The organism is Methylobacterium sp. 22177 (assembly GCF_052045615.1).
GTDB lineage: Bacteria > Pseudomonadota > Alphaproteobacteria > Rhizobiales > Beijerinckiaceae > Methylobacterium > Methylobacterium radiotolerans.
In genome coordinates, this window is record NZ_JBQEPK010000031.1 from 1 (window position 1) to 54,941 (window position 54,941).

Genomic DNA, 54,941 nt, shown 5'->3' on the forward strand with positions numbered 1-54,941 from the left:
TAGCCAAGCGCACCGTGCGGGCGGATCGTGTTGTAGTGCCGACGCCAGCTTTCGATGATGATCTGTGCCTCCTTCAGGGTGTAGAAAATCTCGCCGTTCAGGAGTTCATCCCGCAATCGCGCGTTGAAGCTTTCGACAAAGCCGTTCTCACCACGGTGAGCCTGGCGCGATGTAGGCGGCCTTCGCGTCAATAGCCGCAATCCAGGACTGCACCGACTTGGCGATGAACTCGGGCCCGTTGTCTGAACGAACGTGCTCGGGCACGCCGCGCAGGATGAACAGGTCCGAGAGCACGTCGATCACGTCAGCTCCCTTCAGCTTGCGCGCAACGCGGATCGCCAGACATTCGCGGGTGAACTCGTCGACGACGTTGAGCATCCGGAACTTGCGCCCGTCATGGGTGCGCGCCTCGACGAAGTCGTAGGCCCAGACGTGGTCGCGCCGCTCCGGTTTGAGCCGGATGCAGGAACCATCCCCGTCCCACAGCCGGCCCTTCTTCGGCTGGCGGCCGGGCACCTTCAGCCCATCGCGCCGCCAGATCCGCTCGACCCGCTTGTCGTGGACCAACCAGCCGGCCGCCTTCAGCAGCGCGCCGATCTTCCGGTGGCCGTAGCGCCCGTACCGGCGCGCCAGTTCTACGAGATCGGCGGTCAACGCCGCCTCATCGTCTCTGCCCCGCGGCACCTTGCGCTGCGTCGAACGATGCTGACCGAGCGTACGGCACGCGCGGCGCTCGGAGACGTCCAGGACGTCCATCACATGCTCGATGCAGGCGCGTCGGCGCGCGGGGCTGGTCAGTTTCCCCGGGCAGCCTCCTGCAGGATCAGCTTGTCGAGCGTGAGATCTGCGATCGCCTTCCGGAGCCGGTGGTTCTCGGTCTCCAGGTCCTTCATGCGCCGGACCTAGTCGCTCTTCAGGCCGCCGTACTCCTTGCGCCAGCGATAGTACGTAGCCTCCGTCACGCCGATCGTGCGGATCGCGTCCCCGACGCTCTGGCCCACGGGGAGACCAGCACATCCACCTGCCGCAGCTTGGCGACGACATCCTCCGGCTTGTGCCGCTTCGTTCCCGTCTGTCCGTCCTCGTCCTGGCCCCAAGGCCATACCTCAGGGCGGACCACTTCACTGGGGGCGGATCACTCAGGATCTCCCGCTCCTGGCGTAGCACCTCTCTCTCGCGCCGCAGGCGCGCGAGCTCGGCGGCTATGTCCTCCGCCGATCGGCCGGCGGATGGTCCATCTCCCGCTCACGTCGACCGTCAATCCAGTTGCGCAGCGTCGAGAGCCCGGCGCCGAGATCGGCGGCGACCTCGCGGCGCGACCGCCCACTCGTCTGCACCAATCGCACCGCCTCAGCACGAAACTCGGGGGTAAAGGTCTGCTTCAGGTCTGCCTGCGGAACCCTCCTCCTTCAAGAAGAGAGGTCTCCACTTTCTCGGGGCAAGTCCAGACCGGGCGTTGCTCCGACCGATAGAGGGCCACCGGGTCGCGCCGATGCTGTGTCGGCGTCCGCTGGCGGCCGCCGTTCATTGCTTCGCCACAAGCGCCAGAGGAGCGATAGCCGCCAGCTCAGCAAGCTACCGGCAAGGACTGGCGAAGGAACGGATTTCTGCAGCTCGGTCGCTGTCAGAAGGAGCTGCGACCTTCAGGGTCGGAGTTCCAACTGCGACCCAAATGCGACCCAGAGGCCGAAGCGCTATAAAGTCGCTTGGATCTCTGGACCTAACATACTGATTTTTTTGGTAGCGAGGGAGGGATTTGAACCCCCGACACAAGGATTATGATTCCTCTGCTCTAACCAGCTGAGCTACCCCGCCACGAGCAGCGATCGTCCGCGAGGACGATGCGTGCAGTGGCGGCGGTATAGGGAGAGCGGGCGCTCGGTGTCAACGGTTCTCCGTGCGCAAATCGCGGACGCGGAACTGTCGCGTTCCGCGCCGCACGGATCGCGGAAGGAAATGCTCGGCTGTCACCCGGAGCCGACGGTCGCCGACGCGGCGGCCATGTCCGACTCGCCCGAGGCCGCTAGGTTGCCGCACGGGCCGCGCGACGGCCCGTGAGATCACGGAGCGTTCGATGACAGCGCGCATGAGCCATCGCAGGACGACCAGCATCGCCGTCCTTCTCGTCCTTGGGCTGCCGCTCGCCGCCGGTCCGGCCGTCGCGGCGGGCAAGGAGGTCACCTACCGCGCCGCCCTCAATGGCGGCAGCGAGGTCCCGGCGACCGCGTCCCACGGCGAGGGCGAGGTCACCGCGACCTTCGATCCCGCCACCAAGCGCCTGAGCTGGTCAGGCCGGTACAGCGGCCTCACCGGTCCGGTCACGGCCGCCCATTTCCACGGGCCGGCCAAGGTGGGCGAGAACGCCGGCGTGCTTGTTCCGGTGACGGCGGCGAGCAGTCCCTTCACCGGCGAGGCGACCCTCGACGACGCCAAGGCCGCCGATCTCGCGGCCGGCAAGCTGTACTTCAACCTCCACACCGCCGCGAACCCGAAGGGCGAAATCCGCGGCCAGCTGGAGCGCGCACCCTGATCCGGAACATCGGAAGCCTCGACGATCCGGGCCGCGCCCGGTAGGCGGATCCCGTCCACCTGCCGGAGCCTTCGATGAAGCACACCGACGCCATCATCGCCTGGACACCCGTCCGCTGGGCGGAGCTGAAGCCGGAAACCGCCGGGCAGGTCGTCATCCTGCCCGCGCCCGACACCGCCGGAGAGGCCAAGCGCTACATGATGCGCGCCGGCGCCAGCTCGTCCGCCCTGGCCACCCTGTCAGAGGAAGCGCGCATCGCGCGCCTCTTCATCGACTTCCAGACCGTGGTCGTCCGCGACGGGATCGATCCCCAGGTCGCCCACCGGGCCTTCCTGGCGATCGACGAGTACCGGTTCCGCATCGCCCCCGACACCGAGGGCGCGGAATTCGAGGACCCTCCCGAGGAAGATTAACCTCACCTCATCGGCACGGTTCACCGCGCTCATGGAAGCGTGAGAATTTAGAATACACACATTACGGGCGCGCCCTATCTCCCGGCGGGTCCTCAATTCGTCGGAGGCCGGCCATGCCCGTATCCCGTCGCGCCGTCATCGCCGCAGCCGCCCTCGCTCCGCTCGCCGGCCGCCTCGCCGCGGCGGCGGAGCCTCTGATCCGTCGGCCGATTCCATCGACCGGCGAGATGCTCCCGGCCATCGGGATCGGTACGTCCCGGCGTTACGAGGTCGAACCGGCGCCCGAGACAGTGGCGCCTTTGAGGGAGGCCGTGAGAACCTTCGTCGATCTCGGCGGATCGGTGATCGACACGGCCCCGAGCTACGGCACCGCCGAGGACGTCCTCGGCCTTATCCTGGCGGAGCCCGGCCTGCGCCGGAAGATCTTCCTCGCCAGCAAGGTGGACACGACCGGCCGCGACGCGACGCTCGCGGAATTCGACCGGTCGCTCAAGCGAATGAAGGTCGACACTCTCGATCTGGTAGCGGTCCACAACCTGATCGACGTGACCGAGAATCTGGCGGCCCTGCGCGACCTGAAGGCGCAGAAGCGCATCCGATACGTCGGCGTCACGGTCTGGCGCGACAACCAGCTCGACGCGCTGGAAGCCGTCATGAGGCGCGAGAGTCTCGACTTCATCCAGGTCAACTACGCCATCGACAACCGCGCCGCCGCCGAGCGCGTGCTCCCGCTGGCCGCGGATCGTGGCACGGCGGTGATGACCAACGTGCCCTTCGGCCGCGACCGCCTGTTCAAGGCGGTCCAGGGCAAGGAGCTGCCGGCGGTCGCCAAGGATCTCGGCTGCGCGAGCTGGCCGCAATTCTTCCTGAAATACGTCCTCGGCAACCCCGCCGTGACCTGCCCGATCCCCGGCATGGCGAAGGCTGCCTACGTCGAGGACAACCTCGGCGCCGCGCGGGGCAAGCTCCCGGATGCGGCGCAGCGCAAGCAGATGGAGACGTTCATCGATGCGGTCTGATCTCACCTCGCGCCGCGCGGCGCTCGCCCTCGCGGGCGGACTGGCCGTGGCCGCGGCTCTCCCGGCGGCCGTGCCCGCCCTGGCCCAGGACGGCCCGAAAAAGATCCGGATCGGCGTCATCGGGGCCGGGAATATCGGTGGCACGATCGGGACGCTCTGGGTCAGGGACGGCCACGAGGTGATGTTCGCCTCCCGCCACCCGGAGCAGCTCGCCGCCATGGTCTCGGAGCTCGGGCCGAAGGCGAAGGCCGGCACGCCCGAGGAGGCGATCACGTTCGGGGACGCGGTCTTCATCGCCGTCCCCTACAAGGCCTATCCGGACCTCGCGAAGGAGATCGGCCCGTCCCTCAAGGGCAAGGTCGTCCTCGACGCCGGCAATGCCACGCAGAAGCGCGACGGCGCGCTCTACGACGAGGTCCAGGCCAGCGGGATCGGCGCCACCTCGGCCAAGTACTTCGCCGGCGCCAAGCTCGTGCGCGCCTTCAACGCGGCCAACTACAAGGTCTTCGCCAAGGAGGGCGCGGACGGCGGCAAGGGGCGCGCGGGCGGTCGGATGGCGATCCCGATCGCCGGGGACGACCCGGAGGCGCTGAAGGTCGCCGAGGGTCTTGTCCGCGACGCCGGATTCGATCCGGTGGTGGTCGGCCCGCTCAAGGACGCCGACAAGTTCGCCATGGGCAGCCCGGGCTTCGGCCACGACGTCACCGCGCCTGAGATGCGCGGGAAACTCGGACTGGCGAAATAGACGCTTCGCCCGACCCCTCGCCGCGCCCTGCGGCGGCGAGGGGTGCGACCGCGTCTCCCCGAGGGAGACTTGTCCGGGGAAGAAGCTCGTCTCGGTGAGATCGGCCCATGCCTGAATCCGCCCCCGCCCGCGGCACCCTCGCGCGCCTGATCGACGTTCAGCCCGGGGAGGGTCGGGCGCTGGCATGGTCCTGGGCCTACATCTTCTCGATCCTCGCCGCCTACTACGTCCTGCGCCCCATCCGGGATCAGATGGGCGTCGCTGGCGGCATCGAGAACCTGCCCTGGCTGTTCACCGCTACCCTGGTCGGGATGCTCGCCCTGAACCTGCCCTTCGCCTACCTGGTGAAGCGGATGCCGCGGGCGCGGTTCGTGCCGATCACCTACCGGTTCTTCGCGGCCAACATCCTCGCCTTCGCGCTGACGCTCTATCTCGCGCCCCCCGAGTGGGGCGTGTGGATCGGCCGGGTGTTCTTCGTCTGGCTGTCGATCTTCAACCTGTTCGTGGTGTCGATCTTTTGGGCGACGATCGTCGACGTGTTCTCGAACGCCCAGGGCAAGCGGCTGTTCGGCTTCATCGCGGCCGGCGCGACGCTCGGCGCCATCGCGGGCTCGGCCACCACCGCGATCCTGGCCAAGAATGTCCCGACCTGGGGCCTGATGCTCTGCGCGGTGGTACTTCTCGAGGTCGCGGTGTTCTGCATGCGCGGGCTCTCCGCGCTGTCGACGCAGCTGCACGAGGTGCCCGGCAGCCACGGGGGCGTCGCGGACGGGCAGGATCGGACGATCGGCGGGAGCGTGCTTGCCGGCGTCACCCGGACCCTCGCGTCGCCCTATCTGATCAACATCTCGCTGTTCCTGCTGCTGTTCTCGGTGACATCGACCTTCCTCTATTTCGAGCAGGCGGGCATCGCGAAGCGGAGCTTCCCGGATCGCGGCGCGCAGACGGCGTTCTTCGCCAGCGTCGACCTCGCGGTGAACGTCCTCACCCTAGGGATCCAGCTGTTCCTCACCGGCCGGATCGTGAACCGAATCGGCGTCGCCCTGACTCTGGCGATCCTCCCGGCCTTCAGCATCCTCGGCTTCGCGGCACTCGCCCTCTGGCCGACGATCGGCGTGATCGTGGCGTTCCAGGTGCTGCGTCGGGCCGGCAACTTCGCCATAGCCCGGCCGGTCAGGGAGGTCCTGTTCACCGTCGTCCCGCGGGAGGATCGCTACAAGGCCAAGAGCTTCATCGACACGGTGGTCTACCGGCTGGGTGATCAGGTCGGCGCCTGGTCGTTCACCGGCATCCAGGGAATAGGGCTCGGAAGCGCCAGCGTGGCCGGCGCCGCGATTCCGCTGTCGATGGCATGGCTCGTGAACAGCGTCTGGCTCGGGCGCGCGCAGGAGCGTCGCCGGGCCGAGCAGGCGGCGCTGTCGGGCAGTGAGCCCGAGCGGACCCCGCCTATCGTCCGCGCCGCGGCCTCGTCCAGCGGGTGAGGACCGCTGTCCCCCGCCTACCGGTGCCGCATGAAGTCCCAGACCAGATAGGCCGGGAACGGCAGCATGATCGCGAAGAAGATCCAGTCGAACATCTGAGGCATCAAGCCGTCTCCCGCTCGCTCTCCTGGTTCTACCGGTGTGGCCGGGTGAAGTTCCGTTCGGCCGCGGCGCCCCGTTAAGACGCGGTTTACCCTGACGGGCGACGTATCGCGCTCGGTCCGGGCGCGAGAGAGAGACATGGCGGGACCCGCATGGTCGGCGCCGCGGCGCGGGTGGCGCGCCGCCGCTCCCGCGATGGCCGTCCTCGGGCTCCTCGCCTTGTCGCCGGCGCCGGCCGCCGCGCAGGAGGAGCCGCTCTACATCCGCATCCGCCCGCTGTCGGACGCCGAGGCGGCGCGCGTCGCCCGGGAGATGCTCTGGGCCCGCAGGCAGGCCCATGCCCGCGCGGTGATCGAGTCCGTGTGCACCGGTTGCCTCGGCGCCTGGAAGCCCGAGCCGGCCCCGACTCCCGCGCCGGCCGACGACAGGATTGCGAACCTCACCGTTTCGTTAGGGGTTGAACTCGACCCCGGCTCCGGGGCATCCGGGCCCCATCCCGATTCATCGACCTCCGAGAGGCATCCATGACGCAAGCGCATCCGACCAGCGGCGCCGAGCCCGAAGTCGATTGCCCGGTGACCCTCGAGGTTCTGGGCTCCGTGTACCGGGCCGACGACTTCGACCTACCGCTGATTCTGGAGCAGATTCCGCCGCTCAAGCGCGCGCAGCTCGCCGCCTACCTCTACGGCAAGAGCCACATGCACAAGCTCGGGCTGAAGGTTGCCCGCTCCTGCGAGCGCGACGACCTGATCCGCGTGGCCGGCGAGATCGGCTCGGTGATCCACGGGCAGGCACACCTCAAGCCGTCGCGGCCGGCGCCCGAGGCGGCCCCGCAGCTGCGCGCCAAGACTCCGCCCGGCCAGAAGAAGGTGAGCCTCGCCGGTGCCGCCGCGAAGCCCGCGATCAGCCTCGGCGGCTCGGCCAAGGTCCGCAACTTCGACTGAGAGCCGACGCGTTTGGCCAGCCGAGACCGCCGCGCGCGGCTGGCCGCGCCGCGCCGCGCGGCGCCGGACCGGCAGAAATGCGCACGATTGAGTACCGGCGTCCGGCATTCCTTCGGTGACGGCACGTCGGAAGGTCGGACAACCCGGACTTGTGCGTTGCACGCGCCGCGGCCTTCGGATAATCGCCCGCGATGAACACCGACCACGACAAGATCCTGATCGTCGATTTCGGCTCTCAGGTGACGCAGCTCATCGCCCGCCGGGTGCGCGAGGAGGGCGTCTACTGTGAGATCGTGCCCTTCACGAAGGCCGAGGCGGCGTTCCGCGAGCAGAAGCCCAAGGGCGTGATCCTCTCCGGCGGCCCCGAATCGGTGACCGTGGAGGCATCGCCCCGCGCGCCGCAGCTCGTGTTCGATTCCGGCGTCCCGGTCTTCGGCATCTGCTACGGCCAGCAGACTATGGCGGCCCAGCTCGGCGGTGCCGTCGAGGGCGGTCACCACGCGGAGTTCGGCCGCGCCGAGGTCGAGATCCTGGCCGATTGCCCGCTGTTCAAGGGCGTGTGGCACAAGGGCGAGAAGTACCCGGTCTGGATGAGCCACGGTGACCGCGTCACCAAGCTGCCGGACGGCTTCACCACCGTGGCGATCTCTCGGAACGCCCCCTTCGCGGCGGTGGCCGACGAGGCCCGCAACTACTACGCGGTCCAGTTCCACCCGGAGGTGGCGCACACGCCCCACGGCGCCCTGCTGATCCGCAACTTCGTGCGCGATGTCGCGGGCTGCTCGGGCGACTGGACCATGGGCGCCTACCGCGAGGAGGCCATCGCCAAGATCCGCGAGCAGGTCGGCTCCGAGAAGGTGATCTGCGGTCTGTCTGGCGGCGTCGATTCGGCCGTAGCGGCGGTGCTGATCCACGAGGCGATCGGCGATCAGCTGACCTGCGTGTTCGTCGACCACGGGCTCCTGCGCCTCGGCGAGGCCGAGCAGGTCGTGGCTTTGTTCCGCGACCACTACAACATCCCGCTGGTCCACGTGGAGGCGTCGGGGATGTTCCTCGCGGCTCTGGAGGGCGTCAGCGACCCGGAAATCAAGCGCAAGACGATCGGCCGCCTGTTCATCGACGTGTTCGAGGCCGAATCGAAGAAGATCGGCGGGGCGAAGTTCCTCGCGCAGGGCACGCTCTACCCCGACGTGATCGAGAGCGTGTCGTTCACGGGCGGCCCGTCGGTGACGATCAAGAGCCACCACAATGTCGGCGGCCTGCCCGAGCGCATGAACATGAAGCTCGTCGAGCCGCTGCGCGAGCTGTTCAAGGACGAGGTCCGGGTGCTCGGCAAGGAGCTCGGCCTGCCCGAGGGCTTCGTCGGCCGCCACCCGTTCCCGGGCCCGGGCCTGGCGATCCGCTGCCCCGGCACCATCACGGGTGAGAAGCTGGAAGCCCTGCGCAAGGCCGACGCGATCTACCTCGACGAGATCCGGCAGGCCGGCCTCTACGACACGATCTGGCAGGCCTTCGCGGTGATCCTGCCGGTGAAGACTGTCGGCGTGATGGGCGACGGCCGCACCTATGACCATGTCTGCGCGCTGCGCGCCGTCACCTCGGTCGATGGCATGACCGCCGACTTCTACCCGTTCGACATGGCCTTCCTGGGCCGGGTCGCGACCCGGATCATCAACGAGGTGAAGGGCATCAACCGGGTGACCTACGACATCACCTCCAAGCCGCCCGGCACGATCGAGTGGGAGTGAGCGGCCGCCGAGCGGTCGGCACAGGCGCGGCGGAGCGCGACCAGCTCGGTCGTCACGGATTGCAGAGCGCCGGTTCGACCGCCTTCATCGCCGGCCGGAACGCCGCGAGATGCAGCCCGTCGCGGAGGGCGCCGGGCTTCGCGTAGCCGGTGTCGCCGTCGCGCAGGGCCGCGAACGGGTCCGTGAAGACGCACCCGAGCCGCCCACAGAGGTTCTGCAATCGACGCGAGTAATCGGCGACCGCTCCCGCGTCGACCAGCTTGCCGATCTCGCGACCGACCGGGGGGAGGGCGGTCACCACGACGCGCGGGCTCAAGGTCTGGAGCCGCCTGACGATGGTCTCGGCGGCGGCCTCGAACTGTTCCGTCGGCTTGTGCAGTTGCGGGTTGTTCTTCACCAGGATGTCGTTGGTCCCGATGGTCAGGACGGCGAGCCGGGGATTCACCTTGAAGGACAGGCGCGCGAGGTAGTCCGCGTAGCTGGCCGCGGTCGCGCCGCTGATGCCGCCGTTGAGGAACTCGAGGCCGCAGGGCCGCTGGCTTCCGGGCTGCAGTTCCACCTGCGAATCGCCGGCCCAGAACACGTAGTCCGGCGGCGCCTCGTCGAGGCTGACCTGCACGGCGATCAGGCGCATCTCCGCGTAGGCCCGCGCGTCGGCCCCCGGCCGGTGCAGGCGCCACCCGGCGAACCCGCCGATCGCCAGCAGGGCGAGCCCGCCGAGACCGAGGAGGACGGCGCGCTTCACGGCTCGGCCCCGGCCCGGTCGACCTGGGCGTCCGGGCGCGCGTCCGTCGTGGCGTAGTAGGGCTTGATGTCGAGGAGCGGCGTGCCGTCGAGGCAGTCGAGCCCGCGCACGCGGAGCGCGTCGCCGTCGCGGCCGAGCAGTTCCACGACGGACAGGGCGATCGGGTTGGGACGCGCGGGCGAGCGCAACGAGAAGGTGCCGCGAGGGCCGTCGGCGTGGCGCGGGCGCTGGACCACGAGGCCGCGCGTCGCCCGGTCCATCCAGTAGAGCAGGATCAGGTGCGTGCAGCCCGTGACATTGCGCAGGCCGGGGGCGTAGGCGGGATCGACCTCCACGGTGCAGACCGTGTCCGCCTGGAGCCCGTTCTTGGGACAGTCGGACCGCGTCAGCCAGGGCGTCCGCAGCCGACCGATGAAGTGGAGGCCCGCGTCAAAGGTCGCGGGCAGCGCGGCCCTCACTTCACCGGGACGGGTCCCGAACTCATCCGCGTCCATGCCGCCTCGCTCCGCGCCGGCCGGCTTGTCGGCCATGTGTTCGCGGCCCGCAACCCCGCATCTCGCCCCCGGATGGCGCGGGGTGTAGATCCGGCAGCAGGAACGGAGGCGACATGATCGAGCGGGAATTGCGGCCGATGCAGGCGGTGGCCGACGCCGGGACCGCCATCGACCGGCTCGTCGAGCTCTACGACGACGCGGCCGGCGCCCTGCGAACCGCGCTGGAGCGATACCTCGCCGGCGGGCCGCCGCCTGACGCCACGGAGCGGCTCGCCTTCCGCTACCCGGAGCTGCGGATCAGCTACCGCCCGGACGGACCGCTGCCGCGGGTCAGGCGCGCCACCGCCAAGCTCCAGGCCGCCGGCACCTACGCCACCACGGTCACGCATCCGGGCTTTTTCCGGACCTATCTGACCCGCCAGCTGGAGCCGCTGATCGCCGACTACGGCATCGCCATCGAGGTCGGCCTGAGCGCGCAGGAGATTCCCTACCCCTACGTGCTGGAGGCGGGGCTGGACGCACGCGGGCGGACCGTCGACGGCGCCGACCTCGCTACCTACTTCCCGGTCCCGCTCCTGTCTCTCGTGGGCGACGAGATCGCCGACGGGACATTCGACCAGATCGCCGGCGAGCCGCTGCCGCTGGCGCTGTTCGACGCGGTGCGGGTCGATTACTCGCTTCGGCGTCTGGTCCATTACACCGGCTGCGACTGGCGCGACGTCCAGCCCTGGATCCTGCTCACGAACTATCACCGCTACGTCGACCAGTTCGTCCGCCACGGGCTGGAGCGGCTCGCCTCGGGCGCGGAGGGGTTCGAGCGGCTGGTCCTGCCGGGCGGCGTGTCCGTGACCCGCGCCGAGGCGGCCGATGCCGACCCCGCGGCGGTCATTGCCGCCTCGCCCTGGCACCGGCACCAGATGCCGGCCTACCACCTGGTGGCGCGCGACGCCGACGGGACCCAGCAGGGCACGACGCTGGTCAATATCGGCGTCGGGCCGTCGAACGCGAAGACGATCACCGACCATCTCGCCGTCCTGCGCCCGGATTGCTGGCTGATGGTCGGCCATTGCGGCGGCCTGCGGCAGTCGCAGACCATCGGCGACTACGTGCTGGCGCACGCCTACCTCCGCCGCGACCGGATCCTCGACGAGCTCGTGCCGCCGGACGTCCCGGTGCCGGCCCTCGCCGAGGTGCAGGTCGCCCTCCAGGATGCCGCCGCCGCGGTGACGGGCGAGCAGGCCGACGCGCTCAAGCGGCGCCTGCGCACCGGCACGGTGGTGACCTACGACGACCGCAACTGGGAACTGCGCTTCAGCCAGGAGCGGCGTCGGATCAACCAGTCGCGCGCGGTCGCGGTGGACATGGAGAGCGGCACGGTCGCCGCCCAGGGCTTCCGCCTGCGCGTGCCCTACGGCGCGCTGCTCTGCGTCTCCGACAAGCCGCTCCACGGCGAGATCAAGCTGCCAGGCGCCGCCAACGCCTTCTACGATCGGGCGGTCTCGGAGCATCTCCAGGTGGGGCTGGCGGCCCTCGACGTGCTGCGGGCCGACCGGCAAGGTCTCCACTCGCGCAAGCTGCGAAGCTTCGACGAACCGCCCTTCCGGTAAAGTCTCGCGAAAACCGGAGAGGAGCGCAGGGTCGCGGCGTGCACGGCCCCGTCTCAGCGACCGACCGCCACGCCGTCAACAATACTCAAGCTTGGATACAGCCTCTGTGAGCGGTGTTGAGAGGTTAAGACACCACACACCAAGCTGAGATTTCCCATGACCCGTATGGCACTCGTTTCCACCGCCCTCCTGGCGGCCGTGGCTCTCGCGCCGTCCGGCGCCGAGGCCCGCGGCCTCGGCGGGGGTGGATCCCACGGCGGCGGCTTCGGCGGGGGCGGATTCCACGGCGGCGGCTTCGGCGGGGGCGGATTCCACGGCGGCGGTTTCGGCGGCGGCTTCCGCGGGACCGGGGTCGGCGGCGGAGCCTTCCGGAACGGCGGCTTCGGCGGCGGCGCCTTCCAGAACGGCGGCGTCGGCGGGGCGCGGGTCGGTGGATCGGGCGGCGGCTTCCGCGGTGCGGGGCTCGGCGCGGCCGGCGTCGGTGGCGTCCGGACCGGCGGATACAATCAGGCCGGCCGGTTCGGCGGGGTCGGAAACCGCGGCCTCGCCGGTCGCGGCTTCGTCAACCGCGGCTATTACGGCCACCGCTACGGCCGCGGTGTCGGCTACGGACTCGCCGGCCTCGGGCTCGGCCTCGGCGTCGGGTACGGCCTGGGCGGTCTCGACTACGGCTACGACAACTGCGCCTACAATTACGGCTACGGCGCCTACGACCCGGCCGCCTGCGACAGCTATTACGGCTACGGCTACTGAGTCCGCCGCGCGGGCGCGGTGCCCGCGCTCCGGCTTAGCGACGCGTCCGCGCCCGGCCCTCGAGGCCTGGCGATACCGTTCGGGGACACCCGTGCCCGTCATGCCGCGGGTGACGGTACGCTCCGCGCCGGCATCCCGGAGCGTCGACTGCGGGACGCAGATCCGAGAACCCCTGTCGATGCCGCACGTGTCTCCGCCGGCTTCCGAGGCGCCCGGATCCCGCTGCGCGGCCGCGATGTGAAGCGGGCCGCGTTCGCCTGCCGATAGAGCCGTGCCGAGCAAACCCCTCCCTGCCGACCGAGGAAGCGGTGGCGCCCACAGCCTTCGCCGTCCACGAAGGCTTGCTCAACATCTCCCGAATTGCGAACCGTTCCAATCCGGTGACGATGCCGCCTCCGGTGTAGCGTGGTGCGGGGACGATCGCGGTGAGCGGCGAGGGATTGGTTGCGGCGACGGCGGCGCTGCTCGTGCTGTGCATGGGCCTCTGGTCGACCGCGCTGCTGCCCGAGATCGTCACGGCGCTCGCCTTCTTCGGGATGGCGATGCTGCTGCGGCTCGGCTCTGCCGCCACGGTGTTCTCGGGCTTCTCGTCCTCCGCCTTCTGGCTCGTCCTGTCCGGCATGGTGGTCGGGCAGGGCATGACCCGAACCGGCCTCGGCGCCCGGATGGCGCGGACGCTCGCGCTGCGGCTCTCGGGTTCCTACGGGCGCTTCATCGCCGGGCTGGTGACGCTGAGCTTCCTCATCGCCTTCGTCATGCCGTCGAATCTGGGCCGCATCGCCCTGATGATCCCGGTGACCCTGGCACTCTGCGACGCCTTCGGGCTCGCGGCCGGGCGCCCTGGGCGTACCGGCGCGGTCCTGGCCGTCGGCCTCGCCACGCCGATCCTGTCGGCGGCGATCCTTCCCGCCAACGTCCCGAACCTCGTCATGGCCGGCTCGGCGGAGCACCTGCTCGGCCTGCATCTCTCCTACCTCTCCTACTTCCTCCTGCACGCCCCGGTCCTGGCCCTTGCGAAGGGCGTGCTGCTGGTCGCGCTGATCGTCCGGTTATTCCCCGACGACCTCGCCTCGGCCGCTCCGTCGCTGGCCGAGCGGCCGCCGCTCTCGGCGCCCGAGCGGCGCCTCGCGGTGATCCTCGCCTGCACCTTGATCCTCTGGATGACCGACAGCCTGCACGGCCTCGCGCCCGCCTGGGTCGGCCTCGCCGCCGCGGTGGTCTGCCTGCTGCCCCGGATCGGCGTGCTTCCGCCGGAGGCGTTCCAGCAGGTGAATCTGCGGACCTGCTTCTACATCGCGGCGCTCCTCGGCCTCGTCGCTCTGGTCAATGAGACCGGGCTGGGCGAGCGCCTCGGCCATCTGCTTCTGACGGTGGCGCCGCTGGCGCACGACGCGCCGACGCAGAACTTCGCGGTGCTCACAGGCATCGCCACGGTGCTGACCCTCCTCGTCACTGCCAACGGCGCCCCAGCCCTCTACACGGCTCTGGCGGGCGAGATGACGGAGGCGAGCGGCCTGTCACCCTTGGCGGTCGTCTCGCTGCAGGTGATCGGCTACTCGACCGTGTTCTTCCCCTATCAGGCGCCCCCGATCGTGTTCGCGAGCGAACTCGGGCGGGTCCGCCTCCGGGACGCGACGCGACTGACCCTGAGCTTCGGGGTGCTGTCGCTGCTGGTGGCGGCGCCGCTCGACTACGCGTGGTGGCGCATCCTGGGACAGCTAAAGTGACAGAATCGGCAAAGTGTCGCCCCGGACGGCACATTGCGCCGCACCATGGCGGATTGCGGGTTGCCCGCTCAGCCACTAGCGCTACCAGATTAGAGACGGTCCAGTTCGCAGCTGCGAGGCTTCAACCCGATGGCACCCACCGCCCGCCCGACAGTGGCACAGCCGATGTCGCCGCATCTCCAGATCTATCGCTGGACCTGGACGATGGCGATGTCGGTGTTCCACCGCATCACCGGAACCGCGCTCTATGGCGGGACTGCTCTGGTCGCGATCTGGCTCGTGGCTCTGGCTTCGGGCCCGGTGGGCTACTCTTACGTGGCCGGCTTCTTCGGCTCGATCTTCGGGCGCCTGATCCTGTTCGTCTACACGTGGATCCTGATGCACCACATGCTCGGCGGCATCCGGCACCTGATCTGGGATACCGGCGTCGGGTTCGACCGCGACAAGCGTCTCTCGATGGCCCGGCTGACGCTGATCGGCTCGGTGGCCCTCACCCTCGTCATCTGGGCGGTCGCCCTTCTGGTCCGCTGAGGAGGCCGACATGGCTAAGGAAGAGGTCCGGCAGGACACGCGCGTCTCGATCCGCACCCCGCGCGCACGGGTGCGCGGCCTCGGCGTCTCCCATCACGGCGCCGACCACTGGTGGCTGCAGCGGCTGACCGCCGTCGCCAACGTCGTGCTGATGCTGAGCTTCGTGGTGATCATCGCCAAGATGGCGGGCCGCGGCTACGCGGAGGCGCGGCTCCTCGTCGCGACCCCCCTGGTCTCGATCCTCCTGATCCTGGCGCTGCTGTCGGTGACGGTCCACATGCGCCTCGGCATGCAGGTGATCATCGAGGACTACGTGCACGCGCCGGCGACGAAGATCGCGGCGGTGTTCGCCAACAACGCTTACGCGGTCGTCGTGGCCGTCGCCTGCCTCTACGCGGTCCTGCGCATCGGCTTCGGACAGCCGGCCTGACCCCGCCAACAACGATCTCGAGGAGCCGAACATGGCCGCCAACGGCACCAACGGCAGCGGGCCTGCCTACACCATCCACGATCACGCCTTCGACGTCGTGATCGTCGGCGCGGGCGGCGCCGGCCTGCGCGCCACGGTCGGCTGCTCGGAGGCGGGCCTGCGCACCGCCTGCATCACCAAGGTGTTCCCGACCCGCTCCCACACGGTGGCAGCGCAGGGCGGCATCTCGGCCTCCCTCGGCAACATGGGCCCGGACGACTGGCGCTGGCACATGTACGACACGGTGAAAGGGTCGGACTGGCTCGGCGACCAGGACGCCATCGAGTATCTCGTGCGCAACGCGCCCGCCGCCGTCTACGAGTTGGAGCACTGGGGCGTGCCCTTCTCCCGCACGGAGGAAGGCAAGATCTACCAGCGCCCGTTCGGCGGCATGACCACGGACTACGGCAAGGGCACCGCCCAGCGCACCTGCGCGGCAGCCGACCGCACCGGTCACGCCATGCTGCACACCCTCTACGGGCAGGCGGTGAAGAACCAGACCGACTTCTTCATCGAGTACTTCGCCCTTGACCTGATCATGGACGACGAGGGCCGCTGCCGCGGCGTGATCGCGCTCGATCAGGCCACCGGCGAGATCCACCGCTTCCGCGCCCAGATGACCATCCTGGCGACCGGCGGCTACGGCCGCGCCTACTTCTCGGCGACCTCCGCCCATACCTGCACGGGCGACGGCAACGCCATGGTGCTGCGCGCCGGCCTGCCGCTGCAGGACATGGAGTTCGTGCAGTTCCACCCGACCGGCATCTACGGCGCGGGCTGCCTGATCACGGAAGGCTCCCGCGGCGAGGGCGGCTACCTCACCAATTCCGAGGGCGAGCGCTTCATGGAGCGCTACGCGCCGTCGGCGAAGGACCTCGCCTCGCGCGACGTCGTCTCGCGCTCCATGACCATGGAGATCCGCGACGGCCGCGGCGTCGGCAGGAACAAGGACCACATCTACCTGCACCTCGACCACCTGGACCCGAAGATCCTGCACGAGCGCCTGCCGGGCATCTCGGAATCCGCGCGGATCTTCGCGGGCGTCGACGTGACCAAGGAACCGATCCCGGTCATCCCGACCGTCCACTACAACATGGGCGGCATCCCCACGAACTATCACGGCGAGGTGCTGACGCTGCGCGACGGCAACCCCGACACGGTGGTTCCGGGCCTGATGGCGATCGGCGAGGCGGCCTGCGTCTCGGTCCACGGCGCCAACCGCCTCGGCTCGAACTCGCTGATCGACCTCGTGGTCTTCGGCCGCGCCGCCGGCAAGCGCTGCGCCGAGATCGTCGAGCCGAACGGCCGGGCCATGGAGCTGCCGAAGGGCGCGACCGACAAGGCGCTCGAGCGCCTGGACCGGTTCCGCTACGCCAACGGCTCGACGCCGACAGCCGAGCTCCGCGCCGAGATGCAGAAGACGATGCAGAACAACTGCGCCGTGTTCCGCACCGGCGAGGTGCTGGAGGAGGGCAAGGGCCTGATCCACAAGGTCTGGAACGCCGCCGCCGACGTGAAGGTCACCGACCGGTCGCTGGTCTGGAACACCGATCTCCTCGAGACCCTGGAGTTCGACAACCTGATCGGTCAGGCGGTGGTAACGATGGAATCGGCCGCCAACCGCACCGAATCGCGCGGCGCCCACGCGCGCGAGGACTTCCCGGACCGCGACGACAAGGACTGGATGAAGCACACGCTGTCCTGGCTCGACGAGAGCCGGCATCAGGTAAACATCGACTACCGGCCGGTCCACACCTACACGATGTCGAACGAGATCCAGTACATCGAGCCGAAAGCGCGCGTGTACTGATCTGCAACTCTGCACCACGACTGCGGCGGCGGGGCCTTGCCCCTCCGGCCGCCGCGTCCTGCTCTAGCGGAAGCCGTCGAGAACCATGGCTCAGTTCAACCTTCCGAAGAACTCCCAGATCACGCAGGGCAAGTCCTGGCCGGCCCCGCCCGGCGCCAGGAACCTGCAGACCTTCAAGATCTACCGGTGGAACCCGGACGACGGGGCCAATCCGCGGATCGACACCTACCAGGTCGACCGTGAGGATTGCGGCCCGATGGTCCTGGACGCGCTGCTGTGGATCAAGAACAAGGTCGACTCGACGCTGGTCTTCCGCCGCTCCTGCCGCGAGGGCATCTGCGGCTCCTGCGCGATGAACATCGAGGGGCAGAACGCGCTCGCCTGTACGATGGGCATCGACGAGTGCAAGAGCCCCGACAACGCCCTGCCGGTCATGACCCGCAAGGACAAGGACGGGGCGATCCGCATCTACCCGCTGCCGCACATGCCGGTCCTGAAGGACCTCGTGCCGGACCTGACGAATTTCTACGCCCAGCACGCCGCCATCGAGCCCTGGCTCCAGACGGAGACGCCCGCGCCCGAGAAGGAGTGGCGCCAGACGCCGGAGGACCGGTCCCGCCTCGACGGCCTCTACGAGTGCATCCTGTGCGCGTGCTGCACCACGTCGTGCCCGAGCTACTGGTGGAACGGCGACAAGTTCCTCGGCCCCGCGGCCCTGCTTCAGGCCTATCGCTGGCTGATCGACTCGCGCGACGAGAACACAGGCCACCGCCTCGACGGGCTGCACGATCCCTTCCGGCTGTATCGCTGCCACACCATCATGAACTGCGCCAATACCTGCCCGAAGAGCCTGAACCCGGCGAAGGCCATCGCCGAGATCAAGAAGATGATGGTCGAGCGCACGCTCTGATTGCAGAGTCCGGCCGGGCATGAGGCCTGAGGGCCACACTCGGCTGAAAAGGCCGGCTCTCCGCAGCGGAGTCGGCCCGGGCTGAGAGCGCTGCCTTGCGGTCAGCGCAATTGGCACGGAGTCAGGGTCGAAGCGCCTCCGCGCTCTGAAGCCTGATCCGAAGTGGACCGATGCTGCGCCCGAGCCTGTCGACGTTCGCCGTTCTCTGTCTGAGCGCCAGCCTCGGCGCCTGCGCCTCGAGCCGCCTCGACGGCCCGCGCACCCGGGGTCCGTCGCCCCAGGCGTCCCTCGACACCGTGCCGGCCATGCCGTCGGGCACCGTGACGGCGGCCCCGCTGGCGCCGCCGCCCGGCGTCGCCGCGAGCCCCGACGCGCCGCCCCCGCCCGGCGCCCAGGCGGCCGCGACGCCGCCCGGTGGTCCGACCGTGATCGCCGAGCCGGTCGCGCCGCCGCCGCCGCCGCCACCGGTCGCCACGAGCGGCCGCTCCGCGGTGGTCGGCAGCTGGGATGCCCGGGACGCCACCGGGGCGAACTGCAAGGTCACGCTCTCGAGCACGCCGGCCCTCGACCTCTACCGGGCGACGGCCTCGGGCTGCGCCAACAAGGATCTGGCGCGGGTCTCGGCCTGGGACTTCCGCGACGGCGAGGTCTACCTCTACCAGCCGGGCGGCTCGGTGGCGGCGCGGCTGCGCCAGGGCGGCGGCGGCCTGGAAGGCGCCCTGACCAAGTCCGGCGCGGCGCTCGCCCTCAACCGCTGAGGCCGGGCGGCGCGACCACGCCGCGCGGTTGGCACCCGGCGGGAGGCGCTTACATGAGGGGCTCCCGCCGCGTCACGCCCCCGTACACATGTTCCTCGATTGGCTTGAACGCCGCGTCGACCCCTTCGCGCCCTTCGACGAGGCGCGGATGCCGCCGCGGTCGGTTCTCGGTTTCGCCTGGTTCTACCTGCGCCCGATCCGCGCCGCCCTGGCGGCGCTGTTCGTCATCGCGGTGGTCGCCGGCACGGTCGAGGCCTCCCTCTACCTCGTGATGCGCTGGTTCATCGACCTGCTCGGCTCGGCCGACCGGGCGACGGTGCTGTCGGACCACGCAGTCGAGCTCGGGCTGGTGGTCCTGCTGATCGCCGTGGTGCGACCGCTGTCGATCTGGGCCCACGAGGTGCTGTCCAACCAGCTCGTCGTGCCGCAATCCACCAGCCAGATTCGCTGGCGGGCGCATCTCTACACCCTCGGGCACGCGCTCTCGTATTTCCAGGGCGACTTCTCGGGGCGTCTGGCCAACCGCGTCGTCCAGGTGGGCCCGGCGGTGCGGGAACTCGCCGTCGTCTTCATCGACACGCTGCTGTACGTGGCGATCTACGCGATCACCGCGGTCGGGTTGTTCAGCGCGATCTCGCCATGGCTCGCGGTCCCGGTGCTGCTCTGGATCGCCGCCTACGCGGCCCTGACCGCGTGGTTCGTGCCCCGGGCCCGGGCGCGCTCGCACAAGACCGCCGACACCCGCTCGACCCTCATCGGCCGCATCGTCGACAGCTACACCAATATCCTGACGGTGAAGCTCTTCGCCCGCGATCGCGAGGAGCGGGCCGCCGTCCAGGACGCCGTGGAGGTCCACACCGCCGCCTACCTCCACCAGTTCCGGCTGGTGACCCTGACCACGAGCCTTCTCGGGCTGCTCAACAGCGCGCTGCTGATCGCCACCGGCGCCGCCTGCCTCGTCCTGTGGCGCGACGGCGGCATGAGTACCGGCGAGGCTTCGGCGGGGCTCGCCCTAGTCCTGCGCCTCATCGCCATGTCGGGCTGGGTCATGCAGACCGTGCGCGGCGTCTTCGAGAACGTCGGCGTGGTCCAGGAGAGCATGCAGACGATGGCCCGGCCGCACGGCCTCGTCGACGCGCCGGACGCGCGGACGCTGACCGTCACCGGCGGCGAGATCCGGTTCGAGGAGGTCGGCTTCCACTACGGGCGCGGCGACGCCACCGTCATCGAGGATTTCTCCCTGACGATCCGTCCGGGCGAGAAGGTCGGGCTGGTCGGCGTCAGCGGCGCGGGCAAGTCGACCCTGGCGGGCCTGCTCCTGCGGCTCTACGACGTGGAGAGCGGGCGCATCCTGGTGGACGGCCAGGACATCGCGACGGTGACGCAGCAATCCCTGCGCGAAGCGATCGCGATGGTCAGCCAGGACACGTCCCTGCTGCACCGCTCCATCCGCGACAACATCGCCTACGGCCGCCCCGGCGCGACCCAGGCGGAGATCGAGCGGGCGGCCCGCCTCGCCCACGCGGACGCGTTCATCGCCGACCTCGTCGACCACAAGGGCCGGCGCGGCTACGACGCCCAGGTCGGCGAGCGCGGCGTCAAGCTATCCGGCGGGCAGCGCCAGCGCATCGCCATAGCCCGGGTCATGCTGAAGGACGCGCCGATCCTCATCCTGGACGAGGCGACCTCGGCCCTGGACAGCCAGGTCGAGGCGGCGATCCAGGACTCCCTCGACACGCTGATGGCCGGCAAGACCGTGCTGGCGATCGCGCACCGCCTGTCGACCATCGCGGCCCTCGACCGACTGGTCGTGATCGACCGCGGCCGGATCATCGAGGAGGGGACGCATGCCGAGCTGGTCGCCGCCGGCGGCGTCTACGCCGGCCTCTGGTCGCGCCAGTCGGGCGGTTTCCTCGACGACGGGACGCCGCGGTACGACAGCGTGGTCGCCTGAGTGGTGCGCTGGCGCGATTGCCGGCAACATACCGCTACGATCGAGGGGCGACCTTATCGCCGCGCCGCACACAGCGGCTTGACTCGGGGGCGGCAGACGGTCTCATTGCTCAGATTAGAACCATAATGCTTTGTTCCCGGACCGAGCCGGGACGAGGGCACCTGCGGCCCTGACGCCGACGCATGGAGTTCCGAACCTTGGCGAACACATCAGCCGCCGCTCCCGCGGTCTCTGGTCATGACGGCAGCCGCCGTGACTTCCTGTTCCTGGCGACCGGCGCCGGGCTGGCGGTCGGGGCGGGGGCCGCCGTGTGGCCGCTGATCTCTTCCATGGCGCCCGACGCCGACACGATCGCCGCGGGCGCGCCGATCGAGGTCGATCTCACGCCGATCCAGGACGGCCAGATCGTCAACGTCTTCTGGCGCGGCAAGCTGATCTTCGTGCGCAAGCTGACCGCCAAGGAAGTGGCCGACATGAAGGCGGTCCCGCTCTCGGCGATGATCGATCCGGCCGCCTTCCCGACGCGGGTCAAGAGCGGCCACGACCAGTGGCTCGTCGTCTACGGCAATTGCACGCATCTCGGCTGCGTGCCGATCGGCCACCAGGGCAATTTCGAGGGCTGGGCCTGCCCGTGCCACGGCTCGCAGTTCGACGCGGTGGGCCGCGTGCGCCACGGACCGGCGCCCATCAACCTGCCGATCCCGCCCTACGCCTTCGAGACGGATTCCAAGATCCGGATCGGCGAGGGCGGCAAGGAAGCGGCCTGAGGAGGACGGAAGCATGAGCGCGACAGCCAGCACCTACGTCCCCAAGAGCCGCGTGGCCAAATGGTTCGAGGCGCGCCTGCCCATCGTCGGGCTGGTGCACTCCTCGTTCGTGGCCTTCCCGGTTCCCCGCAACCTGAACTACTTCTGGACCTTCGGGGCGATCCTGATCGCCTTCCTCGGCATCCAGATCGTCACCGGCGTCTGGCTGGCGATGCACTACGAGCCTTCGGCGACGGGTGCCTTCACCTCCGTCGAGAAGATCATGCGCGACGTGAATTACGGTTGGCTGCTGCGCTACGCGCACGCCAACGGCGCGTCGATGTTCTTCGTCGCCGTGTACCTGCACATGTTCCGCAACCTCTACTACGGGTCCTACAAGGCCCCGCGCGAGGTGCTCTACATCCTCGGCGTCGTGATCTACCTGCTGATGATGGCGACGGCCTTCCTCGGCTACACGCTGCCCTGGGGCCAGATGAGCTTCTGGGGCGCCACCGTCATCACCAACATCCTGGCGGCGATCCCGGTGGTCGGCGACACGATCCAGACCCTGCTCTGGGGCGGCTACTCGGTCGGCAATCCGACGGTCAACCGCTTCTTCTCGCTGCACTACCTGCTGCCGTGGATGATCGCCGGGGTCGTCGTGCTGCACGTCTGGGCGCTGCACGTCACCGGCCAGAACAACCCGGTCGGCATCCCGATCAAGTCGGGCAAGGATGCGGTGCCGTTCACGCCCTACGCGACGATCAAGGACGTGTTCGCCGTCTGCGTGTTCATGATCCTGTTCTCTTGGTTCCTGTTCTACCAGCCGAACTATCTCGGCCACGCCGACAACTACATCCAGGCGAACCCGGCGGTGACGCCCGCGCACATCGTGCCGGAATGGTACTTCCTGCCGTTCTACGCGATCCTGCGCGCGGTCCCGAGCAAGCTCGGCGGCGTGATCCTGATGTTCTCGGCGGTGATCATCCTGGCCTTCGCGCCCTGGCTCGACACGTCGCGGATCCGCTCGTGCAACTACCGGCCGCTCTACCGCCAGTTCTTCTGGGTCTTCGTCGGCGCCACGCTGCTCCTCGGCTGGCTCGGCTCGCAGCCCCCGGAGGGCGGCTACGTGCTCGCCGCGCAGGTCTGCACCGCCTACTACTTCGCGCACTTCCTGATCGTCATGCCGCTCTGCGGCCTGTTCGAGACGCCGAAGAAGCTGCCGGGCTCGATCCTCGAGAGCGTGACCGGGCCGGGCAAGCAGGTGAGCGGGTCCGGCATGCCGGCCGGCGCCGCCGCCGCTCCGACCACCAAAGGCTGACGGGCTGACGACAGGACCATGATGATGACCCGCGTCCTCTCGACGACCGCCGCGGCCGCCCTGGCGGCCCTGCTGATCGGCGCCGTGCCGGTCTCTGCCCAGGAAGGGCATGGCGGGCCGATCCCGGCCCGCGTGAACTGGAGCTTTGCCGGCGTGTTCGGCCGCTTCGACACCGCGCAGCTGCAGCGCGGCTTCCAAGTCTACAAGGAAGTCTGCTCCGCCTGTCACTCGATGAAGCTGGTCTCCTTCCGCAACCTCGCGCAGGAGGGCGGGCCGCATTTCTCGGCCGGGCAGGTCAAGGCGCTGGCCGCGACCTACCAGGTGAAGGACGGGCCGAACGATGCCGGCGACATGTTCGACCGTCCGGGCCGGCCGGCCGACACGTTCCCGCCGCCGTTCCCGAACGACCAGGCGGCCGCCGCCGCCAACGGCGGCAAGGCACCGCCGGACTTCTCGGTCATCGCCAAGGCGCGGACCTTCTCCCGCGGCTCGCTCTACTTCCTGACCGACTGGCTGCCCTTCGTCGGCTACTCGGAGCAGGGGCCGGACTATATCCATGCCCTGATCAACGGCTACGAGGATCCGCCGAAGGACTTCGCGCTGCCGGAGGGCGGCCACTACAACAAGTACTATCCCGGCCACATCATCGCGATGCCACCGCCGATCACCGACGGGCAGGTCTCGTACCCGAAGAACGATCAGGGCCAGCCGGTCGTGCCCGAGACGGTCGACCAGTACGGCAAGGACGTTTCGGCCTTCCTGATGTGGGCGGCCGAGCCGCACATGATGGACCGCAAGGCCCTGGGCTTTCGGGTGATCCTGTTCCTGATCATCCTGTCGGGGCTGCTCTACTACGTGAAGAAGAAGATCTGGGCCGATGTCGGCGGCGAGGTCCACGGCCTCCAGCCGGAGCTGCACAAGACCTACTGAGGCCGGCCAGATCAGTCCGCTGTTCGGATGGGCCTCCCTCGGGAGGTCCATCTTTTTTTTGGTCGGCTCTCCATGCTACCGCTCGCCCGCCGCGACGGTCCTCCTTCCGACACTGCCCGTCCCCTGCACCACCTCATCCTGAGGTGACCGCGTCAGCGGGCCTCGAAGGCGGGCTCCAGGGATCAGAGCGGCTTCGGGAGGTCTCCTTCGCGGCCTCCGCATTGCTCCGGCACCTCAGGATGAGGTGCCGGGTGGGATAAGCCGCGCTGCCGAGGCGTCGCGCGTTGAGGGATTCCGGCATGAGCGCAGCGGTACTGGGTGTCATGGGTGGCTCCGGCGTCTACGACCTGCCGGGTCTCGAGGACGTGCGCGAGGAGCGCGTGGTGTCGCCCTGGGGCGAGCCGTCGGACGCCCTGCGGATCGGGCGCATCGGCGACACCAAGGTCGTGTTCCTGGCCCGCCACGGGCGGGGGCACCGGCTCTCGCCGTCGGGCATCAACTACCGCGCCAATATCGACGCCCTGAAACGGGCCGGGGTGACCGACCTCGTCGCCCTCTCGGCCTGCGGCTCGTTCCGCGAGGATCTGCCCCCAGGCCTCTTCGTGCTCGTCGACCAGTTCGTCGACCGCACGCACGGGCGCGCCTCGTCGTTCTTCGGCGACGGCTGCGTCGCCCACGTGTCCCTGGCCCATCCGGTCGGCCCCGGCCTGCAGGCGCGGATCGCCCAGGCCGCGAAGGCCGAGGACATCGCGGTCCATCGCGGCGGCACATATGTCTGCATGGAGGGGCCGCAATTCTCCTCCCTCGCCGAGTCCCGCGCCTACAAGGCCCAGGGCTTCGACGTGATCGGCATGACCAACATGCCCGAGGCCAAGCTCGCCCGCGAGGCGGAGATCACCTACGCGACGATCGCGATGGTGACCGACTACGATTGCTGGCACCCCGGCCACGACGCGGTCGACGTCGCCTCGGTGATCGCGGTCGCCCGCGCCAACGCCGACAAGGCGGCGCGCCTCGTGGCCCGCCTCGCCCGCGACTTCCCGGCCGAGCGCGAGCCGTGCCCGGCGGGCTCGCACCGGGCGCTCGCCGGCGCGATCATGACGGCGCCCGCCGTCCGGGACCCGGCACTGCTCGCCAAGCTCGACGCCGTGGCGGGGCGGGTCCTCAACGGCTAGCCGGCCGCCCTTTCCATTCGGCGACGAGTCCCTCTAGAAGGCGCGGGCGGCCCTGGCCGCCCCCGACGCGAAGTCCAGACCGAAATGCGCAGCGCCTCCATCAGCCGGAAGACCGCGGAGACCGACATTGCGGTCTCCGTCAATCTCGACGGGACCGGGCGGTCGAACATCGCCACCGGGATCGGCTTCCTCGACCACATGCTGGATCTGCTGGCGCGGCACGCCCTGTTCGACCTGGACGTGAAGGTCGACGGCGACCTGCATATCGACCAGCACCACTCGGCCGAGGATTGCGGCATCGCCCTGGGACAGGCGTTCGCCAAGGCGCTCGGCGACAAGCGCGGGGTCACGCGCTACGCCGACATCCACCTGCCGATGGACGAGGCGCTGACCCGGGTCTGCGTCGACATCTCGGGCCGGCCCTTCCTGGTGTTCCGCACGACCTTCCGAGTGGAGAAGATCGGGACCTTCGACACCGAGCTGGTGCGCGAGTGGTTCCAGGCCTTCGCGATGAATGCCGGCCTGACCCTGCACGTGGAGACCCTCTACGGCGACAACGCTCACCACATCGCGGAGAGCTGCTACAAGGGGCTGGCCCGCGCCTTGCGGAAGGCCGTGGCGATCGATCCGCGGGAGGAGGGGCGCGTTCCCTCCACCAAGGGCTCCCTGTAGACCTGTTGTCGCCGGGCGCCCGGATCGGCCACGCGGCCGTCGCGGCGCACGCTGTCGGAGTTTCGCGATGCGGATGCGCAGCTACACGCTCCACCTGCCAGCCGACGCGCGGCCGGGCGAATCGCTCGGGCTCGACCGGGCGCTGCTGGTGCGGGACGGCTTCTCCTGGCCGGCCTTCGCCTTCACGGTGCTGTGGTTCCTGTTCCACCGGCTCTGGCTCGCCGCCCTGCTCGTGCTCGTCGGGCTCGTGGCGCTGGCCGCCGCCGGTATCGCCCTCGGGCTGCCGGCCGGCGCCGGCCTGATCGTCACCCTGCTGGCCGGCTGGCTGATCGGCCTCGAGGCTTCGAGCCTGCGCCGCTGGACGCTGGCGCGGCGCGGCTGGCCGGCGCGCGACGCGGTGGTCGCCGCGACGCCCGAGGAGGCCGAAGCCCGGGCTCTGAACCGCTGGCTCGAGGCGAGCCCGGCCGCGCCGCGGGCCCCGTTCCCGAGCGGCCCCAGCCGGCGGGCCGAGCCGGTGATCGGGCTGTTCCCCGCCCAGGAAGGCGCCCGGTGAGTTCCCGGGCGAGACGCGCATGAGCACCGAGACCGTCGCGATCATCGATTACGGGTCGGGCAACCTCCACTCCGCCGCTAAGGCCTTCGAGCGCGCCGCTCGCGAGAGCGGGCGCGACGCGCGGATCTGCCTGACCTCGGACCCCGACGTGGTGGCTGCGGCCGACCGCGTGGTGCTGCCCGGTGTTGGCGCCTTCGCGGATTGCCGCCGCGGTCTCGACGCCGTCCCCGGCATGGTCGAGGCGATGACGCAGGTCGCCCACGGGGCCGGCCGCCCGTTCCTCGGGATCTGCGTCGGGATGCAGCTGCTGGCGAGCCGCGGGCTCGAGTACACGACCACGCCGGGGCTCGGCTGGATCCCCGGCGACGTCGGTCCGATCCGGCCGTCGGACCCGGCGCTGAAGGTCCCCCATATGGGCTGGAACACCCTGCGGACCGAGCGCGACCACCCGCTGCTCGCCGGTATTCCCACCGGCGAGGACGGGCTGCACGCGTACTTCGTGCACAGCTACGCGCTGAAGGCCGAGCGCCCGGACGACGTGGTGGCGCGCGCCGAGTACGGCGGCCCGGTCACCGCCCTCGTCGCACGCGACAACGTCGCCGGCACGCAGTTCCACCCCGAGAAGAGCCAGCGGCTGGGCCTCGCGCTCATCGCCAACTTCCTGAACTGGCGCCCGTGAGCGCCGTTCGGCCCAGGCAAGAAGGACGGAAGCGCCCGTGATCCTGTACCCGGCGATCGACCTGAAAGAGGGGCGTTGCGTCCGCCTCATCCAGGGGGACATGGCGCAGGCCAAGGTCTTCGGCGACGATCCGGCCGCGCAGGCCGCGATCTTCGAGGCGCAGGGCTTCTCCTGGCTCCACGTGGTCGATCTCGACGGCGCCTTCGCGGGGGCGCCTCGGAACGCGGAGGCGGTCGACGCGATCCTCGCGCGGGTGAAGATCCCGGTCCAGCTCGGCGGCGGGATCCGCGAGATGAAGACCCTGGAGGGCTGGCTGAGCAAGGGCGTCGCCCGGGCGATCATCGGCACCGCGGCGGTGCGCGATCCCGGCTTCGTCCGGGAGGCCGCCCGCAAGTATCCCGGGAAGATCGCGGTCGGCATCGACGCCAAGGACGGCCGCGTCGCGGTCGAGGGCTGGGCGCAGACCTCAAGCATGACCGCGGAGGAGCTGGGGCGCCGGTTCGAGGACGCGGGCGTCGCGGCCATCATCTACACCGACATCGCCCGCGACGGGATCCTGAAGGGCCTCAACGTCGAGATGACCCTGGCGCTCGCCCAGGCCGTGCGCATCCCGGTGATCGCCTCGGGCGGCCTCGCGTCGATCGACGACGTCCACCGCCTGCTGAAGCCGGATTGCGCCCTGATCGCGGGCGCGATCACCGGCCGGGCGCTCTACGACGGCCGCATCGATCCGGAGGCGGCCCTGGCCGCGATCGCTGCGGCGCGCGGCCCGGTGGCGTGATATCCAGAGACTCGCGACATGAGACGCCGCCCGTGCTGAAGACCCGCATCATCCCCTGCCTCGACGTGAAGGACGGGCGCGTCGTGAAGGGCGTGCGCTTCGAGGGCCTGCGCGACGCCGGCGATCCCGTCGAGGCCGCCAAGGTCTACGACGCGGCCGGCGCCGACGAGCTGTGCTTCCTCGATATCACCGCGAGCCGCGAGGCCCGCGGCACGCTGCTCGACATCGTCAGCCGGACCGCCGAGGCCTGCTTCATGCCGCTCACGGTCGGCGGCGGCGTGCGCACCGTCGAGGACGTGCGCGCGCTGCTGCTCGCCGGCGCCGACAAGGTCGCGATCAACACCGCGGCCGTGAAGGATCCCGACCTCGTGGCCCGGGCCGCCGAGAAGTTCGGCGCGCAGTGCATCGTGGTGGCGATCGACGCCAAGCGCGTCTCGCCCCCCGGCGCGCCGGCCGCCTGGGAGATCTTCACCCACGGCGGCCGCGACCCGACCGGGATCGACGCCGTGGCCTTCGCGCGCCTCGTCGCCGAGAAGGGCGCGGGCGAGCTGCTCGTCACCTCCATGGACAAGGACGGGACCCGCTCCGGCTACGACCTCGCCCTCACGCGCGCGATCAGCGACGCCGTCACCGTGCCGGTGATAGCCTCGGGCGGCGTCGGCGGCCTCGACGACCTCGTGGCCGGCGTGGCCGAGGGCGGCGCCAGCGCCGTGCTGGCGGCCTCCATCTTCCATTTCGGGCAGGCGAGCGTCGCCGAGGCGAAGGCGCACATGGCGGCGGCCGGTCTCGCCATGCGCCTCGACGGTCCGGCCTCTTCCGCGAGGGCGCCCCTGTGAGCAGCTACCTTCTGGCGAACGCCAACCTCCTCGATCCCGCGACCGGCCGCGAGACCGCCGGCGCGGTGCTGGTGCGGGACGGCCGCATCGCCGACATCGCCGCCGGCGCGGCGCCGGGCGCCCCGGCCGATGCGAAGCGCGTCGACTGTGCCGGCCGCGTGCTGACCCCGGGGCTGATCGACATGCGCGCCTTCGTGGGTGAGCCGGGAGCCGAGCACCGCGAGACCCTGGCCTCGGCGAGCGCCGCGGCGGCGGCGGGCGGCGTCACGACGCTCGTCTGCATGCCCGACACCAACCCGGTGATCGACGAGCCGGCCATCGTCGACTTCGTGCTCCGGCGAGCCCGCGACACGGCGAGTGTCAACGTCCTGCCGGCGGCCGCCATCACCAAGGGGCTGGCCGGCCGGGAAATGACCGAGTTCGGCCTGCTCAAGGAGGCCGGCGCGGTCGCCTTCACGGACGGGCTCCGGGCCGTGGCCAATGCCCAGGTGCTGCGTCGCGCCCTGACGTATGCCCGGGATTTCGACGCGCTGATCGTGCAGCACGTGGAGGAATCCGCCCTCGTCGCCGAGGGCGTGATGAACGAGGGCGAGCTCGCCTCGCGCCTCGGGCTGATGGGCATCCCCCGCGAGGCCGAGACCGTGATGCTGGAGCGCGACATCCGCCTCGTGCGGCTGACCGGCGCCCGCTACCACGCGGCGATGATCTCCTGCGCGGATTCGGTGGAGATCGTCCGCCGGGCCAAGCAGGACGGCCTGCCGGTGACCTGCGGCGTCTCGGTGAACAACCTCGTCCTCAACGAGAACGACATCGGCCATTACCGCACCTTCTGCCGGCTCTCGCCGCCCCTGCGCCACGAGACCGACCGGCAGGCGGTGGTGGGCGCCCTCGGCGAGGGCGTGATCGACGTGGTCGTGTCCGACCACAACCCGCAGGACGTGGAGACCAAGCGCTTGCCCTTCGCCGAGGCGGCGGACGGGGCGCTCGGCATCGAGACCCTGCTCGGCGCCGCGATGCGCCTCGTCCACACCGGCGACCTCGCGTTGCCCAAGCTCGTCGCCGCGCTCACCGTCAATCCGGCACGGATCCTCGGCCGCGAGGCCGGCCGGCTGGCGGTGGGCGCCCCCGCCGACCTGGTGCTGATCGATCCCGACCTCCCCTACGTCCTCGACAAGCGCCGGCTGAAGTCGCGCTCCAAGAACTCTCCCTTCGACGAGGCGCGCCTCCAGGGCGCGGCGGTGCTGACGCTGGTCGGCGGCCGGATCGTCCACGCGGTCGACGACCTCGCGGCGGCCGCATGATGCCGCCGGATCTCGCGACCCCGGCCGCCCTCGGCGGTCTCGCCCTCGGCTACGCCCTGGGCTCGATCCCGTTCGGGCTGATCCTCACGAAGTTCGCCGGCCTCGGCGACGTGCGGGCGATCGGCTCCGGCAATATCGGCGCCACCAACGTGCTGCGCACCGGCCGCAAGGGCCTCGCCGCGGCGACGCTGCTGGGCGACGCCCTCAAGGGCACGGCGGCCGTCCTCATCGCGCGCCAGCTGGGCGAGGGCCCGGCGCTCGCCGCGGGGCTCGGCGCCTTCCTCGGCCACCTCTTCCCGGTCTGGCTGGGCTTCAAGGGCGGCAAGGGCGTCGCGACCTTCATCGGGGTACTGCTCGCCTTCAGCCCGCTTGCCCTCGCGGCGTTCGCGGCGATCTGGCTCGGGCTCGCCTTCGCGCTCAGGTACTCGTCGCTGGCGGCGCTCGCCGCCTCGGCGGCTACGCCCCTCGTCCTCTGGGCGCTCGGTGCCCCGACACAGGCCTTGCTGTTCCTGCTCCTCGGCCTGCTGCTATGGTGGAAGCACGCGCCCAACATCCGCCGACTCGCGTCCGGCACCGAGGGGCGCATCGGCCAGAAGGGCTGAGTGCCGGCGCGCCGCGCCGACCTTCGGGCAGGGTTGGGGGTGGTGGATGCAGCTCACCGAGGCCCAGCGGCTCGACTGGCTGCGACTGATCCGGACCGAGGGCGTCGGCCCCCGCACCTTCCGGAGGCTCGTGAACCGGTTCGGCGGCGCGGCCGCCGCCCTCGAGGCCCTGCCGGAGCTCACCGGCCGCCAGGGACGGCGGGTCGTGCCACCCACCCGCGGCGAAGCCGAGGCCGAAGTCGCGGCCTTGACGCGACTCGGCGGCCGGCTGGTCGCCACCGGCGAGGCGGAGTACCCGCGGCTCCTCGCCCAGGTCGACGCCGCGCCGCCCCTCCTGGCCCTGCGCGGCGCACCGATCCTCAACCGGCCCGCCGCCGCCCTCGTCGGCTCGCGGAACGCCTCATCGGCGGGGCTCGCCTTCACAGAGCGCCTCGCCCGCGGTCTCGGCGAAGCCGGCCTGACGGTGGTCTCCGGCCTCGCTCGCGGTATCGACGCTCGCGCCCACAAGGCCAGCCTGCGGACCGGCACGGTCGCCGTCATGGCCGGTGGTCAGGACCGGATCTACCCGGCGAGCCACGCGGCCCTGGTCGAGGCGATCCTGGCGGAGGGCGGCGCCGTCCTCGCCGAGATGCCGATGGGCTGGGAGCCCCGCGGGCGCGACTTTCCTCGGCGCAACCGGATCATCTCCGGCCTGTCCTACGGGACCGTGGTGGTGGAGGCCGCCCGGCGCTCCGGCTCGCTGATCACGGCGCGGTACGCCCTCGAGCAGAATCGGGAGGTCTTCGCCGTCCCGGGCTCGCCGCTCGACCCGCGCGCCGAGGGCACCAACGACCTGATCCGCCAGGGCGCCACCCTGGTCGCCGAGGTGTCCCACGTCCTCGAGGTGCTGGGCCCGATCATCGAGCGCGGCCCGGACGCCGAGGCGACGCCGGCGCGCGCGCGGCCGGACCTCGCAGAGCAGCCGGACTTCTGGGACGAGATCGCCCTCGACGCGGACGACGCGCCGCTTAACCCGCTCCCGCAGCGGCGCGCCGGCGCGTCCGCCCCGTGCCCCGCCCGGGACGACCGGCCACCGGAGCCGCAGGACGACCGGGCGCGGATCGTCGCGCTGCTCGGCCCGAGTCCGGTCGGCACCGACGAGCTGGCGCGGAGCGCCGGGGTCGGTGCCCGGATCGTGCAGAGCGTGCTGCTGGAATTGGAGCTCGACGGACGGATCGAGCGCCACGGCAGTGGCACCGTCTCTCTGATCAGCGGCTGAGGGACCCGTCCTCGGTGTCGTCGTCCGCGTCGGCGTCCGCGAGGTTGCGCATGACGTCGAGGCAGCCCTGGAGGATGTAGGCGGCGGCGAGCTTGTCGACGAGCTGGCCGCGCCGCGCCCGCGAGGCGTCGGCCTCGATCAGCGCGCGGGTGACCACGGCGGTCGAGAGGCGCTCGTCGAAGAAGACGTGGGGCAGGGGGAGGATCGGCGCGAGGTTGCGCATGAAGGCGCGGGTCGACTGCACCCGCGGCCCCTCGCTGCCGTCCATGTTGAGCGGCAGTCCGACCACGAGGCCGCCGACCGCGTGCTGCCGGCACAGGGCGGCGAGCCGCTGCGCGTCGGGGGTGAACTTCACCCGGCGGATGGTCTCAAGCGGTGTCGCGATCTGGCGGCCGAGATCCGACAGGGCGAGCCCGATCGTTTTGGTGCCGAGATCGATGCCGATCAGGCGGGCGCCGCCGCGGGATTCGGCCGCGAAGGCGCGGATCGCGTCGAAGTTCATGACTCCGCCTGCGCGGCGCGCGCGAGGGTGACCTCGGTGACGCCCTCGAAGCGGGCGGGGAGGGGCTCCGAACCCGGTCCCAGGACCAGCGCCGCGGACGGTGCCGTGACCCGGGTGAAGAAGTCGTCGAGGCTCTCGCCGCCGAACCGCACCGTCTCCAGGTCGGGCGCGAGCAGCCAGACGTCGTATTCCCCGTCGGTCCCGGTGACGTCCCAGAACAGGAAGCTGCCATCCTCGCCGGTGCCGAAGAAGCAGGCGCGCTCGACGATACCGGCATCGCCGCCCTCGACGTCGAAGCGATGCGGCTCCGCGCCGTCCTCGAGCATGGCGACCGCGGCGCCGACGCTGTGGGCGATGAGGGCCGCTTGGCTCACCAGATCGCAGGCCTCGAACGGCGCCGGCACGGCGACGCGGAACTGTCCCCCCGCGAGGCCGACGCCGCAGCTCCGGCAGAAGTCGCGATAGGAGGCCGGGAGGGCGAAGCCCAGCGCCTCGGCCGCGCGGTCGAGGGCGGCCGCGTCCGGTACGAAGCCCGGCGCGAGCTCCTCGAAAACCTTGTCCCACATAGCTCCCGCTCCACCGTCCACAGGCTTCGGCTCCTCCGCAGATCGCCCCCGGTGCGCGCGGAGCCGTTCGCGTCTAGGTAGGTTAATGTTCCGTTAAACCACGCTGTAGGGGCCCGCCTTGTCGACGAACGGCCAGCTCTCCTGTTCCGCACCGCACGGGCGCCGGCGGGCGATGCCGCGCAAGCACCGCTGGATGCTGCTCCTCGCCTTCGAGGTCCTGGTCGCGGGCTTCACCCAAGCCATGATCCAGCCGGTCCGGCAACCGGGAATCACCATCGAGATGTCGGTGACGCCCCACCACGTCGTGACCTGACCCGCCCCGCAGCACGCCGCCCCGCTCGGCTCGACCCGATGCCCTCGGGCGGCGCGCCGCCCGTCGGCCCCGAGCGTGTGGCGGTGTCCACCCGCGTTGCGGCCCGTCGAGAGCCGATGCTATAGCCCGACCGACTTCGGGAAAGTGCTCCCGGCAAGGGACGAACGGGACGGCATGTCGGTCGACGAGAAGACGGTTCGGCGCATCGCGCATCTGGCGCGGATCGCGGTCACCGACGACGAAGTCGGGCCCCTGCAGGGCGAGCTGAACGCCATCCTGGCCTTCGTCGAGCAGCTCGGCACGGTCGACGTCGCGGGCGTCGAGCCGATGACCTCGGTGACGCCGATGGCGATGAAGAAGCGCGAGGACGTCGTCACGGAGGGCGGCCGCGCCGCCGACGTCGTCGCCAACGCGCCCGAGACCGAGGACAATTACTTCCTGGTCCCGAAGGTGGTCGAGTAGGCCGAGCGCGGCCCGGACCTTGCGGACCGGATTTCTGGCGGGCAGGCGCGCGGCGCGCGCGAGGACGTGAACAGCGTGGATCCGAACGAACTTACCCTGGCCGAAGCGCGCGACGCCCTCAAGGCGAAGCGGATCTCGGCCCGCGAGCTGACCCAGGCGCATCTCGACGCCATGGCGAAGGCCCGGGTCCTGAACGCGTATATCCGGGAGACCCCGGACCGGGCCCTGACGATGGCCGAGGCCTCCGACCGGAAGATCGCGTCCGGCGAGGCGCGGCCGCTCGAGGGCATTCCCCTCGGCATCAAGGACCTGTTCTGTACGCACGGCGTGACGACCACGGCGGGGTCCAAGATCCTCGAGACCTTCGAGCCGCACTACGAATCGGCCGTGTCCGCCAATCTGTGGCGCGACGGCGCCGTGATGCTCGGCAAACTGAACCTCGACGAGTTCGCCATGGGCTCGTCCAACGAGACCAGCGCCTACGGCAACGTGATCTCGCCCTGGCGGCGCGCGGGATCGGACGCACCGATCGTGCCCGGCGGCTCCTCCGGCGGCTCCGCCGCGGCGGTCGCCGCGCGGCTCTGCCTCGGCGCCACCGCGACCGATACCGGTGGCTCCATCCGGCAGCCCGCCGCCTTCACGGGCACTGTGGGGATCAAGCCGACCTACGGGCGCTGCTCGCGCTGGGGCACGGTGGCCTTCGCCTCCTCCCTCGACCAAGCGGGCCCGATCGCCCGCACGGTGCGCGACTGCGCCATCCTCCTCGGCTCCATGGCGGGCTCCGACGCCCGGGACACGACGTGCGCCGACCTCGCGGTACCCGATTTCGAGGCCGCGGTGTCGCGGGGCGTGAAGGGCCTGACCATCGGCATCCCCAAGGAATACCGGGTCGACGGGATGCCCGCCGAGATCCAGAAGCTCTGGGACGAGGGGGCCGCGTGGCTGAAGGCGGCCGGCGCGACGATCAAGGAGATCTCGCTGCCGCACACCTCCTACGCGCTGCCGGCCTACTACATCGTGGCCCCGGCCGAGGCCTCCTCGAACCTCGCCCGCTACGACGGCGTCCGCTACGGCCTGCGCGTGCCCGGCAAGGACATCGCCGGGATGTACGAGAACACCCGCGCCGCCGGCTTCGGCCGCGAGGTGAAGCGGCGGATCATGATCGGCACCTACGTGCTCTCGGCCGGCTACTACGACGCCTACTATGTCCGCGCGCAGAAGATCCGCACGCTGATCAAGCGCGACTTCGAGGCCGCCTACGCGTCCGGCGTCGACGCGATCCTGACGCCGGCGACGCCGTCGGCCGCTTTCGGCATCGGCGAGAAGGCCTCGGCCGACCCGGTGGAGATGTACCTCAACGACGTGTTCACCGTGACGGTGAACATGGCCGGGCTTCCCGGCATCGCCGTGCCGGCCGGTCTCGACGGACAGGGCCTGCCGCTGGGCCTGCAACTCATCGGCCGGCCCTTCGATGAGGAGACGCTGTTCGCGGTCGCGCAGGTGATCGAGGACTCCGCCGGCCGGACGGTCCTTCCCGAGCCGTGGTGGTCATGACCGTCCCGTACTATCCCTGGACGGTCTGGATCTGGGCCGGCTTCGATCCGGCGCTGATCGTGGTGGCGGTCTATCTCGGCTGGACCGCCAGCCAGTTCGGCAAGGTCTTCATCGCGGCGATCGCGGCGCTCGGTTTCTCGGTGCTGTTCTCCTACGCGGTCAGCGCCGCCGGCATTCCCTGGCCGGCGCCGATCACCCACGACGGCCCGACCTTCTTCCCGGTGCGCGCCGTCGCGGCCCTGCTCTGGGCGATCCTGGGCTACGGCGCCCGGCAGGCGGTCGGACGCCGCGCTTGACCCTGCGGGCAGGGGCCTCCTAGAAAATCTCTCGCTCGACGCACGCGACGACGCCACCGTCTCGGCGACGCCTCGAATGCCAGCCGCCTTTCGGACCGACCATGAACGCACCCGTCGACCCCAAGAAGCTGATCAAGGGCGGCCTCCACGACTGGGAGGTGATCGTCGGCATGGAGATCCACGCCCAGGTGTCCAGCCGAGCGAAGCTGTTCTCCGGCGCCTCGACGGAGTTCGGGGCCGAGCCGAACGACCACGTCTCGCTGGTCGATGCCGCGATGCCCGGGATGCTGCCGGTGATCAACGCCGAGTGCGTCGCCCAGGCGGTGCGCACCGGCCTCGGCCTGAAGGCCAAGATCAACCTGCGCTCCGTGTTCGACCGGAAGAACTACTTCTACCCGGACCTGCCGCAGGGCTACCAGATCTCGCAGTACAAGGACCCGATCGTCGGCGAGGGCGAGGTCCTGGTCGACTTGGCCGACGGCGCGTCGATCACCGTGGGCATCGAGCGCCTGCACCTCGAGCAGGATGCCGGCAAGTCGCTGCACGACCAGGATCCGACCCGGAGCTTCGTCGACCTCAACCGGTCGGGCGTGGCGCTGATGGAGATCGTTTCCCGGCCCGACCTGCGCTCCTCCGAGGAGGCGAAGGCCTACGTCACCAAGCTGCGCACGATCCTGCGGTATCTCGGCACCTGCGACGGTGACATGGAAAAGGGCTCGCTCCGCGCCGACGTGAACGTGTCGGTGCGCCGCCCCGGCGAGCCGCTGGGTACGCGCTGCGAGATCAAGAACGTCAACTCGATCCGCTTCATCGGGCAGGCGATCGAGACCGAGGCGCGGCGCCAGATCGCCATCCTCGAGGACGGCGGCACGATCGACCAGGAGACGCGCCTGTTCGACCCGACCAAGGGCGAGACGCGCTCGATGCGCTCCAAGGAGGAGGCGCACGACTACCGCTACTTCCCCGATCCGGATCTGCTGCCGCTCGAATTCGACCAGGCCTACGTCGACGCCCTCGCCGAGGGGCTGCCCGAACTGCCGGACGCCAAGAAGGCGCGGTTCGTCTCGGCGTTCGGCCTCTCGCCCTACGATGCCGGCGTGCTGGTCGCCGAGCGCGCCTCCGCCGACTACTACGAGGCGGTGGCCAAGGGCCGGGACGGCAAGGCCGCGGCCAACTGGGTGATCAACGAGCTGTTCGGGCGCCTCAACAAGGAGGGCCTGTCCATCGAAGCGACCCCGGTCTCGGCGGATCAGCTCGGCACGATCATCGACCTGATCGGCGAGGGCGTGATCTCCGGCAAGATCGCCAAGGACCTGTTCGAGATCGTCTGGACCGAGGGCGGCGACCCGCGCGCCGTCGTCGAGAGCCGCGGCATGAAGCAGGTGACCGACACGGGCGCCATCGAGGCGGCGGTGGACCAGATCATCGCGGCCAATCCCGACAAGGTCGCGCAGGCCAAGGAGAAGCCGACCCTGCTCGGGTGGTTCGTCGGTCAGACCATGAAGGCCACCGGCGGCAAGGCGAACCCCGCGGCGGTGAACGCGCTGCTCAAGGCGAAGCTCGGGATCGAGTGAGCGCTTCGCGGCGACCGGCCATCCCGCGCGTGGCCTCATCCTGAAGCACCCGCATCAGCGGGCCTCGAGGAGGAGCTACAGGGACGGGGCGACCAGCCAGAGGACTCCGTCGCGGCTCGCCGCGCTCGCACCTCGCCGCGCGGGCGCGAGCGGACGGCACTCACGTCGAAGTCGGCGGATCCGGCGGGCTCGACGGATCCCGTCATCGCCTCGACCACGACGAGATCCCGCCGCGGCGCTGCCGGGCAGGTGGGGCATTCGAATCCCTCGGCGAGAAACCGCGGCGGAACGGCTCGAAGTGGGGCCTTTCGCGCATTCGAAGGCGTGCCATGCGTGGCCGCTTCTGCGCCCCTGGAGCCGCGTCCGTCCGGCTGTCCGTGTTGCGCCGCTAGGTCTCGGGCCGAACCTGTCCCTGGACCGTCTAGGCGGCATTCCGCTGCGGTGGAGTCATCCCTGTCTCCTCCAGCTTCCAGCGACCGACACCGCTGCGAAACCTGATCTCATCAAGGTTTCGTGCCGGCCCGTGCCCGCTCTCGCCAAGCACAGTGAGAGACTGCGCCCGTCATCCGGGTCGGTCAATAGCTATTTTCTCGGCAACGGACCTTTTTGCTTCACTTCGCGGCGCCGCCGCGCCGCAGCGCGTGCCGGCTCAAGGACTTGGATCGATCCTGCGGCACTGCGAAATATTGTGTCGCGCGCGAGCGACTTGTCGGCGCCCATATCGTCCTCGATGGGACGGCGGATCCTGCGGTCGACGGCCTCTTCCGTGCCGCCGCGCAGGTCGTCGCCGCCGGCCGTATCGGACGTGTTGCCTGGCCGACCACGCCGGCGCCGCGCCTGCGGGCGCGGTCGCCCGGGCGACGGTTCAGCGCCGCTCGGCCTCCTGGGCCGGCCCGGCCGCCGGCGTGGTCAGAGCGGAGACGCGGTCGCGCAGGTCCATGAACCAGTTCGGCGCCGGGCCGCGGCCACCATTGACGAACACCGTCGCGGTCATGCCGGCGATGAGCGGGACGCCCGCCGGGACATGGTCGATGCGGATGCGGACCGGCACCCGCTGAGCGAGGCGGACCCAGGTGTAGACCGGGTTAACGTCCGGCAATCCCTGCGTGCTGGCGGCGGCGTTCGCCGTGGAGATGCCGAGCGTGATGCTGTGGACCGTGCCGGTCAGGTGCGGGTCGAAGCCCATCAGCTTCACGTCGGCGCGATCGCCGACGTGAATGTTGGGCATCTTCGTCTCCTCGAAATAGCCGTCGATCCAGAAGGAATCGGTGTCGATTACGCTGATGTTCGAGGTGCCGGTCCGGGCGTAGTCGCCGACGCGCATCAGCAGGTTGGTCACCCGGCCGTTGACGGTGGACTTCACCTGGGTGCGCTCGAGGTTCACCTTGGCCTGCCGCAATTGCGCCTGGGCACTCTCCAGCGACGCCTCGGCGATCTTCGCGGCGCCGGCGAATTGCTGCTTCTCCTCGATCGAGGTCGACACGGTCGTGAGCGCCTGCCGGCGGGCTGACTGGGCGTTCTTCACCTGCAGGTCGGCCTCGCGGTTCTTCACCTCGGCGTCCGCCGAGGTGACCGCGACCTCGAAGTCGACCGGATCGATGACGTAGAGGACGTCGCCCTTGCGGACGGTCTGGTTGTCCTGAACCCGGACCTCGACGATCTGCCCGGCGACCTGGGGCGCGATGTTGGCGACCTGCACCCGGACCGTGCCGTCGCGCGTCCAGGGCGCCGCCACGTAGAATTCCCACACGAAGGCCGCCGCGACGATCGCCGCCAGCAGGATCGCGCCCGTGGCCGCGAGGCGGAACACCTTGGCGGCGCGGCCCCGGCGCGGCACCGCGGGCAGCGGGTCGCTCCGCCCGGGGGCGCTGTCACGGGAGGCGGACTTCGGATCGTCCTCGTCGGCGGTCGTGTCGGGCATCAGATGAACGCGATCAGGAGGGCGAGGACACAGACGTAGAGGCCGGCCTCGGCGAGCGGGGCGTTGGCGACGTAGCGGCTGAAGTGGATGCGGGCGAAGACGAGGCGCAGGACGACCAGGATCACGAAGGCGGCCAGCGCGTAAGCGACGAAGGCCGTGACCAGCACTCCGCCGACATGGATGTCCTCGTGCATGGTGATTCCGGAAGAAGCGGCCGTCAGAATAGCGCGACGTCGAGGCGATGGAGGAATCGCCGGTGGCGGGTGATGGTTCGCGACGCTGTGACGAGGTCGCTGGCGGCGCGGGCCGTCGTCAGCCGCACCGCCCGGTCCTGGCCGGACGCGGCGCGGATCAGCTCGCGCGCCGCCGTCTCGAGGCCGCGATCGTCGCCGGCCGCCAGGGCGTCCCGCGCCCGCGGGATCGCGCCGCGCAGGGCCCCGATCGACCAGAGGCGGCGCAGCTCCGCGTGGGCGCGGGCGGCGGCGGCCTCCAGCCGGGCGAGGGCGAAGGCGTGGTGCAGGTTCGCCCGCCGCACGGCGCCGCTCCCCGAGCTGTAATTCGCGAACTGGAACAGCCGGTCGGCGTTCAGGCTGGTGCGGGTGGTGGCGTCGCCCCCCTGGCCGACGAGGGCGTCGGCGAGCGCGCGCCGCGCCGAATCCAGGGCGAAGACCCGCTGCTGGGCGGGCGTGATCGGCAGGATGAGGCGGACGACGATCGACAGGATCACGGCCGCGACGACCACCAGGAAGGCGTTCAGGAGGAAGGTCAGCGCATCGTACGACTGGGGATTCGAGGGCCCGAGCAGCACGGGGAAGAAGACGATCACGATGAAGCCGATGCCGAAGGTCTTCGGGTTCAGCGACAGGAAGCAGCCGAAGAAGATCACGGGGGCCATCACCATGGCCAGCATCGGGAAGCCCTGGACACCGTTGAGGAGCGCGAACCGGGCGATGCCCGCGAAGGTGGCGGCGAGGGTCATCCCGATGACGACCCCGTTGGCGAACTTCTTCGGATCCGGCGTGACCGACGAGAGCGCCGCGGTGGCGGCCACTTGGACCAGCGCGAAGGAGGCCTGCGGCAGGCCGAGCGCCACGAAGGTGGCGGCGGTCACCGCGAAGCTCAGGGCCACCCGCAGGGCACCGCGCACGGCGACCGGGAAGTCGCGATGGGTCGGCAGCGCGGCGTCGCGCAGCGGCCGGTGGCCGTCGGCGACGGCACGAATGCCGTCCTGCGCGAAGGTCGCGGCGCAGACGAAGTCGAGGGCGCGCTGAAGCACCACCACCTCGTCGAGGGGGCGGGTCCCGTCGCGGATGGCCGTGTCGATCAGGTCGCGCAGGCGCTCGTCGTCGCGGTCGAGGGCGTCGGGATCCGGTGCGTCGGCCACCCGCCGGCAGATCGCCATCGCCTCCGCGACGGCCGGGCTCGGGTTGCGCAGGCCGGCCGCCGCGGCCCCGAGGCTGCGGATCGCGGCCGCCATCACGTAGAGCGCGGCGATGCAGCTGCGCGCGCCGGCCGCGCGGTACCGGCCGTCGTCCAGTTCGCCCGCGATGGCGCTGGCATCGGCCCGCATCGGCGCGATGGCGCGGATCAGCGCGGCGGTGCGCGTGGCGCCGAGGTCGCCCACCGCCAGCGTCTCGCGGGCGTAGCCGCGCGTCTCGTCCCAGGCTTCGCGCAATTGCGGCAGCAGGGCCCGCCACGTGCTCGGCGAGGCGAGGGCGTCGTTGATGAAGGTGATCACGACGATGCCGAGCACGATCACGGCGACGCGGGACACGGCGGCGTCGAAGGTGCCCTGCGGCTCGTCGATCTGACCCAGCGCGATGATCGCCACGGTGTAGCCGGACAGCATCGCGCCGTAGGCCCGCGTGTCTTGCAGGAACTGGGCGACGAAGACGCAGAGGCCGAGCCACACGGTGAAGCTGAGGAGCAGCAGCACCCGGTCCTGGCCGAACAGGGCCATGAAGACGAGCGCCACCACGGCGCCGATCAGCGTGCCGAGGAGGCGGTAGACCGCCTTCGAGATCGCCTGCCCGCGCTTGGGCTGGGCGAGGATCGCCACGCAGGTGGCGGCGGACGAGGCGCTGTCGAGCTGGAGCCAGAAGGCGGCGGCCAGTGCCAGCATCATGGCGATCCAGATCCGCAGCGCGAAGGCCCAGGCGGCCGGCTTCGGCACCCAGGCATCGAGGAACGCCACGACGCGGTCGACGAACGGTTCGGCGCGGCGATCCGCGGCGGATGCGGCGGGGGCCTCAGCCATGCCGGACCGGGCGCGGCGCGCTGTCCACCGCCCGTCCGGACGGAGAAGGGTCCGTCATCGCCTCGTGTCTCCCGCCAACGCGCCGCGGATGTCTGAACGAACGGGACGCCCCGCGGTTCTAGCCGGTCAGGCCTTGTCGCCACCTTTCAGGCGCTTGTTGCACTTGCTCCAGAACTGCGGCCATTTCGGCCCCTGCGCGGCCTTCTGCGCGTCGGTGAGGGCGCGCCACTCGGCGCCGCAGGTCTTCTGCCGTTCGCGGGTGGCGGACTGGCCCGGACTCGGCGTCCTGGCGGCCGGCGCCTCGGCGGCGGGCGCCTTCGCGGGTGCCTCCCTGGCCGCCGCGTCCCGGGCCGGCGTATCCTTGGCGGGCGGGTCCTTGGCGGGCGGGTCCTTGGCGAGGACCGGACAGGCGGCGAGCAGCGGCACGGACAGGACCGCGATCCTGACGAGACGATCGATCATCGGATGTTCCCCCTCGGGCGACGTACCACGCCCGAGCCGCAATCTCGCCGCTCTCGCGCGGGGCCGGCAAGCCCGCCCCGGCGGCCGACGACAGCTCCGGCGCAGCTTCGCCGAATCGTCGGGCTCCCGGGCCGCTGCCCTTGAGCGCGGCCGGGAAATCGTCTTCACTGCCGGGGTTGTTTGGAAATGGCGGAGGACCACCGCGCCGCCGACGATCGGGTCCAGGAGCAGGCAGAGCATGGCAGCGGTGTCCGGGCGGCCGATCGACGTCCACACATGGAGCACGCCGAACGGCTGGAAGATCCCGATCATGCTGGAGGAGTGCGGGCTGCCCTACCGCATCGTTCCCGTGGACATCGCCAAGAACGAGCAGTTCGCGCCCGATTTCCTGGCGATCTCGCCCAACAACAAGATCCCGGCCATCGTCGACCCGGACGGGCCCGGCGGACAGCCAATCTCCGTCTTCGAATCGGGCGCGATCCTGCAGTATCTCGGCCGGAAGACCGGACAGTTCTACCCGGCCGACGAGCGCGCCCGCGTGCAGGTCGACGAGTGGCTGTTCTGGCAGGTGGCGGGATTCGGGCCGATGCTCGGGCAGACGCACCACTTCAAGATCTACGCGCCCGAGAAGGTGCCGTACGCGATCGACCGGTTCACCGCCGAGGCCAAACGCCTGTACGGCGTGCTGGAGCGGCGGCTCGAGGGCCGCGCCTTCCTGGCCGACGAGTACTCCATCGCCGACATCGCGACGTTCACCTGGGCCAAGCTCAACTTCAAGCAGGGCGTCGCCATCGACACCCTGCCGAACGTCGCCCGCTGGCTCGAGAGCATCCTGGCGAGGCCGGCGGTGCAGCGCGGCCTCGCGGCGATCTGACGGGCAATCAGTTCTTGTTGGCGGCCTGCTGGTTCACGTCCGGGACGCGGGTCCAGGTCTGCGACCCGCACAGGATCTTGAGCATGCAGCCCGAGACGTTGAGCTCGGCCTCGTTCTCGCGCTCCAGGCTGACCGTGTAGATCTTGCCTTCCTCGATATTGTAGAGTTCGCCGGTGAACTTCGCGTCGTCCGGCTTCAGGCCATCGATCAGCTGCAGACCGATCACCGGACGGGCACGCTTCTTCGGATCGGGATTCTTGAGGTCGGTGCGCGGGGCGCCGTTGTCGAAGGTCGGCGTCTTGAGCCAGACGACCTTGCCGCAGACCAGCTTCTGGCCGGGGCCGCAGCGATCGATCCGGATCTTGGCGCGACCGTCGCCGGTGAGCCACGTGCCGGACGGGTCCTTGGCGGTGTCGGCGGCGGCGGCGGAGAGGCCGGCGAGAAGCAGGCTGGCGCTGAGAGCGAGGCGCATGGTTCGTCTCCGGTGTTGGGGCGTCCGCGGACGCCCGAGGGGTGGACGAAGTCGGTTGGTGCGCGACTGAGCCGTCGCATTCGGGCGATTTTTCGGCGGTGTTGCGGCAGAGCCACGGCCGCGCTTGTCCCGCCCGGTCCCGCCGCGCGGCTTGAGACACCGGGGGGCGCCCGCTATAAGCCCGGCGCCGAAGCGAAATTCTCGCTGCCGCGGCGTGTCCGGATCGCCGGCGCGCCGCAGATCTTTTCCACAGACAGACCGGACGCACCATGGCCACCGAGCGCACCTTCTCGATCCTGAAGCCCGACGCGACGCGGCGGAACCTGACCGGCGCGGTCAACGCGGTCATCGAGGAGGCCGGCCTGCGCATCGTCGGCCAGCGCCGCATCCGCATGACCAAGGAGCAGGCCGAGAAGTTCTACGAGGTGCACAAGGAGCGCCCGTTCTTCGGCGAGCTCGTGACCTTCATGACCTCCGGCCCGGTGGTGGTTCAGGTCCTCGAGGGCGAGAACGCGGTCGCCAAGTACCGTGAGGTCATGGGCGCCACGAACCCGGCCCAGGCCGCCGAGGGCACGATCCGCAAGAAGTTCGCCGAGTCCGTCGGTGAGAACACCGTCCACGGTTCGGACAGCGCCGAGAACGCCAAGCTCGAGATCGCGCAGTTCTTCAAGGATTCCGACATCGCCGCCTGAGGCGCGGCGCGGTGGCGGGTTGGGCACACCGGCCCGCCATTCGCGCGCCCCGGACCCGGCGCCGCCGGGAATGCCGCCCTGTGTGACCGGGTCGTCCTTGACGGGACAGAGCCCGGAAGCGTCCAACGGCCGAGCTTAGCCAATCTCAGCCCCCGGACGACCCCGACCATGACGATGCGCCGCCTGCCCCTGCTGATCGCGACCGGCCTGATCGCCCTCGGCGCGACCGCCGCCCTCGCGGGCGGATCCTCGGCCCCGTTCCAGCAGTACGAGCCCGACCCGGCCCTCAAGACCGCCAGCAAGACCAATCTCGAAGGCCGCGTGCGCCACGCCTGCACCGTCGTCCAGGCGCGCATGACCAGCGCCACCGAGGCGTCCCTCGAGCGCCCCTGCGGCTGCTACGCCCGTCAGACCCTGCGCAGCCTCGACGCCTCCGAGATCGAGGCCTACCGGACCACCGGCTACTTCAACGACACCGCCCGCGCCAAGGCGCTCTCGGCCCTGGACAGCTGCAAGCTGCAGCGCCCGGTCTGAGCGCCCGAAGGCTCCCGGCTCCGCGCACCGTCCTGGCGCGCGGAGCGCAGCAACCCGTTGAGCAAGACGTCGGCGAGCGTGGCGTTACCGGATAGCTTCGCCCCGCGCGCCAGGACGGAAACGCCCGTGCTGCCGCCCGCTAGACGCTGAACAGCGCGCCGTCCGGCGCCGCGTCGGCGATGACCACGCGCTCGCCCTCCAGGCGGGCGCGGCCGCCCGCCACGAGGGCGAGCACCGCCGGGTAGAGGCGGCGCTCCTGCACGATCACCCGGTCGGCGAGGCTGTCGGGATCGTCGTCCTGGCGGACGGGGATCGCGGCCTGGGCGACGATCGGGCCGGCATCGAGCTCCGGCACGACGAAGTGGACCGTGCAGCCGTGCAGGCGCACGCCCGCGTCCAGCGCCTGCCGGTGGGTGTGCGTGCCCTTGAACAGGGGCAGGAGCGACGGGTGGATGTTGAGCATCCGGCCGGCCCAGGACGCCACGAACTCCGTCGTGAGGATCCGCATGAAACCCGCGAGGCAGACGAGGTCGATCTCGGCCGCCCGCAGCGCCGCGTCGAGGGCGGCGTCGAAGCCGGCCCGGTCGGCGAAGGCCCGGTGATCGATCGCCTGCGTCGGGATGCCAGCCGCGGCCGCCCGGGCGAGGCCGGCGGCCTCCGGGCGGTTCGACAGGACCAGCACGATCTCGGCCGGGAAGGCGGGATCCTTCGCGGCCTCGAGCAGCGCGACCATGTTCGAACCGCGCCCCGAGATCAGGACGGCGACGCGGGTCTTGCGGGCGGCCGCCATCAGAGGGCGAGGCGGCCGGCGAAGGTGACCGGCTCGGGCCCGCGCGCCGTGATCCGCCCGAGGCGGACCGGGGTCTCGCCGGCCCGGGTCAACGCCTCGTCGACGTCGTCGACCGCGTCAGCGGCGGCGATCACCACCATGCCGATCCCGCAGTTGAAGGTGCGCAGCATCTCGGCCTCGGCGACGCCGCCCTCGCGGGCGAGCCAGCCGAAGACCGGCGGCGGAGTCACGGCGTCGAGGTCGACGGCGATGCCGACATCGTCCGGCAGGACCCGCGGGAGATTGTCGGGGAAGCCGCCGCCCGTGATGTGGGCGAGCGCCCGGATCCCGTCGGTGGCCCCCAGAGCCGCGAGGAGCGGCTTCACGTAGATCCGGGTCGGCTCCAGCAGCTCGTCGCCGAGACTCCGGCCCGGGGCGAACGGCGCCGGCGCGTCCCAGCCGAGGCCGGTCTTCGCGACGATCCGGCGCACCAGCGAGAAGCCGTTGGAATGGACGCCCGAGGAGGGCAGGCCGAGCACGACGTCGCCGGGCCGGATGCCGGGCCGCGGCAGCAGCGCGCCGCGCTCGGCGGCGCCGACCGAGAAGCCCGCGAGATCGTAGTCGGACCCGTCGTAGAGGCCCGGCATCTCGGCGGTCTCGCCGCCGATCAGCGCGCAGCCGGCCTGCCGGCAGCCCTCGGCGATGCCGCGCACGATGTCGGCGCCGACGCCCGGCACCAGCTTGCCGGTGGCGTAGTAGTCGAGGAAGAACAGCGGTTCGGCGCCCTGGACGATGATGTCGTTCACGCACATGGCCACGAGGTCGATGCCGATCGTGTCGTGCCGGCCGGTCTCGATGGCGATCTTGACCTTGGTGCCGACGCCGTCGTTGGCCGCGACCAGGATCGGGTCGCGGAAGCCCGCGGCCTTCAGGTCGAACAGGCCGCCGAAACCGCCGATCTCGGCGTCGGCACCCGGCCGCCGGGTCGACCGCACCAGCGGCTTGATCGTCTCGACCATGGCGTTGCCGGCATCGATATCGACGCCCGCCGCCGCGTAGGTCAGCCCCGTCTTCGGCTCGTTGCCGTCCTTGGCCGTCATGCCCGCGCCACCTCGTTCTATCCAGGCCCCGCTCTAGCGACTTCGCGCGCGGCGCGCGAGTCGGCACGGCGGCGCCTTGATCGGCGCGCCTCGCATACCCACTCTGCCCGCTGGCGTGGTGTGCTGCGGGGGGAGCGTCATCGTGCGCGCACGGGCTGTGATCGGGCTGGCCGCTGTCGTCGCCCTCGGGTTGATCGTCTACCTCCTCCGGGAGGTGATGCTGCCCTTCGTGGCCGGCATCACGCTCGCCTATCTCCTCGACCCCCTGGCCGACCGGCTGGAGCGGCTCGGCCTCGGGCGTCTGGCGGCGAGCCTGCTGATCCTGGCGCTGTTCGTCGTCGCCCTCGTCGTGACGCTGCTGATCCTGATCCCGCTCACGGCCAACCAGGTCGTGGCGCTCGTCAACGCGCTGCCCGGGATGGTGTCGCGGCTCCAGGCGATCATCGCCGAGCGGTCCGGGACCCTGCTCGAGCGCGTCGGCGGCGCGAACGTCCTCAACGAGCTGCAATCCTCCGTCGGCACGCTCGCCACCCAGGCCGGGACGTGGCTCCTGGCCTTCCTGAAGTCGCTCTGGTCGGGCAGCCAGGCGCTGATCTCGATCGCCTCGCTGCTCGTCGTGACGCCGGTCGTCGCCTTCTACATCCTCGTCGACTGGGACCGGATGGTCGCTGCGATCGACGGCTGGGTACCGCCCCGGCACCGGGCGACGGTGCGCGAGCTGGCGCGCCAGATCGACGGGGCGGTCACCGGATACGTGCGCGGACAGACGCTGGTCTGCCTCATCCTGGGCAGCTTCTACGCCATCGGCCTCTGGCTCGTCGGCCTCAACTTCGGCGTGCTGATCGGCCTGATCGCGGGGTTCCTCACCTTCATCCCCTACGTCGGCACGCTCACCGGCTTCCTGCTCTCGGTGGGCGTCGCGCTGGTTCAGTTCTGGCCCTCCGCCGACTGGCTGCACCTCGGCCTGACCGTCGGCGTGTTCCTCGTCGGCCAGTTCCTGGAGGGGAACGTCATCTCGCCGAAGCTCGTCGGTGATTCCACCGGGCTGCACCCGGTCTGGTTGATGTTCGCGCTGCTGGCCTTCGGGACGCTGTTCGGCTTCGTTGGGCTGCTGCTCGCCGTCCCGATCGCGGCCTCGATCGGCGTTCTGGTCCGGTTCGCCCTGGCCCGCTACCTGGAGAGCCGCCTCTACCACGCGGGCCAGCCGATCCTGATCGAGCACGACGGCAAGACCCCTTCGGCCTTGACCTCCGCGGGCGCGGGATGATCCTGAGCGGCACATGCGCGAGAACGCCCCACCCCGGCAGCTGGCCTTCGACCTGCCGCTCGACCCTCGCTTCGGGCGGGAGGATTTCCTCGTGGGACCGGCCAACGAGGCGGCCTACGCGCTGATCGAGGCGTGGCCGGACTGGCCGGACAGCGTCCTGGTCCTCACCGGACCCTCGGGCAGCGGCAAGAGCCACCTCGCGGCGATCTGGGCCGAGCGCGCCCACGCCTGGACCCTCCCGGCCGCCGAGCTGGGCGGCGACGCGGTCCAGCACCTCGTCTCCAACGGGGCGCTGGTCGTCGAGGACATCGACCGGGCGGAGCGGCTCGACGAGGCGGCGCTGTTCCACCTGCTCAACCGGGCGCGCGAGCGACGCTGCCCGGTCCTGCTGACCAGCGCCACGGGCATCGACGCCCTGGGACTCGCGACGCCGGACCTGCGCTCGCGGCTTCGCCTCGCCCCGCGCAGCGCCATCGAGGCGCCGGACGACGCCCTGCTACGCGCCGTGCTGGTCAAGCTGTTCGTGGACCGGCAGCTGGTCGTCGATCTCGGCGTCATCGACGCGCTGGCCCTGCGGATCGACCGGTCGCTGGGTCGCGCCCGGGACGTCGTCGCCGAGCTCGACCGCGACGCCCTCGGGCGCGGTCGGCGGATCAGCCGGCCGCTCGCGCTGGCCGTCCTGCGGCGCATGGGGCTGGAGGACGAGCCCGACCCGACCGGCTGAGCGCGGAATGCGGCAGTCGTCACGAAACCGTCGTGAAGGCCGCCCGTCTAGGGTGATACACGCTCCGCCGCCGCGAGGAGCAGAGACAGGGATCCGGGATGGAATCGACGCAGAAGCCCGTGGACCGCGACGCCGCCGACGAGGCCGCCGAGCCCCGTCGGCGCGCGGCGGCCAATCCGGCGACGCGGCGCGCGCCGGTGGCCCGGCGCGTGCCGGTCGACCCGGCCGGCACGGCGGCCGCGCCGGCGGCCGACGCCAACGACGAGTGGCCGGCCGCCGCGGCCCCGGCGGAGCCGTCGGTCGGGGCGGCCCGTGAGTCGGTTCTGGAAGCGGGGCGGTCCCTGCGTCACACGCCGGAGCGGTTCGTGAACCGCGAGCTGTCCTGGCTGCAGTTCAATCGGCGCGTGCTGGAGGAGGCGTCGAATCCGAACCACCCGCTCCTGGAGCGCCTCCGCTTCCTGTCGATCTCGGCCAACAACCTCGACGAGTTCTTCATGGTCCGCGTCGCCGGCCTGATCGATCAGGTCCGGGCCGGGATCACGGTGCCGTCGCAGGACGGCCTGTCGCCGTCCGAGCAGCTGGTCCGGATCGGCGCCGAGGTCTCGCGCCTCGCCGCCGACCAGCAGGCCCGCTGGCGGGAGCTGCGCGAGGAGCTGCACGCGGCCGACATCGACATCGTCGAGCCCGCCGCCCTCACGGCCGAGCAGGCGGCGTGGCTGGAGGAGTACTTCCTCAACCACGTCTTCCCGGTCCTGACGCCGCTGGCGATCGATCCGGCCCACCCGTTCCCGTTCATCCCGAATCTCGGCACCACCATCGCGCTGATGCTGGTTCGGCCGAAGGACGGAAGGCTGCTGCGCGCGCTCATCCGCCTGCCCGGCGTCATCGACCGCTTCGTGCGCCTGCCGGTGACCGAGAGCGAGACCGCGGCGCGGTTGATGCCGATCGAGCAGGTGATCGGGATGTTCACCGGCCGGCTCTTCCCGGGCTACCTCGTGAAGGGCAGCGGCGCGTTCCGCGTGGTCCGCGACTCCGACCTGGAGATCGAGGAGGAGGCCGAAGACCTCGTCCTGCATTTCGAGACCGCGCTAAAGCAGCGCCGCCGCGGCGTCGTGATCCGCCTCGAGGTGGAGGCGGGCATGTCGGAAGATCTGCGCAGCTTCGTCGCCGACGAGCTCGAGATCGCCGCGGACGCGATCTTCCTCGTGGAGGGCATGCTGGCCCTGAACGAGCTGTCCCAGGTCGTCGGCATCGACAGGCCCGACCTGAAGTTCAAGCCCTACAACCCGCGCTTCCCCGAGCGCATCCGCGAGAGCGGCGGCGACGTCTTCGCGGCGATCCGCCAGAAGGACTTCATCGTCCACCACCCCTACGAATCCTTCGACTCGGTGGTGCAGTTCCTGGCCCAGGCCGCGCGCGACCCTAACGTCGTCGCGATCAAGCAGACGCTCTACCGCACCTCGTCGAACTCTCCGATCGTCGCGGCCCTCGCCGAGGCCGCCGAGCTCGGCAAATCCGTGACCGCCCTCGTGGAGCTGAAGGCGCGGTTCGACGAGGAAGCCAACATCCGCTGGGCGCGCAACCTCGAGAAGGCGGGCGCGCAGGTCGTGTTCGGCTTCGTCGAGCTCAAGACGCACGCCAAGCTGTCGCTGGTGGTCCGACGGGAGGGCGACAAGCTCGTCACCTACTGCCACGTCGGCACCGGCAACTACCACCCGATCACCGCGCGCATCTACACGGACCTATCGTTCTTCACGGCGGATCCCGCGATCGCGCGGGACGTGTCGCGCATCTTCAACTTCATCACCGGCTACGCCGAGCCGGCCGAACTGGAGCGCATGGCGGTCTCGCCGCTGACGCTGAAGAACCGCCTCCTGGAGCATATCGAGGCGGAGGTGGCCCACGCGAAGGCCGGGCGCCCGGCCGCGATCTGGATCAAGTGCAACTCCCTAGTCGACGGCCAGATCATCGACGCGCTCTACGACGCCTCGGGAGCCGGCGTTCAGATCGACTGCGTGGTCCGGGGCATCTGCTGCCTGCGCCCGGGCATCCCCGGCCTGTCGGAGACGATCCGGGTGAAGTCGATCGTCGGGCGCTTCCTCGAGCACGGGCGCATCTACGCCTTCGGCAACGGCGTCGGGCTGCCGCACCCCAAGGCCACGGTCTACATCTCCTCGGCCGACCTGATGAGCCGGAACCTCGACCGCCGTGTCGAGGCGCTGCTGCCGATCACGAACCCGACGGTGCATCAGCAGGTGCTCGACCAGATCATGCTGGCCAACCTTCTCGACAACCGTCAGAGCTGGCGGCTCCTCGCCTCGGGCGGCTGCGAACGGATCCAGCCCGCCGAGGGCGAGGAGCCGTTCAATGCCCACAAGTATTTCATGACCAATCCCAGCCTCTCGGGACGCGGCAAGGCCTCGAAGAAGTCGAGCCCGCGGGCCCTCAGCCGACGCGCGCAACGCAGCTGAGTTTCGCCGCGCGCCGTCGCTGGGTTAAACCTCCCGCACGGCGCGCCGGCAGGTACGCCGGGCTGATGAAGGACTCGGACGTTTGGGCAGCCCTCTTGCCAATCTCACCCTCGCGCGGGACGCGGAGGCGATCGACCGCGCCGCGCACCATCCGGTGGCGATCATCGATATCGGCTCCAACTCGGTCCGCCTCGTCGCGTATGACGGACTGACCCGGGCGCCGACGCCGCTCTACAACGAGAAAGTGCTCTGCGGCCTGGGCCGCAATGTCCTGACGACCGGCCGGCTGAACGAGGAGGCGGTGGCCCGCGCACTCGCCGCCCTGGGTCGATTCCGGGTGCTGTGCCAGACGATGCGCGTCAGGCAGGTCTTCGTGCTCGCCACCGCGGCGGCGCGGGACGCCGAGAACGGTCCCGGCTTCCTCCGCGCCGCCGAGGAGGCCTGCGGTCAGGAGATCCAGCTGCTCTCCGGACGGCGGGAGGCAGAGCTGTCCGCGCTCGGCGTGGTCTCGGGCTTCCACGCGCCGAACGGCGTGGTGGGCGACATGGGCGGCGGCTCCCTCGAACTCGTGGACGTCCGCGGGGCCGTCGTCGGCCAGGGGGTGACCATGCCCCTCGGCGGTCTCGCCCTGCAGGACCTGTCCGGCGGCTCGGTCAAGAAGGCCGCCAAGATCGTCCGCGAGTACATGCGCAAGGCCGCCCCGCAGCTCGAGACCCTGCGCGGGCGGACCTTCTACGCGGTCGGCGGCACGTGGCGGGCGATCGCGCGGCTCCACCAGGCGGCCCGCGGCTACCCCGTCCACGTGATGCACGGCTACGCGGTGGAGCCCACCGACGAGCTCAGCTTCCTGCAGGTCGTCGAGCAGACCGACGTGGCGCTGCTGCAGGACGTCGACGCGATCTCGGAGGCGCGGCGCCCGCTGCTCGCCTACGGAGCCGTCGTGCTGGAGGAGATCATCCGGGTCGGGCGCCCGCGCGAGGTGGCAATCTCGGCATCGGGCGTCCGCGAGGGCCTGCTGTTCGAGCAGCTCGACCGGGACACAAGGCTGGTCGATCCGCTGCTGGCCTCGGCGTCGGAATTTAACGTCCTGCGCGCGCGCTCGCCGCGCCACGGCGAGGAGTTGATCGCCTGGACGGATCGGTTCGTCGCGACCCTGGACGGCCACGAGACCGCCGACGAGCGCCGCCTGCGCCACGCGGGCTGCCTGCTGTCGGATGTCGGCTGGCGGGCGCATCCGGATTACCGCGGCGAGCAGAGCATCGCGGTGATCCAGAACGCCGCCTTCGTGGGCGTGGATCATCCGGGGCGGGCCTATCTCGCCCTGGCGGTGTCCCTGAAACACATCGGCTTGGCGCCTGAGAAGGCGAACGCGATGCTCCGCAGCGTGGCCGGTCCGCGCCTGTTCGAGCGCGCGCGCCTCCTGGGCGCGCTGCTCCGGATCGCCTTCCCGATCTCGGCCGGCATGGACGGCGCGCTCGGACGGGCGCCGCTCACCGTCGAGGATGGCCGCGTGGTGCTGCGTCTGCCGCAGGAGTGGGAGGCCCTGAGCGGGGATCGCCTGTTGAACCGTGTTCGCGGCCTCGGGCGCGTTGTCGGCCTCGATGGGCGTGTCGAGATCACGGGCGCCGCCGCCTGAACCGCGCCTCGCGGCACCGGCGCCCCGAGAGCAGTGAGACGTGGATTCGGCGTTGCACGGCGGCCCATGGCCGCCGGTGCAGGGATGATCTCGCTCGACGCCGCGTTCCGCTCTCGCGTTCGAGAGCCGGCTTGCCGAGCGCGCGCCGTGCCCGCAGGGGCCGACGACGGCATCGTGACAGTCGCGAAGGTGGACACCGCGCGTCCCCAGTGTCGTCCGCCCACCGGCGGATAGATAAAGGCGCCGTAACACCTATTTAATTTCTCAAGTAATTTTTCTGATTGTTGATGATGGTTTTATACAGTTTCCAAGAATAGCAACGCCATTTTCAAAGTAATCAAGTTCAGTATACTTTAAGATTCTGTCGGCACACAGCGTGATTGTGCGCGAACTTCGCCCTATGATGCGACCGGACAACTGACCGAACTCGCACGCTGGAGCGTTCGCGCAATGAGATTGCTTAGCTATCTCTCAATTCGTGCCGCTATGTGCACGACGATATTCGCAATGGCGCTGATGTTACTGGGATATGCGGGAAATTCTCTGATCGATGCGCGGCACCAGACGCAGCAGGCCCAGTCTGCGGTCACGTTGACTCGCGCGAGCCGCCAACTCCTCAAGACGATCCTCCCAGCGCGTCTCGAGCGGGGGGCAGCCCTCGCCTTGGGCGGAGACGCGGCCGCCGACGCGGAGGGCCTGAGAGCCTACGCGGTGAACCGGGAGGCGATGATCGCGGGCTTCAAGAGCCTTCAGGACCTGTTGCAGAACCAGGATCTGCCCGCCGTGTCGGCGACGTTGGCGAGGCTGAACGCGGCGCAGGACGCCGCGAACCGGCTCCGCCCCCGCATCGATGAGGCTCTGCGCGTCGCGAAGCCGAAGCGGGACCCGGCGCTGTTACCCGCCGTGCTGGCGGCTTTCCAAGATCTCCTCGACGCGCTGACGGCGACCACGGATGCCGTGGATTCGGCCATTCCGCGCTCCGACGCGATCCTGCAGCGCTACCTCGTCCTCAAGCGGTCAGCCTGGTCGACCCGCGTCGCGATCGGCAACGTTGCCCTGCGCGTCCAGACGTCGCTGGCCGCCGGAACGTCGTGGTCGCTGCCCGAGACCGTGGCTGCCGCCGAGGAGCGGGCGCGGCTCCAGTCGGCTTGGTCGAGCACCAGCGAGGCCGCAGCCCAACTCTCGGACGCCACGCGCGCGGCGTTCGAGAGAGCCAAGCGCAGCAATTTCGAGGGCGAGGCGGCGGAAGCGGCGAGGGCGGTCTTCGATGCCCTGAGTCAGCAGCGGGCGTCCCCCTACACGTTCCAGGACATCCGCAAACGGAACACCCTCGAGCAGATGACGATCGTCGATCTGGCCGATGCCGCCCTCGACGAGATGGTGGGACGGGCCGAGACCCTCGCTGCGGCAGCGGACCGGGTTCTCCTGCACAACGCCGCGGCGCTGCTGGCCGTCCTGCTGCTCGTCGGCCTCGGTCTCGTCGCCCTGTTCGAGGGCGTATTGCGGCCGATCCGGATCATCGCCACGGCGATGCGCGCGCTGACCGGGGGTGAGACCGCCGTCGCACTCCCGGTGCAGGCCTACCGGAACGAGTTCGCGCCGATCATGGTGGCCGTGCAGGCGTTCCGGGACAATCTGATCCGCACACGCGAGCTCGAAGGCGAGGCCGAGCGGGCGCGTTTGGACGCCGACGACCAGCGGCGGGACAGCCTGCGCCAGATGGCGCAACGGTTCGAGCAGGCGGTCGGGGGCATGATCGGCCAGGTCGCGGCCTCGGCCACCGCGCTGCAGGTCACGGCACGGTCGATGACGGCGACGGCCACACGGACGGCGGGACAGTCGACGACGGTCGCGACCGCCGCCGAACGAGCCTCCAGCAACGTCAACACCGTGGCGGCGGCCGCCGAGGAGCTCGGCACCTCCGTGCAGGAGATCGGGCGGCAGGCTGACGGCTCGGCGGCTCTCGCACGGCAGGCCGCGGCCGAGGCCGATCGGACCGCCGCGCGCGTGCAGGACCTGAACAGCGCCGTGAACAAGATCGGCGCCGTCGTGGGGCTCATCTCATCGATCGCCGAGCAGACCAATCTGCTGGCGCTCAACGCGACCATCGAGGCAGCGCGCGCGGGCGTCGCCGGCCGCGGCTTCGCGGTCGTGGCTTCCGAGGTGAAGGCGCTGGCCGAGCAGACCGCCAAGGCCACCGACGAGATCTCCGGACAGATCGCGCAGGTGCAGGCCTCCACCGGTCAAGCGGTGGAGGCCATCGCGGCGATCACCGCGCGGATCCGCGAGATCAACGGCGTGGCGGCCTCGATCGCGGCGGCCGTCGAGGAACAGGGTGCGGCAACCCAGGAGATCGTCCGCAATGTCGGGGAGGCGGCTGTCGGCACCGGCGAGGTCACCACCACCATCACCGGGGTCGCGCAGGCGGCCGAGAGCACCGGTCTGGCCGCCGGCCAGGTTCTCGACGCGGCCTCCGCCCTGTCGGACCAGTCCGACCGCCTGACCGCGGAGGTCGGGCGGTTTCTGGCGAGCGTCCGCGTTTCCTACGCGGTCTCCGCCGCGCAGGTCGCGCTGGTCCGGGACAGTTTCGAGACGGTGCAGACGCTGGGCGATGCCGTGGCGGACCTGTTCTACGGACGCCTGTTCGACATCGCGCCGCAGGTCCGGTCGCTCTTCCCGGACGACATGACCGCGCAGAAGCGGAAGCTCGTCGCCATGCTGGCGCTGGCGGTGTCCAACCTCGACAAGCCCGAGGCCCTGGTCGCGACCGTGCGCGATCTCGGGGACCGGCACGCCGGCTACGGCGCGCTGCAGGCGCACTACGAGCCGGTCGGCGCGGCCCTGATCTGGACGCTGGAACAGGAGCTCGGCCCGGACTTCACGCCGGAACTCCGGGAGGCC

General features: G+C 70.5%; 53 protein-coding genes, 1 tRNA gene and 2 pseudogenes (1 of these 56 running past the window's edge). 42 read left to right on the plus strand and 14 right to left on the minus strand.

Going from position 1 to position 54,941, the window contains the following annotated elements; genetic code table 11:
* The 3 genes and pseudogenes from ACTJK8_RS23040 to ACTJK8_RS23050 all read right to left on the minus strand — a co-directional run.
* Window positions 1-1,120: pseudogene (locus ACTJK8_RS23040) on the minus strand (IS3 family transposase); the annotation flags it as partial.
* Window positions 1,121-1,140: 20 nt separating this feature from the next.
* A pseudogene (locus tag ACTJK8_RS23045) lies at window positions 1,141-1,385 on the minus strand (transposase); the annotation flags it as partial.
* A gap of 353 nt (window positions 1,386-1,738) precedes the next feature.
* A tRNA-Met gene (locus tag ACTJK8_RS23050) sits at window positions 1,739-1,815 on the minus strand.
* Between the two features lie 259 nt (window positions 1,816-2,074).
* Here ACTJK8_RS23050 and ACTJK8_RS23055 point away from each other — a divergent pair.
* The 8 genes from ACTJK8_RS23055 (at window position 2,075) to guaA (ending at window position 8,982) form a co-directional block, all read left to right on the plus strand.
* Window positions 2,075-2,530, plus strand: a complete 456-nt coding sequence (locus ACTJK8_RS23055; RefSeq protein WP_058606545.1) for a CHRD domain-containing protein — start codon at window positions 2,075-2,077, stop codon at window positions 2,528-2,530.
* 74 nt (window positions 2,531-2,604) lie between these two features.
* The gene (locus ACTJK8_RS23060; RefSeq protein ID WP_012317452.1) at window positions 2,605-2,943 is read left to right on the plus strand and encodes a hypothetical protein; all 339 of its coding nucleotides are present in this window, start codon (window positions 2,605-2,607) and stop codon (window positions 2,941-2,943) included.
* A 113-nt stretch (window positions 2,944-3,056) separates the two neighbouring features.
* Window positions 3,057-3,962, plus strand: coding sequence for an aldo/keto reductase (locus tag ACTJK8_RS23065; protein WP_440762562.1), 906 nt, complete (start codon window positions 3,057-3,059; stop codon window positions 3,960-3,962).
* Window positions 3,952-4,707 (plus strand): NADPH-dependent F420 reductase, encoded by a 756-nt coding sequence (locus ACTJK8_RS23070; RefSeq protein ID WP_012317454.1) that lies wholly within the window; start codon window positions 3,952-3,954, stop codon window positions 4,705-4,707. The genes ACTJK8_RS23065 and ACTJK8_RS23070 overlap by 11 nt, the downstream gene beginning before the upstream one ends.
* A gap of 107 nt (window positions 4,708-4,814) precedes the next feature.
* Window positions 4,815-6,188 carry an NTP/NDP exchange transporter gene (locus tag ACTJK8_RS23075; protein ID WP_053620289.1) on the plus strand — a complete coding sequence of 458 codons (1,374 nt, stop codon included), beginning with the start codon at window positions 4,815-4,817 and terminating at the stop codon, window positions 6,186-6,188.
* Window positions 6,189-6,428: 240 nt separating this feature from the next.
* Window positions 6,429-6,818 carry a hypothetical protein gene (locus ACTJK8_RS23080; RefSeq protein ID WP_012317456.1) on the plus strand — a complete coding sequence of 130 codons (390 nt, stop codon included), beginning with the start codon at window positions 6,429-6,431 and terminating at the stop codon, window positions 6,816-6,818.
* Window positions 6,815-7,234 carry a hypothetical protein gene (locus ACTJK8_RS23085; protein ID WP_012317457.1) on the plus strand — a complete coding sequence of 140 codons (420 nt, stop codon included), beginning with the start codon at window positions 6,815-6,817 and terminating at the stop codon, window positions 7,232-7,234. The genes ACTJK8_RS23080 and ACTJK8_RS23085 overlap by 4 nt, the downstream gene beginning before the upstream one ends.
* Before the next feature lie 191 nt (window positions 7,235-7,425).
* The gene (gene guaA / locus ACTJK8_RS23090; protein ID WP_012317458.1) at window positions 7,426-8,982 is read left to right on the plus strand and encodes a glutamine-hydrolyzing GMP synthase; all 1,557 of its coding nucleotides are present in this window, start codon (window positions 7,426-7,428) and stop codon (window positions 8,980-8,982) included.
* 52 nt (window positions 8,983-9,034) lie between these two features.
* Here the strand turns inward: guaA and ACTJK8_RS23095 are convergent, their stop codons facing one another.
* Together ACTJK8_RS23095 and tsaA are read right to left on the minus strand one after the other, a co-directional pair.
* A complete protein-coding gene (locus ACTJK8_RS23095; protein ID WP_440762563.1) occupies window positions 9,035-9,727 on the minus strand; it encodes an SGNH/GDSL hydrolase family protein in 693 nt (230 codons plus the stop codon).
* The gene (gene tsaA, locus ACTJK8_RS23100) at window positions 9,724-10,221 is read right to left on the minus strand and encodes a tRNA (N6-threonylcarbamoyladenosine(37)-N6)-methyltransferase TrmO (protein WP_266283665.1); all 498 of its coding nucleotides are present in this window, start codon (window positions 10,219-10,221) and stop codon (window positions 9,724-9,726) included. The genes ACTJK8_RS23095 and tsaA overlap by 4 nt, the downstream gene beginning before the upstream one ends.
* Before the next feature lie 113 nt (window positions 10,222-10,334).
* Here tsaA and ACTJK8_RS23105 point away from each other — a divergent pair, with 113 nt between their 5' ends.
* From ACTJK8_RS23105 to dprA, 21 genes are all read left to right on the plus strand, one after another.
* Window positions 10,335-11,828, plus strand: a complete 1,494-nt coding sequence (locus ACTJK8_RS23105) for an AMP nucleosidase (protein WP_012317461.1) — start codon at window positions 10,335-10,337, stop codon at window positions 11,826-11,828.
* 156 nt (window positions 11,829-11,984) lie between these two features.
* Window positions 11,985-12,581, plus strand: coding sequence for a hypothetical protein (locus ACTJK8_RS23110; protein ID WP_209649808.1), 597 nt, complete (start codon window positions 11,985-11,987; stop codon window positions 12,579-12,581).
* A gap of 476 nt (window positions 12,582-13,057) precedes the next feature.
* Entirely contained in the window at window positions 13,058-14,308 is a 1,251-nt protein-coding gene (locus ACTJK8_RS23115) for an SLC13 family permease (RefSeq protein WP_440762572.1), read from the plus strand.
* 129 nt (window positions 14,309-14,437) lie between these two features.
* Window positions 14,438-14,839 (plus strand): succinate dehydrogenase, cytochrome b556 subunit, encoded by a 402-nt coding sequence (gene sdhC, locus ACTJK8_RS23120; protein WP_012317464.1) that lies wholly within the window; start codon window positions 14,438-14,440, stop codon window positions 14,837-14,839.
* A 10-nt stretch (window positions 14,840-14,849) separates the two neighbouring features.
* Window positions 14,850-15,269: a succinate dehydrogenase, hydrophobic membrane anchor protein gene (sdhD, locus tag ACTJK8_RS23125; RefSeq protein WP_024831123.1), complete on the plus strand. Its 420-nt coding sequence runs from the start codon at window positions 14,850-14,852 to the stop codon at window positions 15,267-15,269.
* Window positions 15,270-15,300: 31 nt separating this feature from the next.
* Entirely contained in the window at window positions 15,301-17,118 is a 1,818-nt protein-coding gene (sdhA, locus tag ACTJK8_RS23130) for a succinate dehydrogenase flavoprotein subunit (protein WP_440762564.1), read from the plus strand.
* 85 nt (window positions 17,119-17,203) lie between these two features.
* Window positions 17,204-18,028 carry a succinate dehydrogenase iron-sulfur subunit gene (locus ACTJK8_RS23135; protein ID WP_024831121.1) on the plus strand — a complete coding sequence of 275 codons (825 nt, stop codon included), beginning with the start codon at window positions 17,204-17,206 and terminating at the stop codon, window positions 18,026-18,028.
* A gap of 170 nt (window positions 18,029-18,198) precedes the next feature.
* On the plus strand, window positions 18,199-18,786 hold the full coding sequence (locus ACTJK8_RS23140) for a protease inhibitor Inh/omp19 family protein (protein WP_440762565.1): 588 nt from the start codon (window positions 18,199-18,201) through the stop codon (window positions 18,784-18,786).
* An 88-nt stretch (window positions 18,787-18,874) separates the two neighbouring features.
* Complete coding sequence (locus tag ACTJK8_RS23145) at window positions 18,875-20,740, plus strand: ABC transporter ATP-binding protein (protein WP_012317469.1); 1,866 nt, start codon at window positions 18,875-18,877, stop codon at window positions 20,738-20,740.
* A gap of 182 nt (window positions 20,741-20,922) precedes the next feature.
* Window positions 20,923-21,507, plus strand: coding sequence for a ubiquinol-cytochrome c reductase iron-sulfur subunit (petA, locus tag ACTJK8_RS23150; RefSeq protein WP_234741283.1), 585 nt, complete (start codon window positions 20,923-20,925; stop codon window positions 21,505-21,507).
* A gap of 13 nt (window positions 21,508-21,520) precedes the next feature.
* Entirely contained in the window at window positions 21,521-22,807 is a 1,287-nt protein-coding gene (locus tag ACTJK8_RS23155) for a cytochrome b (RefSeq protein WP_012317471.1), read from the plus strand.
* An 18-nt stretch (window positions 22,808-22,825) separates the two neighbouring features.
* Window positions 22,826-23,737: a cytochrome c1 gene (locus ACTJK8_RS23160; RefSeq protein WP_024831119.1), complete on the plus strand. Its 912-nt coding sequence runs from the start codon at window positions 22,826-22,828 to the stop codon at window positions 23,735-23,737.
* A 299-nt stretch (window positions 23,738-24,036) separates the two neighbouring features.
* On the plus strand, window positions 24,037-24,912 hold the full coding sequence (locus ACTJK8_RS23165; protein ID WP_070998516.1) for an S-methyl-5'-thioadenosine phosphorylase: 876 nt from the start codon (window positions 24,037-24,039) through the stop codon (window positions 24,910-24,912).
* An 84-nt stretch (window positions 24,913-24,996) separates the two neighbouring features.
* Complete coding sequence (hisB, locus tag ACTJK8_RS23170; protein ID WP_012317474.1) at window positions 24,997-25,584, plus strand: imidazoleglycerol-phosphate dehydratase HisB; 588 nt, start codon at window positions 24,997-24,999, stop codon at window positions 25,582-25,584.
* Between the two features lie 73 nt (window positions 25,585-25,657).
* On the plus strand, window positions 25,658-26,137 hold the full coding sequence (locus tag ACTJK8_RS23175) for a DUF2628 domain-containing protein (protein WP_024831118.1): 480 nt from the start codon (window positions 25,658-25,660) through the stop codon (window positions 26,135-26,137).
* Window positions 26,138-26,156: 19 nt separating this feature from the next.
* Window positions 26,157-26,816, plus strand: coding sequence for an imidazole glycerol phosphate synthase subunit HisH (hisH, locus tag ACTJK8_RS23180; RefSeq protein ID WP_012317476.1), 660 nt, complete (start codon window positions 26,157-26,159; stop codon window positions 26,814-26,816).
* A gap of 37 nt (window positions 26,817-26,853) precedes the next feature.
* Window positions 26,854-27,597, plus strand: coding sequence for a 1-(5-phosphoribosyl)-5-[(5-phosphoribosylamino)methylideneamino]imidazole-4-carboxamide isomerase (gene hisA / locus ACTJK8_RS23185; RefSeq protein WP_012317477.1), 744 nt, complete (start codon window positions 26,854-26,856; stop codon window positions 27,595-27,597).
* 32 nt (window positions 27,598-27,629) lie between these two features.
* Window positions 27,630-28,433 carry an imidazole glycerol phosphate synthase subunit HisF gene (hisF, locus tag ACTJK8_RS23190; RefSeq protein WP_012317478.1) on the plus strand — a complete coding sequence of 268 codons (804 nt, stop codon included), beginning with the start codon at window positions 27,630-27,632 and terminating at the stop codon, window positions 28,431-28,433.
* A complete protein-coding gene (locus tag ACTJK8_RS23195) occupies window positions 28,430-29,734 on the plus strand; it encodes a dihydroorotase (RefSeq protein WP_029360477.1) in 1,305 nt (434 codons plus the stop codon). Before hisF ends, ACTJK8_RS23195 begins: the two co-directional genes overlap by 4 nt.
* Window positions 29,734-30,336 (plus strand): glycerol-3-phosphate 1-O-acyltransferase PlsY, encoded by a 603-nt coding sequence (plsY, locus tag ACTJK8_RS23200; RefSeq protein ID WP_041372485.1) that lies wholly within the window; start codon window positions 29,734-29,736, stop codon window positions 30,334-30,336. Before ACTJK8_RS23195 ends, plsY begins: the two co-directional genes overlap by 1 nt.
* Before the next feature lie 46 nt (window positions 30,337-30,382).
* Entirely contained in the window at window positions 30,383-31,594 is a 1,212-nt protein-coding gene (gene dprA, locus ACTJK8_RS23205) for a DNA-processing protein DprA (RefSeq protein WP_012317481.1), read from the plus strand.
* On the opposite strand, the gene ruvX is transcribed toward dprA, so the two are convergent.
* Together ruvX and ACTJK8_RS23215 are read right to left on the minus strand one after the other, a co-directional pair.
* Window positions 31,584-32,096 (minus strand): Holliday junction resolvase RuvX, encoded by a 513-nt coding sequence (ruvX, locus tag ACTJK8_RS23210; RefSeq protein ID WP_012317482.1) that lies wholly within the window; start codon window positions 32,094-32,096, stop codon window positions 31,584-31,586. The two genes, dprA and ruvX, sit on opposite strands and share 11 nt — an antisense overlap.
* Window positions 32,093-32,662 (minus strand): SMI1/KNR4 family protein, encoded by a 570-nt coding sequence (locus tag ACTJK8_RS23215; protein WP_012317483.1) that lies wholly within the window; start codon window positions 32,660-32,662, stop codon window positions 32,093-32,095. The genes ruvX and ACTJK8_RS23215 overlap by 4 nt, the downstream gene beginning before the upstream one ends.
* A gap of 172 nt (window positions 32,663-32,834) precedes the next feature.
* Between ACTJK8_RS23215 and ACTJK8_RS23220 the strand changes: the two genes are divergently transcribed.
* The 5 genes from ACTJK8_RS23220 to gatB all read left to right on the plus strand — a co-directional run bounded on the left by ACTJK8_RS23220 (window position 32,835) and on the right by gatB (window position 36,861).
* Window positions 32,835-32,975: a hypothetical protein gene (locus tag ACTJK8_RS23220; RefSeq protein ID WP_012317484.1), complete on the plus strand. Its 141-nt coding sequence runs from the start codon at window positions 32,835-32,837 to the stop codon at window positions 32,973-32,975.
* A gap of 174 nt (window positions 32,976-33,149) precedes the next feature.
* On the plus strand, window positions 33,150-33,437 hold the full coding sequence (gene gatC / locus ACTJK8_RS23225) for an Asp-tRNA(Asn)/Glu-tRNA(Gln) amidotransferase subunit GatC (RefSeq protein WP_012317485.1): 288 nt from the start codon (window positions 33,150-33,152) through the stop codon (window positions 33,435-33,437).
* Between the two features lie 75 nt (window positions 33,438-33,512).
* A complete protein-coding gene (gatA, locus tag ACTJK8_RS23230; protein WP_024831112.1) occupies window positions 33,513-34,991 on the plus strand; it encodes an Asp-tRNA(Asn)/Glu-tRNA(Gln) amidotransferase subunit GatA in 1,479 nt (492 codons plus the stop codon).
* Window positions 34,988-35,287 (plus strand): hypothetical protein, encoded by a 300-nt coding sequence (locus ACTJK8_RS23235; protein WP_012317487.1) that lies wholly within the window; start codon window positions 34,988-34,990, stop codon window positions 35,285-35,287. The genes gatA and ACTJK8_RS23235 overlap by 4 nt, the downstream gene beginning before the upstream one ends.
* A 101-nt stretch (window positions 35,288-35,388) precedes the next feature.
* A complete protein-coding gene (gene gatB, locus ACTJK8_RS23240; RefSeq protein ID WP_024831111.1) occupies window positions 35,389-36,861 on the plus strand; it encodes an Asp-tRNA(Asn)/Glu-tRNA(Gln) amidotransferase subunit GatB in 1,473 nt (490 codons plus the stop codon).
* An 865-nt stretch (window positions 36,862-37,726) separates the two neighbouring features.
* Here the strand turns inward: gatB and ACTJK8_RS23245 are convergent.
* The 4 genes from ACTJK8_RS23245 to ACTJK8_RS23260 form a co-directional block, all read right to left on the minus strand.
* Window positions 37,727-38,782, minus strand: coding sequence for an efflux RND transporter periplasmic adaptor subunit (locus ACTJK8_RS23245; RefSeq protein ID WP_058606306.1), 1,056 nt, complete (start codon window positions 38,780-38,782; stop codon window positions 37,727-37,729).
* A complete protein-coding gene (locus tag ACTJK8_RS23250) occupies window positions 38,782-38,976 on the minus strand; it encodes a DUF1656 domain-containing protein (protein ID WP_012317490.1) in 195 nt (64 codons plus the stop codon). Before ACTJK8_RS23250 ends, ACTJK8_RS23245 begins: the two co-directional genes overlap by 1 nt.
* A 23-nt stretch (window positions 38,977-38,999) precedes the next feature.
* Complete coding sequence (locus ACTJK8_RS23255; RefSeq protein WP_440762566.1) at window positions 39,000-41,039, minus strand: FUSC family protein; 2,040 nt, start codon at window positions 41,037-41,039, stop codon at window positions 39,000-39,002.
* A gap of 126 nt (window positions 41,040-41,165) precedes the next feature.
* Complete coding sequence (locus tag ACTJK8_RS23260) at window positions 41,166-41,501, minus strand: hypothetical protein (protein ID WP_058606304.1); 336 nt, start codon at window positions 41,499-41,501, stop codon at window positions 41,166-41,168.
* A gap of 238 nt (window positions 41,502-41,739) precedes the next feature.
* Here ACTJK8_RS23260 and ACTJK8_RS23265 point away from each other — a divergent pair, with 238 nt between their 5' ends.
* Window positions 41,740-42,375, plus strand: coding sequence for a glutathione S-transferase N-terminal domain-containing protein (locus tag ACTJK8_RS23265; RefSeq protein WP_012317493.1), 636 nt, complete (start codon window positions 41,740-41,742; stop codon window positions 42,373-42,375).
* A 7-nt stretch (window positions 42,376-42,382) separates the two neighbouring features.
* Here the strand turns inward: ACTJK8_RS23265 and ACTJK8_RS23270 are convergent, their stop codons facing one another.
* Window positions 42,383-42,847 carry a DUF2147 domain-containing protein gene (locus tag ACTJK8_RS23270; protein ID WP_012317494.1) on the minus strand — a complete coding sequence of 155 codons (465 nt, stop codon included), beginning with the start codon at window positions 42,845-42,847 and terminating at the stop codon, window positions 42,383-42,385.
* A gap of 269 nt (window positions 42,848-43,116) precedes the next feature.
* On the opposite strand from ACTJK8_RS23270, the gene ndk reads away from it, so the two are divergent.
* Window positions 43,117-43,539: a nucleoside-diphosphate kinase gene (gene ndk, locus ACTJK8_RS23275; RefSeq protein WP_012317495.1), complete on the plus strand. Its 423-nt coding sequence runs from the start codon at window positions 43,117-43,119 to the stop codon at window positions 43,537-43,539.
* 168 nt (window positions 43,540-43,707) lie between these two features.
* Entirely contained in the window at window positions 43,708-44,073 is a 366-nt protein-coding gene (locus ACTJK8_RS23280; protein ID WP_012317496.1) for a hypothetical protein, read from the plus strand.
* A 139-nt stretch (window positions 44,074-44,212) separates the two neighbouring features.
* Here ACTJK8_RS23280 and purN read toward each other — a convergent pair whose 3' ends face one another.
* Both purN and purM read right to left on the minus strand, forming a co-directional pair.
* The gene (purN, locus tag ACTJK8_RS23285; RefSeq protein ID WP_024831107.1) at window positions 44,213-44,863 is read right to left on the minus strand and encodes a phosphoribosylglycinamide formyltransferase; all 651 of its coding nucleotides are present in this window, start codon (window positions 44,861-44,863) and stop codon (window positions 44,213-44,215) included.
* On the minus strand, window positions 44,863-45,942 hold the full coding sequence (gene purM, locus ACTJK8_RS23290; RefSeq protein WP_012317498.1) for a phosphoribosylformylglycinamidine cyclo-ligase: 1,080 nt from the start codon (window positions 45,940-45,942) through the stop codon (window positions 44,863-44,865). Before purM ends, purN begins: the two co-directional genes overlap by 1 nt.
* A gap of 142 nt (window positions 45,943-46,084) precedes the next feature.
* Here purM and ACTJK8_RS23295 point away from each other — a divergent pair, with 142 nt between their 5' ends.
* The 5 genes from ACTJK8_RS23295 to ACTJK8_RS23315 form a co-directional block, all read left to right on the plus strand.
* Entirely contained in the window at window positions 46,085-47,209 is a 1,125-nt protein-coding gene (locus tag ACTJK8_RS23295; RefSeq protein ID WP_012317499.1) for an AI-2E family transporter, read from the plus strand.
* Between the two features lie 13 nt (window positions 47,210-47,222).
* The gene (locus ACTJK8_RS23300; protein ID WP_043073094.1) at window positions 47,223-47,933 is read left to right on the plus strand and encodes a hypothetical protein; all 711 of its coding nucleotides are present in this window, start codon (window positions 47,223-47,225) and stop codon (window positions 47,931-47,933) included.
* 98 nt (window positions 47,934-48,031) lie between these two features.
* Entirely contained in the window at window positions 48,032-50,404 is a 2,373-nt protein-coding gene (locus ACTJK8_RS23305; protein ID WP_024831104.1) for an RNA degradosome polyphosphate kinase, read from the plus strand.
* Between the two features lie 82 nt (window positions 50,405-50,486).
* Window positions 50,487-52,040: an exopolyphosphatase gene (ppx, locus tag ACTJK8_RS23310; protein WP_440762567.1), complete on the plus strand. Its 1,554-nt coding sequence runs from the start codon at window positions 50,487-50,489 to the stop codon at window positions 52,038-52,040.
* A 450-nt stretch (window positions 52,041-52,490) separates the two neighbouring features.
* Window positions 52,491-54,941, plus strand: the 5' portion of a protein-coding gene (locus tag ACTJK8_RS23315) for a methyl-accepting chemotaxis protein (RefSeq protein ID WP_440762568.1). The gene runs 66 nt beyond the window's last position; the window shows 2,451 of its 2,517 coding nt (coding positions 1-2,451); its start codon is at window positions 52,491-52,493; its stop codon lies beyond the right edge, outside the window.

What these genes read in the sequence shown, in the direction of transcription:
- ACTJK8_RS23055 (WP_058606545.1), top strand. Translation starts at nt 2,075, where the DNA reads ATGACAGCGCGCATGAGCCATCGCAGGACGACCAGCATCGCCGTCCTT.
- ACTJK8_RS23060 (WP_012317452.1), top strand. Translation starts at nt 2,605, where the DNA reads ATGAAGCACACCGACGCCATCATCGCCTGGACACCCGTCCGCTGGGCG.
- ACTJK8_RS23065 (WP_440762562.1), top strand. Translation starts at nt 3,057, where the DNA reads ATGCCCGTATCCCGTCGCGCCGTCATCGCCGCAGCCGCCCTCGCTCCG.
- ACTJK8_RS23070 (WP_012317454.1), top strand. Translation starts at nt 3,952, where the DNA reads ATGCGGTCTGATCTCACCTCGCGCCGCGCGGCGCTCGCCCTCGCGGGC.
- ACTJK8_RS23075 (WP_053620289.1), top strand. Translation starts at nt 4,815, where the DNA reads ATGCCTGAATCCGCCCCCGCCCGCGGCACCCTCGCGCGCCTGATCGAC.
- ACTJK8_RS23080 (WP_012317456.1), top strand. Translation starts at nt 6,429, where the DNA reads ATGGCGGGACCCGCATGGTCGGCGCCGCGGCGCGGGTGGCGCGCCGCC.
- ACTJK8_RS23085 (WP_012317457.1), top strand. Translation starts at nt 6,815, where the DNA reads ATGACGCAAGCGCATCCGACCAGCGGCGCCGAGCCCGAAGTCGATTGC.
- guaA (WP_012317458.1), top strand. Translation starts at nt 7,426, where the DNA reads ATGAACACCGACCACGACAAGATCCTGATCGTCGATTTCGGCTCTCAG.
- tsaA (WP_266283665.1), bottom strand. Translation starts at nt 10,221, where the DNA reads ATGGACGCGGATGAGTTCGGGACCCGTCCCGGTGAAGTGAGGGCCGCG.
- ACTJK8_RS23105 (WP_012317461.1), top strand. Translation starts at nt 10,335, where the DNA reads ATGATCGAGCGGGAATTGCGGCCGATGCAGGCGGTGGCCGACGCCGGG.
- ACTJK8_RS23110 (WP_209649808.1), top strand. Translation starts at nt 11,985, where the DNA reads ATGACCCGTATGGCACTCGTTTCCACCGCCCTCCTGGCGGCCGTGGCT.
- ACTJK8_RS23115 (WP_440762572.1), top strand. Translation starts at nt 13,058, where the DNA reads ATGGGCCTCTGGTCGACCGCGCTGCTGCCCGAGATCGTCACGGCGCTC.
- sdhC (WP_012317464.1), top strand. Translation starts at nt 14,438, where the DNA reads ATGGCACCCACCGCCCGCCCGACAGTGGCACAGCCGATGTCGCCGCAT.
- sdhD (WP_024831123.1), top strand. Translation starts at nt 14,850, where the DNA reads ATGGCTAAGGAAGAGGTCCGGCAGGACACGCGCGTCTCGATCCGCACC.
- sdhA (WP_440762564.1), top strand. Translation starts at nt 15,301, where the DNA reads ATGGCCGCCAACGGCACCAACGGCAGCGGGCCTGCCTACACCATCCAC.
- ACTJK8_RS23135 (WP_024831121.1), top strand. Translation starts at nt 17,204, where the DNA reads ATGGCTCAGTTCAACCTTCCGAAGAACTCCCAGATCACGCAGGGCAAG.
- ACTJK8_RS23140 (WP_440762565.1), top strand. Translation starts at nt 18,199, where the DNA reads ATGCTGCGCCCGAGCCTGTCGACGTTCGCCGTTCTCTGTCTGAGCGCC.
- ACTJK8_RS23145 (WP_012317469.1), top strand. Translation starts at nt 18,875, where the DNA reads ATGTTCCTCGATTGGCTTGAACGCCGCGTCGACCCCTTCGCGCCCTTC.
- petA (WP_234741283.1), top strand. Translation starts at nt 20,923, where the DNA reads ATGGAGTTCCGAACCTTGGCGAACACATCAGCCGCCGCTCCCGCGGTC.
- ACTJK8_RS23155 (WP_012317471.1), top strand. Translation starts at nt 21,521, where the DNA reads ATGAGCGCGACAGCCAGCACCTACGTCCCCAAGAGCCGCGTGGCCAAA.
- ACTJK8_RS23160 (WP_024831119.1), top strand. Translation starts at nt 22,826, where the DNA reads ATGATGATGACCCGCGTCCTCTCGACGACCGCCGCGGCCGCCCTGGCG.
- ACTJK8_RS23165 (WP_070998516.1), top strand. Translation starts at nt 24,037, where the DNA reads ATGAGCGCAGCGGTACTGGGTGTCATGGGTGGCTCCGGCGTCTACGAC.
- hisB (WP_012317474.1), top strand. Translation starts at nt 24,997, where the DNA reads ATGCGCAGCGCCTCCATCAGCCGGAAGACCGCGGAGACCGACATTGCG.
- ACTJK8_RS23175 (WP_024831118.1), top strand. Translation starts at nt 25,658, where the DNA reads ATGCGCAGCTACACGCTCCACCTGCCAGCCGACGCGCGGCCGGGCGAA.
- hisH (WP_012317476.1), top strand. Translation starts at nt 26,157, where the DNA reads ATGAGCACCGAGACCGTCGCGATCATCGATTACGGGTCGGGCAACCTC.
- plsY (WP_041372485.1), top strand. Translation starts at nt 29,734, where the DNA reads ATGCCGCCGGATCTCGCGACCCCGGCCGCCCTCGGCGGTCTCGCCCTC.
- dprA (WP_012317481.1), top strand. Translation starts at nt 30,383, where the DNA reads ATGCAGCTCACCGAGGCCCAGCGGCTCGACTGGCTGCGACTGATCCGG.
- ruvX (WP_012317482.1), bottom strand. Translation starts at nt 32,096, where the DNA reads ATGAACTTCGACGCGATCCGCGCCTTCGCGGCCGAATCCCGCGGCGGC.
- ACTJK8_RS23215 (WP_012317483.1), bottom strand. Translation starts at nt 32,662, where the DNA reads ATGTGGGACAAGGTTTTCGAGGAGCTCGCGCCGGGCTTCGTACCGGAC.
- ACTJK8_RS23220 (WP_012317484.1), top strand. Translation starts at nt 32,835, where the DNA reads ATGCCGCGCAAGCACCGCTGGATGCTGCTCCTCGCCTTCGAGGTCCTG.
- gatC (WP_012317485.1), top strand. Translation starts at nt 33,150, where the DNA reads ATGTCGGTCGACGAGAAGACGGTTCGGCGCATCGCGCATCTGGCGCGG.
- ACTJK8_RS23235 (WP_012317487.1), top strand. Translation starts at nt 34,988, where the DNA reads ATGACCGTCCCGTACTATCCCTGGACGGTCTGGATCTGGGCCGGCTTC.
- gatB (WP_024831111.1), top strand. Translation starts at nt 35,389, where the DNA reads ATGAACGCACCCGTCGACCCCAAGAAGCTGATCAAGGGCGGCCTCCAC.
- ACTJK8_RS23245 (WP_058606306.1), bottom strand. Translation starts at nt 38,782, where the DNA reads ATGCCCGACACGACCGCCGACGAGGACGATCCGAAGTCCGCCTCCCGT.
- ACTJK8_RS23250 (WP_012317490.1), bottom strand. Translation starts at nt 38,976, where the DNA reads ATGCACGAGGACATCCATGTCGGCGGAGTGCTGGTCACGGCCTTCGTC.
- ACTJK8_RS23255 (WP_440762566.1), bottom strand. Translation starts at nt 41,039, where the DNA reads ATGGCTGAGGCCCCCGCCGCATCCGCCGCGGATCGCCGCGCCGAACCG.
- ACTJK8_RS23260 (WP_058606304.1), bottom strand. Translation starts at nt 41,501, where the DNA reads ATGATCGATCGTCTCGTCAGGATCGCGGTCCTGTCCGTGCCGCTGCTC.
- ACTJK8_RS23265 (WP_012317493.1), top strand. Translation starts at nt 41,740, where the DNA reads ATGGCAGCGGTGTCCGGGCGGCCGATCGACGTCCACACATGGAGCACG.
- ACTJK8_RS23270 (WP_012317494.1), bottom strand. Translation starts at nt 42,847, where the DNA reads ATGCGCCTCGCTCTCAGCGCCAGCCTGCTTCTCGCCGGCCTCTCCGCC.
- ndk (WP_012317495.1), top strand. Translation starts at nt 43,117, where the DNA reads ATGGCCACCGAGCGCACCTTCTCGATCCTGAAGCCCGACGCGACGCGG.
- ACTJK8_RS23280 (WP_012317496.1), top strand. Translation starts at nt 43,708, where the DNA reads ATGACGATGCGCCGCCTGCCCCTGCTGATCGCGACCGGCCTGATCGCC.
- purN (WP_024831107.1), bottom strand. Translation starts at nt 44,863, where the DNA reads ATGGCGGCCGCCCGCAAGACCCGCGTCGCCGTCCTGATCTCGGGGCGC.
- purM (WP_012317498.1), bottom strand. Translation starts at nt 45,942, where the DNA reads ATGACGGCCAAGGACGGCAACGAGCCGAAGACGGGGCTGACCTACGCG.
- ACTJK8_RS23300 (WP_043073094.1), top strand. Translation starts at nt 47,223, where the DNA reads ATGCGCGAGAACGCCCCACCCCGGCAGCTGGCCTTCGACCTGCCGCTC.
- ACTJK8_RS23305 (WP_024831104.1), top strand. Translation starts at nt 48,032, where the DNA reads ATGGAATCGACGCAGAAGCCCGTGGACCGCGACGCCGCCGACGAGGCC.